Below are 54,624 nucleotides of genomic sequence, written 5' to 3' on the forward strand. Positions count from 1 at the left end.
GTCCACCTCGAAACGTGGAAGGGGATCCGGATGACCGCGTTTAAGACGGGCAAGAAGACCCGCGACGGGAAGCTCGTGCTCTTCATGCCGACCGCGCCGAACATCACCTCCGGATACGTCATCGAGGTCGAACCTGAGCGCGTCACCGACACCGGCGAGTCGGTCGAGGAGGCGATGACGCGGATCCTCTCGGCCGGCTTCGCCGAATCCGCCCATCAGGTCTCCGTCGACGGCGACCTGATCGACGGGATGGGCGAGGGATCGACCGATGCCAGGGTCGCGGGCGACGCGGAAATGACCGATGCGGAGGCGGCCGATGCCGACCGGACCGACCCCGACACGGCGCCGTGAGTCACCGACCGAAGAGCCGGCCGAAGAACCCCCGGTCGTCGTCCTCGTCGTCATCGGCCCCGTCCTCGCTCCGGGATCGGTCGTCGTTCACCGTCGATCCGTCCACGTCCGCCTCTCCACCAGTGTGAGCGGCGACCCGGTTCGTGTCGCTTGCACCGTCCTCGGCGGCCGTGTTTGCCCCCCGTTCCGGCTCACGCCCGTCGTCATCACGGAACGGGACGCTTCCGACGTCGGTGTCGGTGTCCGTATCGACGTCGGCCGTTGCGTCGACGGTCGATTCCCGTCCTCTCTCGTCGTCGGCGTCGTCCGCGGTATCCACTTTGTCCGCGGTATCCGCTTCATCCGTCTCGCTCGCTTCGTCCGCGGTATCCGCTTCGTCCACGGTATCCGGTTCGTCCACGGTATCTGCTTCGTCCGCCCCATCCGTTCCAGGTGCGTCATCGACGGCGTCTCCCTCGGCATCGCGGATCGTCGGTGGGTCCTGTTGACCGATGATCTCCCCGTCCGCATCCACGTCCCGGGTGCCTCTCTCCCGATCCCTGTCCGTGAGATCGCCAGTCGTCATCTCGACGTCGGGGGTGGACCCATCCGCGGGTTCCGGCGTCGAGCCGTCGGCATCGATCCCCGGATCAGGATCACTCGTCTCTCCGCTTGTGGTGGACTCGGACGTGTCTCCGACCGCGGCGGACTCGACCATCTCCTCGACTGCGGTGGATTCAGTCGGTTCCGGATCCGGAATCGACACTCCCGTGAGCTGTTCGGTTAGCGTCCGATACGCTCGCGTTGCGGGCGCCGTCGGTGCGAACGTGACGAGCGGTTCGCTTGCTGTGACCGCTGTCGCGACGGCGTCGTCCTCCGGGATCCGTTCGTGGATCGGCACGTCGAGGTGGGAAACGATCAGGTCATCGTGCCCGTGGGGGTCGTCGGGATCGACGCGCGTGATAACTGCGCCGTCGACCCGCCCGCCGAGCCGATCGGTCAGTTCGCCTGTTTTCGCCGTATCCCGCAGCGCTTCCCGTTCGGGGGTCGACACGAGCAGCGTTCGATCGGCGATACCCAGCGGCAGCGCCGAGTCGTGTGAGAGCCCCGCGCCGGCATCCAGGATCACGTAGTCGGCGTCATCGAACGCGTCGACGACGTCGCCGAGACGGGCGGGATCCGCCTCGGCGTACGCGTCCAGGTCGGTTTGCCCCGGAAGGACCCGAAGGCCGTGCGGGCCCTCCTGAGCCGCGTCTTCGGGATCCGCACGGCCGGCAAGCACGTCGTGGATCGTCTCGCCCTTGACCGTGATCCCGAGTGCGCCGGCGAGGTTTGCCATCCCGAGGTCGGCGTCGATCGCCACGACTGCCTCCGATCCGTCCGCAAGGAGCGTCGCGATCGACGCCGCCGTCGTCGTCTTTCCGACGCCGCCCTTCGCCGAGGCGATCGCATACACCGTTGCCATACCTCGTTGGACCGGCAGTGAATACTTAAAAGTACGCGAGGACGTGGCCGACGACACCACGGACTACGGACGGAGAGGTGACCCCGTAGCTGCCGATGGCTTTCGCAAACACCTTATACGTCGCTACTGGAACTTCTGACGATTAGTGAGTATGCCGAGACCAGAGGTGCTCGAACGAGTGACGGAGGCCGAACGCGAGGCGGACGACATCATCGCCGAGGCGGAAGCCGACGCCGAGGAAACCCTCGCCGAGGCCCGTGAGCGGGCGGAAGAGATCCGCTCGACGGCCGAGGCGGAGGCGTCCGCGGAGGCCGACGAGCGGCTCGACGCCGCTCGCGAAGAGATCGAGTCCCGGCGTGAGGAAATACTCGAAGACGGACGCGCCGATCGAGATGCCCTCGAGTCGGATGCACGGGACCGCATCGACGAGGCGGTCGACTACGCGATCGACCGGTTCGAGGAGGCGGTGAATGCTCAGGCCTGAGCGGATGAGCAAGGTGTCGGTGACGGGCTCCAAGCGCGTCATCGACGACGTCATCGAGACGGCCTATGAACATCACTCGCTGCACGTCACCGACTACGACGGTACCCACGAGGGGTTCAAACCGGGTGACTCCCTCGAGGGCGCCGAGGAGGTTAACGACCGCCTCGTCACCGTCCGATCCCTCGAGAGCATCCTCGAGGTCGACGACGAGGATGCCGGGCCGACGGGCGTCCTCGACGACGAGGAACTCGAGGCGGAACTCGTGGACGTCCGCGAGCGCGTCAACGAGCTCACCGACCGGCGCGATGAGCTCCGCGACCGCGTCCGTGATCATCAGGAGGAGATCGACCGGATGGAACCGTTCGCGGAGCTCGGGATCGACCTTGACCTGCTCCGCGGCTACGACACCCTCGAGGTCGTGGTTGGCGAGGCGAAAGCCGACCCCGTCGAGGACGTGCTCGCCGCGGCCGACGGCATCCGAGCCTTCGAGGTCTTCTCGGGCAACGGGGTCGTCGCGGCCTTCGCGTATCCCGCCGAGGGGGCTGACGAGGGCGTCCTGCAGGACGCCCTCGTCGGCGTGGACATCGCCCTGCTCGAGGTCCCCGAGGCCGAGACGAGCCCGACCGAGTACGTTGACGATCTCGCGGCCGAAAAGCGCGAGATAGCGGCCGACCTCGAGGACGTCGAGACGGAGCTGGATTCGGTCAGGGAGGAGGCCGCCAGCTTCCTCCTGCGCGCCGAAGAGCAGCTCACCATCGAGGCCGAGCAGAAGCAGGCGCCGCTCTCGTTCGCGACGACGGAGAACGCCTTCATCGCCGAGGGCTGGATCCCGACATCGACGGTCGAGGAGTTCGCTGACGCCATCGACGACGCGGTCGGCGACCACGCCGACGTCGAGGAGATCGAGCGGGCCGAGTTCACCCCGGATGGGGACCATCACACCGAGGCCGTCGACGCCGAGGGCCACGAAGCCGCCACCGACGGCGGCCACGAGACGAGCGAGGACACGCCGCCGGTCGTCCAGAACAACGGCGACATCGCCGGGCCGTTCGAGCTGCTCGTGAAGAGCTTCGGTCGGCCGCAGTACGCCGAGTTCGACCCGACGCTGCTCGTCTTCCTCACGTTCCCGCTCATGTTCGGCTTCATGATCGGGGACCTCGGGTACGGCGTCCTCTATGCGGGCATCGGCGTCTTCCTGTACAAGTCCTTCGAGGGAACGATCCGCGAGATGGGCGCGATCGCCATCTGGGCCGGTCTGTTCACGATGCTGTTCGGCGTCTACTACGGATTCGACATCTTCGGGTACCACGCCTACCCCCACTTCGGGTTCGAACACTGGGCGATCTCGAAGGGACTCGGTCCCGGCGCGACCGAGTGGGCGCTGAGCTGGCTCGTGCTCAGCGTGCTGTTCGGCATCCTGCACCTGAACGTCGGGTTCGTCCTGTCGTTCCTGAATAACTACCGGCTCCACGACCTCGAGCACGCGCTCTATGAGGGCGGCTCGTGGCTGCTGTTGCTCAACGGCGCGTGGCTCTGGATCTTCAGCCAGCACGTCGCCGGGCCGAAGCCGGCGTTCCTCTTCGACTCGATAGCCGTGCTCACGCTCGGCACCGTCGAGTTCTCCGGCTTCCCGGTCGTCGTCGGGTACCTCGGGCTAGCGCTTGCGGGCGTCGGTGCCCTACTGTTGGCCATCGGCGAACCCGCAGAGCTCGTCGAGGTGCTCTCGCCGATCGTCAACGTCGTCTCCTACGCCCGGATCATGGCCGTGCTGCTCGCAAAGGGTGGGATGGCGCTGGCCGTGAACCTGCTGGCGTTCGGCGCGTACATCGGTGAAAGCGGTGAGGGGAGCTTCCACTTCATCTTCACACCGAGTCATCTCGAGTACGTGCAGAACCATCCGGACTCCTACGAGCTCGTCTTCGCGGGACTGACGACCTCCGCCGAGATGCCGATCGTCGGGCTCGTCGTCGGCGTACTCGTCGCGATCGTCGGGCACATCGTCGTGCTTCTGCTCGGAATCACGTCCGCGGGCATTCAGGGCGTGCGTCTCGAGTACGTCGAGTTCTTCGGCAAGTTCTACGAGGGCGGCGGCGAGGCGTACTCCCCGTTCGGCTACGACCGGGAGTACACCGCGAACGAGTAGTCGATCGTCGGCCGCCCGTCGGGCCCTTCCATCGGTGGGGCACGACGTTCCGTCGATCGAGGGCGTTCTTTCGCGTCGATCGGTGTTCCCCGGCCACACCTCGGTGTGTGTATTCCTCACAACCGTCGCTTTGAGCGGTTCTCGCGGTCGTTTTCGTCGTTCGTTTTGGGAAGTTTTATGTCTCCAGTAGGGGGAATACGAACTGTTCGGAGACGAGCACCCACAACTACTACCAATGTTTGAAGCTACCAGCGAACTCGGGAACGTCGTACTGCAGGAAGGTCAAGGCACGCTCACGAACCCGTCCGCCGCCGCCGCACTCGCGGTCGGTCTCGCGGCGCTCGGCGCGGGCTATGCGGAACGTGGTATCGGATCCGCGGCCGTCGGCGCGATGGCCGAGGACGAGGGGCTGTTTACGAACGGCCTCATCCTGACGGTGCTGCCTGAAACGCTCGTTATCCTCGCGCTGGTCGTCGTTTTCCTGGTCTAACCAGCCCCCCTCTTTCCAACCAATGAGTTTGGACACCGTCGTTGAGGACATACGAGAAGAGGCCCGCGCGCGTGCGGAGGAGATCCGCGAGGAGGCCGACGCGGAGGCCGAGGAGATCATCGCCGAGGCCGAGGCCGACGCCGAGCGCATCCGCGACCAGAAGCTCGCGGAGGCCGAACGGGAGATCGAACGGGAGCGCGAACAGACGCTCTCGTCGGCCAAACTCGAGGCCAAACAGGAGCGCCTCAGTGCTCGCCGTGACGTCCTGGAGGACGTCCGCGAGGACGTCGAGACGGCGATCGACGAGCTCGATGGCGATCGCCGCCACGATCTCACCGAGACGCTGCTTGCGGCGACGCTCGCGGAGTTCGATGACGACCAGGAGGTCGTCGTCGCCACTCGCGAGGCGGACATCGATCTCCTCGAGGAACTCGTCGACGGCCGCGACGCCACGGTCGGCGAGCCCGTCGACTGTCTCGGCGGCGTCGTCGGCGAGAGCGACACCTCCCGCGTTCGCGTGAACAACACCTTCGACTCCGTCCTGGAGGACGTCTGGGACGACGAGCTCAAGAACCTCTCGGAGCGACTGTTCGACCAATGAGTGCCGTCGGCAGCTCGAACCCGGAGTACGTCGTGGCGAGGGTTCGCGCCCGCCGCGGCAAGCTGTACAGCGACGAGGAGTATCGCAAGCTCACCCGGATGGGGCCGGCCGAGATCGCCCGCTTCATGGAGGAGTCGACCTACGAAGCGGAGATCAATGCGCTCGGCAGCCGCCACGGCGGCGTGGACCTGATCGAGTACACGCTCAACCGCAACCTCGCAAAGCAGTTCGAGGGGATCCTCGACTGGAGCGAGGGGCGTCTCTACGACCTCATCGCCCGATACCTCCGGAAGTTCGACGCTCGAAACGTCAAGACCATCATTCGTGGGGTCTACGTCGGCGCGTCCACCGAGGAGATCGAGGTCGACCTCATCCGTGCCGGCGAGTTCGACGACCGGCGCATCCGTCGGCTCCTCGAGGCGGAATCGATCGAGGGCGTCATCGAAGCCCTCGATGACACGATCTACGGGCCGGCCCTCGAGGAGGCTTACGCCGACTACGAGGAGTCCGGCATCCTCGTGCCGCTCGAGAACGCCGTCGACCGGACGTTCTACGACCACCTGCTGTCGGGACTCGGCCGCGACGAACCGACCCGCCAGTACGAGGCGTTCCTGACGGCCGAGATCGACTTCCGCAACGCGCGGAACGCCCTTCGGCTCGCCCGATCGGGTGCCGACATCGACCCCGCCGAGTACTTCATCGACGGCGGCGACCTCTTCACCCGCGACACGCTCGCCCGGCTCGCCCGGAACCTGGACGAGCTCGTCGAATACATCGCCGAGAGCCAGTACGCGGACGACCTCGGTCCCGCGCTGCGCGAGCTCGAGGACGCCGACAGTCTCATCGCGTTCGAACACGCGACCGATGCGGCACTGCTGGCCTACGGTGATCAGCTCGGTACCATTCACCCCGTCTCGGTGACGCCCGTCATCTCCTACATCCTCGCCAAGGAGCGCGAGGTGCAGAACATTCGGGCGATCTCCCGCGGGAAGGAGGCCGGTCTGAGTGACGCGGAGATCGAGGAGGAACTGGTGATACTATGAGCCAAGAGATCGCCGTCATCGGCAGCCCCGAGTTCACCACGGGGTTCCGTCTGGCCGGCGTCCGGGCATTCGAGAACGTGCCGGACGATCGAAAGGACGAGGAGCTCGACGATGCGGTCGAACGAACGCTTGAGGACGAGGGGGTCGGCATCATCGTGATGCACGAGGACGACCTCTCGCACCTCTCGCGTGGCGTTCGAAAGCGCGTCGAAGGCAGCATCGAGCCCGTCCTGGTCACGCTCGGCGCGTCGGGCGCCGGCGGGGGCGGGCTGCGCGACCAGATCAAACGAGCCATCGGGATCGACCTGATGGAAGAGGACGACTAATATGAGCAAAGCAGAATCCACGGAGACCACCGACAACGGTGTCATCCAGAGCGTGAGCGGTCCGGTCGTGAGTGCCCGCGACCTCAACGCCCGTATGAACGACGTCGTCTACGTCGGCGACGAAGGGCTTATGGGTGAAGTCATCGAGATCGAGGGCAACATCACGACCATTCAGGTGTACGAAGAGACCTCCGGCGTCGGCCCCGGTGAACCCGTCGAGAACACGGGCGAGCCGCTGTCGGTCGACCTGGGTCCGGGAATGCTCGACGCCATCTACGACGGCGTCCAGCGTCCCCTGGACGTGCTGGAGGGTAAGATGGACAGCCCCTATCTCGACCGCGGCGTCGACGCCCCCGGCATCGACCTCGACGAGAAATGGGAGTTCGAGCCGACCGTCGAGGAGGGTGACGAGGTCGCCCGCGGCGACGTCGTCGGCGTCGTCGAGGAGACGGTCACCATCGACCACAAGGTGATGGTGCCGCCGGACGCCGTCGAGGAGGACGAGACCGCGGAAGTCGTTGCGATCGAGGCCGGTTCATTCGACGTGACCGAGACCGTCGCCGAGCTGTCGAACGGCGTCGAGGTCACGATGCGTCAGGAGTGGCCGGTCCGTGAGGCACGGCCCACCGTCGAGAAGCAGACGCCTCGACAGCCGCTCGTGTCGGGCCAGCGCATCCTCGACGGCCTGTTCCCGATCGCGAAGGGCGGGACGGCCGCGATTCCGGGACCGTTCGGCTCCGGGAAGACGGTCACCCAGCACCAGCTCGCGAAGTACGCCGACGCCGACATCATCGTCTACGTCGGCTGTGGCGAGCGCGGCAACGAGATGACCGAGGTCATCGAGGACTTCCCCGAACTGGAGGACCCGGCCAACGGCAACCCGCTGATGGCCCGAACCTCGCTCATCGCGAACACGTCGAATATGCCCGTTGCGGCGCGTGAATCCTGTATCTACACGGGCATCACGATCGCGGAGTACTACCGCGATATGGGCTACGACGTCGCACTGATGGCCGACTCCACCTCGCGGTGGGCGGAGGCGATGCGCGAGATTTCCTCCCGGCTCGAGGAGATGCCCGGCGAGGAGGGGTACCCTGCGTACCTCGCCGCCCGGCTCGCACAGTTCTACGAGCGCGCCGGCTACTTCGAGAACATCAACGGGACGGAGGGATCCGTCTCGGCGATCGGTGCGGTGAGCCCGCCCGGCGGGGACTTCTCCGAGCCGGTCACCCAGAACACGCTGCGCATCGTGAAGACGTTCTGGGCGCTCGATGCGGACCTGGCGGAGCGCCGTCACTTCCCGTCGATCAACTGGAACGAGTCCTACTCGCTGTACAAAGACCAGCTCGACCCCTGGTTCCAGGAGGAGGTCGCCGAGGACTGGCCCGACAAGCGCCAGTGGGCCGTCGACGTGCTCGACGAGGAGACCGAACTCCAGGAGATCGTCCAGCTCGTCGGCAAGGACGCGCTCCCGGAGGACCAGCAGTTGACCCTCGAGGTCGCTCGCTACCTCCGTGAGGCGTACCTCCAGCAGAACGCCTTCCACCCGGTCGACACCTACTGTCCGCCGGAGAAGACGTACCTTATGTTGACGACGATCGAGACGTTCAACGACGAAGCGTTCGCCGCGCTTGAAGCGGGCGTTCCGATCGAGGAGATCATTGACGTCGAGTCCGCTCCAAAGATCAACCGGATCGGCGTGCAGGAGGACTACGAGGAGTACATCGAGGATCTCAAGGCCGAGATCACCAAGGAACTCCGGAGCCTCTACTAACAATGAAAGAGTACCAAACAATCACCGAGATCAGCGGCCCGCTGGTGTACGCCGAGGTCGACGAGGCGATCGGGTACGACGAGATCGTCGAGATCGAGACGGCCCAGGGCGACACCCTGCGCGGCCAGGTGCTCGAATCCTCGGAGGGCCTCGTGGCCATCCAGGTGTTCGAGGGCACGAGCGGCATCGACCAGAACGCGTCCGTCCGCTTCCTGGGCGAGACGATGAAGATGCCCGTCACCGAGGACCTCCTCGGGCGGGTGCTCGACGGATCCGGCCGGCCGATCGACGGCGGTCCGGAGATCGTCCCCGAGGAGCGTCAGGACATCGTCGGCGCGGCGATCAACCCCTACTCCCGGGAGTATCCCGAGGAGTTCATCGAGACGGGCGTCTCCGCGATCGACGGGATGAACACGCTCGTCCGCGGCCAGAAGCTGCCGATCTTCTCGAGCTCCGGCCAGCCGCACAGCGAACTTGCGATGCAGATCGCGCGGCAGGCGTCCGTGCCGGAGGAGGAGGAGGACGGCGAGGACGGTTCCGAGTTCGCCGTTATCTTCGGCGCGATGGGTATCACTCAGGAGGAGGCCAACGAATTCATGCAGGACTTCGAGCGCACGGGCGCGCTCGAGCGATCGGTCGTCTTCATGAACCTCGCGGACGACCCCGCCGTCGAGCGGACGGTCACGCCGCGGATGGTTCTCACCACCGCCGAATACCTCGCCTTCGAGAAGGACTACCACGTCCTCGTCATTCTGACGGATATGACGAACTACTGCGAGGCGCTCCGGGAGATCGGCGCGGCTCGCGAGGAGGTTCCGGGCCGACGTGGCTACCCCGGATACATGTACACCGACCTGGCGCAGCTCTACGAGCGCGCCGGCCGGATCGAGGGCCGAGAGGGGTCGGTCACCCAGATCCCGATCCTCACGATGCCGGGCGACGACGACACGCACCCGATCCCGGACCTGACCGGCTACATCACCGAGGGGCAGATCTACGTCGATCCCGACCTGAACAGCCAGGGCCTGCAGCCGCCGATCAACGTGCTTCCCAGTCTCTCGCGGCTGATGGACGACGGCATCGGCGAGGGACTCACCCGTGAGGACCACGCCGACGCGAAAGACCAGATGTTCGCGGCGTATGCGGAGGGCGAGGACCTTCGCGACCTCGTGAACATCGTCGGTCGCGAGGCGCTCTCGGAGCTCGACAACAAGTACCTCGACTTCGCGGACGCCTTCGAGTCGGAGTTCGTCGACCAAGGCTTCGACCAGAACCGCACCATCGAGGAGACGCTGGAGATCGGCTGGGACCTCCTGTCGATGCTCCCGAAGGACGCGCTCAACCGCGTCGACGAGGAGTTCATAGAGGAGTACTACCGCGAGGACGACTCCGAGCGCGAGATCGTCGAAGCGGCTGACTAATCCGCACTCCGCTTTTGCCGAGACGCCGCCCGTTTCGGGCTTCTTTCACGCCGGAAACGGTCATCCGAAGTCCGTCATTGTCTCCCCCGACGACGCCGATGAACACTCCGATAGCGGCTGCGCTAAGTGGGTAGCGACTGCGGCCACCACGGGTACCGAGGAGCCTGCGGAACCCCGGTTCACACGCCATCGTGACGATCCGAACAGACAACTATTAACCTCCTGCGGGAGCAATCTCCCGCCAACAGATGGCCAAGGACGTCAAACCCACTCGGAAGAACCTCATGGCGATCGAGGATCGCATCCAGCTCTCCGAGCGGGGCCACGATACCCTCGAACAGAAGCGGGACGGCCTCATTATGGAGTTCATGGACATCCTCGATCAGGCACAGGACGTTCGATCCGACCTGGGTGAGGATTACGAGACCGCCCAGCGCAAGATCGATATGGCGCGGGCGATGGAGGGCGACGTGGCGGTCCGCGGTGCGGCCGCGGCGCTGAAGGAACACCCGGAGATCACGACCCAGTCGAAGAACATTATGGGCGTCGTGGTCCCCCAGATCGAGTCCTCGAAGGTGCAGAAGTCGCTCGACGAGCGCGGTTACGGTCTGCTCGGCTCCTCGGCACGGATCGACGAGGCCGCCGATGCCTACGAGGAACTGCTCGAGACGATCATCCTCGCGGCCGAGGTCGAGACGGCGATGAAGAAGATGCTCGAGGAGATCGAGACGACCAAACGCCGCGTCAACGCCCTCGAGTTCACGCTCCTCCCGCAGCTCTATGAGAACCAGGAATACATCGAACAGAAACTCGAGGAGCAGGAGCGCGAGGAGATCTTCCGTCTCAAGAAGATCAAAGCGAAAAAGGAGGAGGAGGAAGCGGAGGCCGAGGCCGAGTCGGATGCAGCCGCCGAAGCGGTTTCCGCGGACTGAGGCGCCTGCCCCGTCGTTTGGGTTCGCGCTCGCTTCCGGTTCGGTTTCCGCGTTCGCTTCCGGTTTCGATCCTGCGTCCTTTTATCGTCGCTCAGTCCCCACCGATCCCGTATGTCCTGTCCCGACTGTGGGGGCGACCGCGTCACGCTCCGAGTCCCCGCCGACCTGCGTGATCACGCCGGTTCGGAGACGGTGGCTGTCTGTCGCGACTGTCTCCGCGTGCAGCCGATCGACGCCGGTGCCGCCGAGCCAGCCACTCCGAGCGCCGTCGACGAGTCGATCCCGGACGGCGACGGCGGCGTGGCGTTTCTGCTCGCCTGTGGCAATCTCGGCTCGCTGGCGCTCCACCGCCCGGCGATCGTCGAGCTGTTCGAGTATGCAGAAGTCGCGGGCGTCGACGTCTATCTGACGCTCGACCGGCTGGCGGATACGGTCCCGAACCCGCATTTCGACGTGTCGAGACGAATGGAACAGGTTGACGAGTTTCTCTAGCCGGGACTCGACCGTCGAAGGGGGATCGTCGAGTCTAGACGCCGGTCGAATACCGGAGGAGGCCGGCGGTCCCGCCGAAGGCGTCCAGCAGCTGCTCGCCCTTCTCGAAGTCCGTGGAGATGAACTTGGTCTCGGTGCCGCGCTGTTCGGCGATCGCCATCAGATGCTCGATGACGTCCTCACGCTCCTGAACGGCTGCCTCCTCGCCACACTCGGCACACTCGTGGTCCGGGGTGGAGTGGCGGCTGTCGACCACCTCGAACTCCTCGTGGCCATTTGGACACTCGTAGACCACGACGTCGGACCGAAGGTCCTCCGAGAGGAGGAGGCGGTCGACCGATCCCATGATCAGGTTCCGTCGGGTCTGCTCGAAGCCGTAGGTCGCCTTCTCGCCGGTGTGGAGGTTCTCGAAGAACTCCTCCATCAGGTTCTTGTCCTCGACGATCGCCTGGTCAGCAAGCGCCTCCTGTCCGGCGTCGACGAGGTCGTAGAGGCCGGATTCGTCGGTGTAGGAGACGTCGAACTTGCCGAGGACCGTGTCCTGGAGCTCGTGGTGGAGATAATCGCCGTCGAGGAACTCGTCCTTCGTCGGGGAGGGGCCGCCGACGAGGATCCCGTCCAACTCGTGCCGTTTCGGGACGAAGAGGTCGTTCGCCATCTCCGCGACCTCCTGGTAGAAGTTGTCGATCGCCTCGAGCCGGAGGCGGGCGAACCGCTGTGCGGACTGGCCACCCTTTCGCTGCTTGCCCGGCACGAGCGAGGAGGCGGACTTGACGGGCTCGACGCGTTTCCCCTTCAGCCAGCCGACGTTGGCCTCCCGGCGGTCGAGGACGATGAGCCCGAACAGGCCCTTATCCGCGAGCATATGCTCGAGCGGTTCGGTGAGGAAGTCCGAGTCACAGTGATACCGGAACGACTCGATCGGGTCCGGCGGCGACTCGAGCGTCTTCGTCACCATCTCCGTTCGACCGCCGCCGGAGTCGACGGCGCCCGAGAAAATGACGATCCCGTTCTCCGGAGGGAAGGTGTCGTAATACCGGAGCCGGTCCTTGATACTGGTCAGAGCGTCCTGCACGTTCGTCCGGGTCTGTTTGGACTTGATGTTCGATGCCTCGCTGTGTTCCTGGGTCACGTGGGCGACGACGTCGGAGATCTGTTTGTCCTCGGGGATGTAGATCGTGACGAGCTGGGTGCCGGAGCCCTCGTACTCCTGGAGCTCCTCGATGACCTTGCGGAACTCGTATTTCCGCCGGTCCTCGGTCGTCCCCTCCGTCTCTGTACTCATTGGGTAGTCATCGCCGCGCTGGCGGTAAGTATGCTTTGACCTGCCCGTTCTCGGGGCACGGTCCGGCCCTCCTTCCGCGCCGAAGCGGGATCGGCGTCAGCGTATCCCCACGCTCGTCTGACCGTGTTCGGCTAGCCGAACCGCGACGCGAGCTCCTCCCGGAGGTCATCGACGTCGAGGTCCTTCATCTCGAGGAGGACGAGCAGGTGGTAGACGAGATCCGCGCTCTCATAGAGCAGCTCCGCCTCGTCGTCGTCCTTGGCCGCGAGGATCGTCTCAGTGGTTTCCTCGCCGAGCTTCTCGAGAACCGCGTTCTCCCCCTTCTCATGGGTGAACAGCGAGGCGGTGTACGACCCTTCGGGGAGCTCCCGTTTTCGCTGTTCGATCGTCGCACACAGCTCGTCGAGGACGTCGTCGTCGACGTCCGCGTCGGCCCCGGTCGACCCCTTGCCGCGTCCCGGATCGTCGCTCATACGCCCGCCTCCAGCTCCGGGAAGAACGCCAGGTCGTGGACCCGTGGGTCATCGGTTAGCTCGGGGTGGAACGAGCAGCCGACGATCGGCCCGTCCCGAACGAGGACGGGCCGGTCCTCCCAGCTCGCCAGCACTTCGACGCCCTCGTCGACCGCATCGATGAGTGGCGCACGAATGAAAACCGCGTGGAAGGGATCGGCGAGACCGTCCACCGCGAGCGGCGCCTCGAAGGAGTCCGCCTGTCTGCCGAACGCGTTCCGGTCGACGGTCGCGTCGATCAGCCCGAGCGTCTCGACGCGGTCGTCCTTGGCGTCCCGTGAGAGCACGATGAGCCCGGCACACGTCGCGAGCACGGGTTTCTCGGCGGTGACGTGGTCGCGGATCTCCGTTGCGATCCCCTCACGATGGATCAGTCGTGAGATCGTCGTCGACTCCCCGCCCGGGCACAGGAGGACGTCACAGTCCGGGAGGACTCCCGACTCCCGGACCTCGACGACCGCAGCCGGTTCGTCGTGGGCAGCGGCCGCACGCCGGATCGCCGCGGCGTGTTCCGACACGTCGCCTTGGACGGCGAGGACGCCTGCTTTCATACTGATCACTGCGCGTGCGGCTTTCAAAAAGGGCGCGTTCTCGGCCGCCTGCGTCGATTCCACCCGGGTGTGCGTGTTGTGACCGTTCGAGCTCGACCGCTCAGACCATCAGCGAGACGAGCTGGACGAGCACGCCGAACAGGACCGCGAAGGCGATGACCGTTTTCGGATCGATCCTGATCGCGTCCCGGCCTTCGGAGTCGAAATACCGGACCAGTCCCGCGCTGGACATCAGTCCGCCGGAGTTTTGACCGCTGCTCATAGCCGTTCCTCCGGTGGCCACTCGCGTAAACGTTTCGACACGGTCGCCACACGGGTTACAAACGTGCCGCGTGAGTAACCCTTATGCGCACGCCGGCACAACCCATCGGTAGCGTAGTATGACTGTTCGACTCCTCGATTTCCACGCCGACTGGTGCGGCCCGTGTAAGACTCAGGACCCGATCCTCGAAGAACTGCAGGAGGAGTTGGGTGATGCCTTCGAACTGCAGAAGATCGACGTCGACGAACAGCAGGACGTCGCGAACCAGTACCAGGTTCGATCCCTGCCCACGCTCATCGTCGAATCCGACGACGGCGTCGTCGACCGGTTCGTCGGGGTCACCCAGAAGGAAGACCTCGAGGACGCCATCTCCCAGGCCACCGCCGCGGCGTAATCGTTTCCGCTCCGGGTCGCGTCTCCACAACGGGCCATCCGCCAGTCTTTCACGAACCGTTCGATAGACGCGTCCACCTCTCGGCGGACGTTCCCGTCTCGCAACCTTTTAGCGCGTACCCGCGTATCAGCACGTATGGCCACGTTTGACGCCGCAACGAAGCGAACGCTCGAGAAGCTCGTGTGTATGCGCTGTAACGCCCGCAACCCGAAAGACGCCGACGAGTGCCGCAAGTGCGGGTACAAGAACCTCCGTCCGAAAGCGACTGAGCGCCGCGCCGCGTAGTCGCTCTCGACTCGCACGCGCCGTTTTTTCCGGCCTCACTGTCCGTATCGGAGCCGTGCGTCCGGTGTCGGGCCTATTCGTCGTACTTCGGCGCTCGTCGTTCGGCTCGTTCGAGCGCGCGCTCGATCACGGTCCGCACCGAATCGTCGCCGTCCGCCGCCCGGTAGGCGTCGCCGTGGCCGGCATACAGTTCGGAGACGGTGTCCGGCAGCCGATCGAGAAGGTCGTGGAGGCTCTCGATCAGCCGCTCGCGTGACTGGCCCGTCATATCGGTACGTCCAAAGGAGCCGTTCTCGAAGGCGCCGTCGTTGTAGACCACGACGTCGCCGCTGTAAACGCGTTCGTCTCCGACGAACGCGACGTGATCGACGGCATGGCCCGGTGTGTACACCACCTCACACGGCTCGTCACCGATCGTGACCTCCTCGCCGTCCGCCAGCGCCACGTCCCGTCGTGGGTGGTCGTCGTAGGCGTACAGCTCGGCGTCGAAGGCGTCGAGCACCGCGTCGAGCTCGCCCACGTGGTCGGCGTGTTGATGCGTGAGGACGACGCGGTCCAGATCCTCGACCTTGTCGGCGATCGTCTCCTCGACGTTCGGCATCGTCCCGGCGTCGACGAGCGTCGTCGTCTCGCCCGGCACGAGATACGCGTTACACGTGAACTCCTCGGCGGCGGCGGTGACGTTGATCGGGTCCATACCGACCGTTGACCCACGAGCCTCTTAAACGAGGCGTCGCGCCTCGACGTGGGATCGGGACTGCCACCTCCGGTCAGGTGTCGGCCAGGAATCGCAAGTCAAACGGATGGGCCCTGTCGGATTTGAACCAACGCTCAACTCGTTATGAGCGAGTCGCTTTCAGCCGGACTAAGCTAAGGGCCCTCACCACGGGCTATCCGTCGATGCCTCTTTAGCGTACCGTCTTTCCGTCGGGCGTCCTCCTCGCGTCGCGGTCGAGATCGGCACGTTCGACGACGGCGCCGCTTTCCGGAAATGGCCGATCGAAGAAGCGCCGAAGCCAGGACTCGAACCTGGGACCGCCTCGTGACTGCGACGAACGGACCGATCCGATCGTCCTAACAGCGAGGCGCTCTACCAACTGAGCTACTTCGGCGTGCACCTGTTCGTATTGGTCTCTTTTTGATAGGGCTTTCGTTTTCACCCGACGGCGGCGGTACGATCCCGTATCCCACACGGGGGACCGTCGGCCGTCCCGATCGCCGTCTCGGGATCGACGACGCCGACCGACATCCTTTCACGCCGACCGACTGAACCGGTCGGTATGAGCGACCTGGACTCGGTGCGGCGATCAGTCCTCGACCGGATCACCCCCGACCCGGCTGAGCGGGACCGTCTCGAGGCGGTCGCCGAGCGACTCGTCGACCGGGCACGGGCTGCAGTCGATGATCTCGATGCCGACCTGACGACCGGTCCCGACGGCGACGTCGATGTCGTCCGCGTCGGATCGACCGCGCGCGGGACGTGGCTGGCCGGCGATCGCGACATCGATCTCTTCGTCCGGTTCCCGACCGACCTGCCTCGGGCGGACCTCGAGCGGTACGGACTGGCAGTGGGCCACGCCGTTCTGCCGGACGGCCACGAGGAATACGCCGAACACCCCTACGTCACGGGGATTCTTGACGGGTTTGCGGTTGATCTCGTCCCGTGTTACGACGTCGCGGACGCGAGCGCCATCCGATCGGCGGTCGACCGAACGCCGTTTCACGACGCCTACCTCTCGGAGCGTCTCACCGATACTCTCGCGGAGGACGTGCTGTTGACGAAACGGTTTCTCAAGGGCATCGGCGCGTACGGCAGCGATCTCCGAACCCGTGGCTTCTCGGGCTATCTGTCCGAGCTCCTCGTCGTTGAGTTCGGTGGGTTCGAACCGCTCCTGCGGGCTGCCGCCGACTGGCACCCGCCGGTCCGGATCGATCCCGAGGGCCACGGCGAGGCGACCTTCGACGACCCGCTCGTCGTGATCGACCCGACCGATCCGGATCGGAACGTGGCAGCCGTCTGCTCCGCGCGTAACCTCGCCCGGCTGCAACATCACGCGCGCGCGTTCCTCGCCGACCCGACCGAGACGCCCTTTTCCCCGCCCGATCGCGAGCCGCTGTCGGCGGACGCGGTTCGCGAGCACATCGATCGACGGGAGACGACGCCGATCGCGATCGTCTTCGAGCCGCCGATGCTCGTCGACGACCAACTGTGGCCACAGCTCCGGAAATCCCGCGATGGGATCGTGCGCGCGCTCGAGGAGCGTCAGTTCCAGGTGCTCCGGTCACGGACGATGGTCAACGACGATACCGCCGATCACGTCCGCGCCGTCGTCCTCGTCGAACCCCTCCACGACTCGCTGCCCGCCGTCGCCACCCATCGCGGTCCGCCCGTGGCGGTCCGTGAGCACGCCGAGGGGTTTTACGACGCCTACGCCGAGGACGGGGACCCGTACACCTACGGGCCGTTCCTCGACGGGGATCGATACGTCGTCGAGCGCGAGCGGACGGTCACGAGCGCGGCGCGGTTTCTCGCGGAGGGGGATCTCTCCGACGTCGGCCTCGGGGCACAGCTGACCGAAGCCATCGCGGGCCGTGAGGTACTCGTCGGGACGGACGTCGCGTCGCTTGCGGACGGGTTCGGGACGCAGCTTCGGTCCTACTTCGAGCCGCGACCCTGATCCTGGTTCTGGCCGACGGCGGCGCAGTACTACGGCTGGTGGCGGTCACGTCGGCCAGCGGAGTCTCGTCGATCAGCCCCGAACGGTGGGTTCGGCCGGTCAGCGTCCGAACTGTGACTCGACGTCGTTGATGAGGACGCGCGTCGAGCCGTTGAGGTCGCCCTCCGGCTCGATCGGATCGCGGCCGTCGTACGTCTCGTGAACCATTCCGACGCCCTCGGCGAGGGTATCGAGCCCGTATCCTCCCTCGAGTACGAACCCGAGCGCGGCGTCGGTTCGGTCGGCGATCCCCCGAACCCGGTCGGTGAGCAGGGCGTACCCCTCCGAGGAAACCCGCATCCGCGAGATCGGGTCGTGACGGTGGGCGTCGAAGCCGGCCGAGACGAGCAGGAGGCCCGGATCGAACTCCGCAAGCATCGGGTCGAGCACCTCATCGACCACCGTGCAGTACTCGACGTCGCCGGCCCCGGCGGACAGCGGAACGTTCAGCGTCGTCCCCTCGCCCTCGCTCTCCCCCGTCTCGTCGATCTCGCCCGTTCCGGGGTAGAGCCCCTGTTCGTGGACCGACGCGTAGAAGACGTCTCCGCGGTCGTAGAAGATGTCCTGCGTGCCGTTGCCGTGATGGACGTCCCAGTCGAAGATCGCGACCCGGTCGACCAGGTCCTCGTCGAGAACCGTCTGTGCGGCCACGGCCGCGTTGTTAACGAAGCAGAACCCCATCGCGTCGTCGGTCACGGCGTGGTGACCCGGTGGACGGCCGATCGCGAACGGGGTCTTTCGCCCGGTTGCTCCGTCGATCGCCTCCCGTGCTGCCCACTGGGCAAGGCCGGCGGAGGCGAGTGCCGCGTCCCACGTCTTCTCGCAGGCGACCGTGTCGGGATCCCAGTTTCCGCCCCCGTCGGCACAGAACGCCTCGACGTCGTCGACGTACGTCTCGTCGTGGACGGCGGCGACCGCCGACCGACTTGCCGGCGTCGCCTCGTGGTAGGAGACGTCGTGACGGTCCTGCAACCCCCGTCGGATCGCCCGGAGCCGATCCGGCGTTTCGGGGTGTCGATCGCCGGTGTCGTGCTCGAGACAGACCTCGGAGTAGCCGAACTGCATACTAGTTGAACAACGCGAAGTAGGTCTCGATGTCTTCGGCCTGGATGGTCCGTCGGTCAGCGTGTCGCGCGAGCGTCGCCGCCGCGCTGGCGACGTTATCGGCGTAATCCTCGAGGACGTCCGCCAACGCGATCCGCGCGTCCATCCCGACCCGATAGCGGTCGTCGATGCGCGACCGCGCGATCCGGTCGACCGGTGCGATCGGGAGCGTGAGATCCTCCCGGTCGATCACCTGCCCGACGTCGAAATCGGCGGCCATCAGCGTCTTTCGCCCGTCTGCGGTTGCGCGCTCGGCGGCGTCCGCCGCCACCGATGCGCCGTGGTCCTGTACGCGGCGTGCCAGCGCCTCGGCCGCGTCCGCACTCACCCTGAGGTCGCCAGCGTTCCGCCGGATGATCTGGTCGACCGGGGCGAACGGCAACTCGACACTCATACACACACTCGGGTCGGTCCGCCGTATAACGCTTTCCGTTACCTCTCGTCTCCGTTTCCGGTAGCCGCTGTCGGGTGCGCTCGCGCCGCCATCCGGACGCTGCCCACGGTGGGAATCCGCATCGGTTCGCCGGGCACCGACCGGGGATCGACCACGTCGATCGGCGTCGTCGACGGGACGCTCAAAAGACCTCTTCGGCGTCGATCCGGCCGTCCCGTTCGGGTCCACGAACAGTCACTTCCTCGCCGAGCCGGACGGTTTCGTCCGTCTGGACGCTCTTCGTCCGGTCCCCATCGTCGAGTACCACGGGGTTTCCGGCCTGGACGACCGTGCCGGTGAACTCGACCGGATCGTCGGCCGACTCCTCCACTTCCCGTGAATCGCCCGCCTCGGTGGCTCCCGACGCGTCCGCGGTCGCTGCGGCGGCGCCGCCGTCGGACTGAGCGCGTGTGGCCCCGCCGGTTCCGGCTGCAGTCCCGTCGTCCGTCCCGTTCGTTCCCGTTCCGCTCGATCCGTCGGCGAACGCGCCGAGGCTCTCACTTTCGGACCGTGCTCCCGTCGCTTCCGTGGAATCGCCGTCACCACGCGATCCATCCCGGGATCGATCGGTCGTGGACCCGTCGTCGATGACGCTGACGGTCGACCGCCAGTTGGCCGACGCTTCGAGATCGTCTTGCCACCCGTCGGTGATCTCGACATCGGTGACCACGACCTCGTCGGCGAGGTCGATCTCGGCGTCGGCCTTCTCGCCCCACAGCGCGACACGGATCTCGCCCGTTTCGTCCTTGATCCGGACGTTTCGAACCTGTCCCTCGGAGCCGTCGTCGCGGTCGAACGTCCGTTTCGGGTCCGTCTCGATCACGCCGCCGGCGATGTCGACGGTGGTGCCGATCTCGAGGTCGGCGATGGGCGTCGTCTCCGGGACGTAGTCGACGTCCTCGTCGACGCGTTCGATCGATCCGCGGTTCCCCACGTGTAACTCGAGGGCGTCGTCGCGCTCGCGGACGTAACCGTCGACGACTTCGACGACCTCCCCGGCGTCGAACTCCTCGGCCAGGTCGGCCCGGTCGTCCCACATCGTCACGCGGACGCGCCCCGTTTCGTCGCCGAGGGTGAGGTTCGCTACCCGCCCCTCGGAGCCGTCGTCGCGCGAGAACGTCCTGATGCCGCCCGCCTCGAGTACCTTCCCGACGAGCGTGACGTCGGAGGCGCCGAGCGTCAGGTCCTCGACCCGGTAGGTGTCGAGTATCTGGACGTCGACCGCCGCGTCCGCGTCGGGTTCGACCTTGTTCGCACTCACCTCGAGGCCGTTGTAGCCCTCCTTCGGGCGTCCCATCACGCGCAACACGTCGCCGACCTCGAGCTTCTCGGCGGCGCCGGTCGCCATCTCGTCCCAGAGAGCGACCCTGACCGAGCCGGACTCGTCGGCGATCTCGACGTTGCAGACGCGCCCCTCCTCCCGGTCGTCGTCCTCATCGTCGCGGTCGAAGGTCCGGATCTCGCCGATCGAGGTGACCTTGCCGAGGAACTTCACCTCGTCCATCCCCGGTTCGATGTCCGCGATCGTCTCGGCCTCCTCGTCGCGAAGTTCGTGGGCGATGAGCATCGCGGCCGTCTCCTCGTCCGCGAGCCCGCCCATCTGTTCGACCTTGTCCTCGACCGCCGCCTCGAACGCGTCGAACTCGACGTCGGTCTCGAGGTCCTCGTAGACGTCCTCGATCACACCCATAGTCGTACCTCACGGAAGGGTGACTCGGCGGTTAAGCGTTGTCCTTGTCCCGATTCAGCCGCCGACCCGGTCGCGTTGGGGATCGGTTTCCGTCGTTCGGTCCGCCCGGATCGACGGTCCGGATCGGTGGTCGGTCCCGGCGTCCGCTCGGCTGTGGCAGTTCCCGACGGTCGTCCTGAGTGCCGTTCGGTCATCACTCACCGGTGGGGTCGGTATCGTATAAAAACGGTCGTGGACGTTCGCCACGGTCCAACGGCTCAGTACGGGTGGTTCACGCGTACGGATCCCAGCCACAGACGCGGCACTCGTTTGCCGACTCCTCGTGGAGGCCGCCACACTCGGGACACTGCTTTTTGTTATACGATCGCTCCCAGCGTACGATCTCGGTCTCGTGACCGCGGTCCTCAAGGAATTCGTCGAACAGACCGTCGCTCGTGCTGGGTGCTGACGACATACACGGTATGGTATACCGTGACAGTACTTTAGTGTTTCCGATCGCACAGCCGGTCGGTCGGACCGTCTCACGGCCGCCACGTTCCGCCGTTTCGACCGGTTTATACCTACGTGACCGCGCTACCGACGTATGGACGACACGGAGACACCGTCCGGCGTGACGACGGAGACCGCCGAGATCATCGCCGCGCTGCGCGCGGCCGATGCCGTGCGATTCGGCGAGTTCGAACTCTCCCACGGTGGCACGAGCAACTACTACGTCGACAAGTACCTCTTCGAGACCGATCCCGACTGCCTCCGGCTGGTCGCGGCCGCGTTCGCGGACCGACTGGCCGACGTCGACGCGAAACTCGCCGGCGTCGCCCTGGGCGCCGTCCCGCTCGTGGCCGTCACCGCGGCGGAGCTCGGTCGCCCCTACGTCATCGCGCGCAAGCAGGCCAAGGAGTACGGTACCGGCAACCGGATCGAGGGTCGTCTCGACGACGGCGAGGAGGTCGTGGTCCTCGAGGATATCGCGACGACGGGCCAGTCCGCTCTCGACGCCGTCGAGGCGCTTCGTGAGGCGGGTGCGGCCGTCGACCGCGTGTTCGTCGTCGTTGATCGAGAGGAGGGTGCCCGGGAGCTGCTGGCGGACCACGGCATCGAACTCGAGTCGCTCGTGAGCGCTTCACAGTTGTTGGCCGACGCCGACCGCGATTAACGGTTCATTCGTCCAGCGCCATACTCAAAAAGGCGATCCCGAGGGCGGAACACGCGCGGAGCGCCGCTGCCGAGCTAGGCCACCGGTGTGCGCTCGACGACGGTCCCGTCGACCGTCGGATACTGCTCGACGATCTCCCCCTCGTTGAGGTCCCCGTCCTCGATCATCTCCTCGAGAAGCCACCAGGCGATCTCGACGTGGTTCGATTTGACCGTATAGAACTCCTCGGGAACGCCCAGGGCATCGAAACGCTCCGGATCGGCGTGCGTTTTCCCGTAGACGAGCGTTCCATCGTCGGTGATCTCGTCGAACTCCCGGCGGACGTTCTTGGCCATCCGCTTGAGGCGGTTCCGGTGTTGAGCCGCGTCCTTGAACACGGAGGTACAGAAGTAGACCTGCTCGTGGCTCGCCATCTCCGCGACGATCGCCTCGTCTTTCGACCCCTTGACGGCGGACATATGGCCCTCCTGCAGCTCGAAGCCCTCCTCCTGCATCCGTCGATAGTTGCCGTCGCTCATCTCGAACTCGTTGACGTTGCAGAACTCGGCGGCGCCCTCATCGAGGAACTCGAGGAACTCCGGTTCCGCTCGGATTCCGGGGATCTCGAAGGCCGGCGTGAGGCCTTCCTCGCGGGCGATGTAGAGAATGTCCTCCCACTCGGTTCCGTGGAGGTCACCCCACAGCTCCAGCGGCGGGTGGAAGCGGATCTCGTCGAGGCCCGCCTCGCTCAGCCGGCGCATGTTCTCCCGTCCGCCGGGAATTCCGGTGTACAGGTGCGTGTGGTGGTCCTCCCCGAACTCGTCTTTCAACAGTCGCAGGTAGCGACAGGTCTTCTCGAGGGCTTCCTGGGGCTCTCCGCCCGTGATCGAGGTCCCCAGCGCGTCCATCCGTTTGGCCTCGGTGATGACGTCCTCGTCGTCCTCCACGAGGCGCTCGTTGGCGTAGACGTCAGTGACGTTCTTGCGCTTCTCACCGAGCGGACAGTAGAAACAGTCCCGCTGGTCGCAGTACCCGTAGACGAACAGGACCATCTTCCCGCCCTTGGCGCACTGTTCACAGCCCTTCGATATCATCTGCTCACGAATAGCGGCTCGGGCCTCAAAAAGCGTCCGAACCGTCACGTCCCGTGTGGCGGGGTCGCGCACGGCGACCAACCGTCTCGTCGTCGTCACCATCGTCGTCGTTCGATCGGCTTCTTCCGCGGTACCCCGATGCCGATCGACGGAGCGGTATCCCGACGTCGATCGACCGAAAGCATATGCCTGCCCGCATCGTAGCCGGGGACGATGCTGCTCGTCCTCTGTGTCGACCTTGACGACGACCTCGGCCGGAAGACGGGAGCCGATACCCCCGTCGTCGGCCGCGACGCCGTCACCGATGCCGCGGTCGCGCTCGCGACGGTCGACCCGGAGGATTCCGACGTCAACGTCCTCTTTCAGGGAGTTACGGTCCACGACGAGCTGGCCGCCACGAGCGACGAGGACGTCGCCGTCGCGGCCGTCACCGGGGTCGATGGCTCCGACATCCAGGCCAACCGCAAGGTCGGCGAGGAGGTCGACCGGGTGCTCGCGGAGATCTCGAGCCGCGAGGAGGTCCGTGCGATCGTCATCACCGACGGCGCCCAGGACGAGTCCGTCCTGCCGGTGATCCGCTCACGGCTTCCCGTCGACGGCGTTCGTCGGGTCGTCGTCCGGCAGGCGCAGAACCTCGAGTCGATGTACTACACGATGAAGCAGGTGCTTGCCGACCCGGAGACGCGCGGGACCATCCTCGTTCCGCTCGGCATCCTGCTGCTCATCTACCCGCTCGTCGTCCTGGCGAACCTCTTCGACGTCGCCGGGGCGATGGTGCTCGGGATCATCTCCGCGCTGTTGGGGTTGTACTCGCTGTTTCGCGGGCTGGGGCTGGAGTCGGCCGTTGACTCGACCGCCGACCGCCTCCGGAACGTGTTGTACGCCGGTCGGGTGACGCTCATCACGTACGTCGTGGCGCTGGCGCTGTTGGTGATCGGCGGCGTCCAGGGCTATGAGACGCTGGAGACAGTTCGATCCACGATCTCTCCGAACGACCCGATGGCCGTGGGCCCGGCGATCGCTGCGGTCGTCCACGGCGCCGTCCAGTGGGCCGCTGCCGCGGGCGTTACCTCCAGTCTCGGCCAAATAACCGACGAGTACCTCGCGGGACGCTTCCGGTGGCAGTACCTCAATGCGCCGGTCTACGTCGTGTCGATCGCGGCGGTGTTGTACGCGCTCTCGGGCTTTTTCCTCCCGGACGTCGCCGGCGTGCGATCGTTCCTGCTCGGTGACCTTGCGCTCGTGCTCACCGCCGGAACGCTGCTCGGCGTGTTGAGCACGCTCACCTTCGCCGTCGCCGAGTCACGGACCGAGGACCGGCCCGCCGATCCGGCATAATGGCTATCTCCGTCGAAACGAACGGTCCCACCGCCGTTCACGCCGTCACTGACCGTATCGAGGCAGCGATCCCCGCGGACGTCGACGGGCTTGTGACCGTCTTCGTCCGGCACACGACCGCCGGCGTGGTCGTCAACGAACCGGAGTCACGGTTGCTTGAGGATTTCGAGACGTTCCTCGAGGATCTGGTCCCCGACGAGGGGTGGCAACACGACCGGCTCGACGGGAACGCGGACGCTCACCTGCGCGCGACGCTGCTCGGCGAGAGCGTCACCGTCCCCGTCTCCGCGGGCGAACTCGATCTCGGCCGTTGGCAGGCGGTCCTGCTCGTGGAGTGTGACGGTCCGCGGACGCGGTCGATCGACGTCGTGGTTCACTGACGTCACCGTCGACGTCGAGGAAACGTCGTCTCCGTTCCGTGCTCGTTCCGTGCCTGTCCCGTGTTCGTGTCCGTTCCCGTGTTCGTGTCCGTTCCCGTGTTCGTGTCCGTTCCCGTGTTCGTGTCCGTTCCCGTGTTCGTGTCCGTTCTCGTTCCGTACCCGTTCCGTCCGTCCCGTATTCGTTCCAGTCAGCCGGTCAGCCAGTGACTCGGTCAGCGTATCGATCGCGAGCAGGAGCCGCAGAGGTTCTCCTCTTTGACGTCGACCTCGCGAACGGTCGGCGAAAAGGACATCACGCACTTGCTGTTGTCGCAGTGTTCCAACCCGAGGGTGTGACCGATCTCGTGGACGACCTCCTTGCGGACCCGGTCGTCGACGACCTCGCGTTGGGGCTTCGAGGTGATGCCGCCGTCCGAGGAGGTCTGGAGCCGGTAGGTCGAGATGACCGATCCGTTTCCGTTGAGGTATGCAAGCCCGAAGACGTAGTTCCGACGGCGGTAAAAGAGGTCCCGCGCGGTGATCCCGATGTTCTTCTCGCCGGTCCCGGCCTGGCTCACGGTCTCGATCAGGTCCTCCGCACGGTACTGATCGCGGCCGTCGTCGTAGGCGGACGCCGGGATCGACTGCTCGTCGTGTACCGTCACCTCACAGTCGTATACCGACCGCAGCGCGCTCGAGGCCTCCCGTTTGACACGCGCGGAGACCTCACCCACCGGAACGATGTCCACGAGCATGGAAGGCGTTATGCTCCCCCCTGGCATAAATGACCCGACGTGACCCGATCCGACGCGCCGCCGATCGTCGCCGCCGTCGCCGAGGTTCTCGCTTCCGAGCGACCGCGCGCCGCGGGATGGACCACCGTCGAAGTCGGGATCGGTCGACGTCCCGAGGCAGCTCGCGCGCTCGTTGACGCTGGTCACGACGTGATCGCGATCGACGTGACCGAGCGCGACGTTCCGACCGATGTCACGTTCTACAGGGCGGACGTCCACGATCTCGCTGACGGGACCGCGACACTCGCGAGCGATGTGGGGAACGGCGGATCCGGACCACCGTCGTTCCCGGTGATCGACGCCGTGTATGCGCGGAACCTCCCGGCGGAGATCCAGCCCGCAACGGCCCGGTTCGCGAGCCGCGTCGACGCTCCGCTCGCGTTCACGACGCTCGGGTTCGAGTCCCCCTCCCCGGCCCTCCCCCCGTCGATCGAACGCCGGGCGATCGGGACCGAGACCGTCTTCGTTCTCCCGGACTGAGGCGTCCCGATCGGCACGCCCCCGTCGGCGCCAGTCGGAACGGTTTTTCTCGCGCCCCCCGGATGTGGACGTATGCAGGTCGACGCAGTCGTGCTGGACATCGACGGGGTGCTCGTGGACGTCGCCGACTCCTACCGGCGAGCGATCGTGGAGTCGATCGACCGCGTCTACGGCGCGACGATCGCCCGCGAGGACGTCCAGCCGTTCAAGGACGCCGGCGGGTTCAACAACGACTGGGAGCTGACCGACGCCGCGGCGCTGTACGTGCTCGCCGGCCGACAGACCGAGGGGATCGACCTCACGGTTCCCGCGTTCACCGACCGCGTCGCCGACGCCGGTGGCGGACTCGCGGGCGCGAAGACGGTGCTCGCGGACGCGCTCGCTCCCGAGACGTGGGACACGGTTCGCCAGGCCTGGGACTCCGAGCGGCTCCGGGACGTGTTTCAGGCGCTGTACCTCGGTACGGAGTTATACCGCGACCTCGAGGGCGGTGATCCGCCGGTCGAAACGGACGGATACATCCACGACGAGCCGGTGCTCGTCGACCCCGAGACCATCGATGCCCTGCGGGAGCGGTTCGACGTCGGGGTGGTTACGGGCCGCCCGGCCGCCGAGGCCGAGATCGCGCTCGACCGGGTCGGGCTCGATCTGCCCGCGATCCACCGGTTCACGATGGACGACTGGGAGGAGGGCAAGCCACACCCCGCAGCGCTCGTCACGCTTGCCGACCGGTTCGAGACCACGACCGTGGCCTTCGTCGGCGACACGCTTGACGACGTCCGAACCGCTCGCAACGCCGAGGAGGCCGACCCCGAGCGCGTCTACTACGGGATCGGTGTACTCACCGGCGGGCTGACCGGCGAGTCCGGGCGACGCGCATACGTCGACGCCGGCGCCGACGCCGTGGTCGCCGACGTGAACGAGCTCCTCGAGCTGCTCGAACGTGATGCGTCCCGGCCCGATGCGTGAGACGACCCTGACGGCTTCGGTGATGCAACGGCTACGCCTCCGGTGACGCAACGGCTAAGGCCCCGCCGTGACCACTCCCGATATGCGAATCTCCATCCTCGGCGGTACCGGTGACATCGGCGAAGGGCTGGCGCTCCGGTGGGCGTTCCACTCGAACCACGACGTCATCATCGGTTCGCGTGACGCCGAGAAGGCGCACACGAAGGCCGACGAGTACGAGACCGAACTCGACAGCCGCGGCGTCGACGTCACGATCAACGGCTTCGAGAACGGGATGGCGACCGACCGCGGCGACGTCATCGTCCTCGCCGTCCCCCCGTACCACGTCGGTGATACGGTCGAGTCGATCGCCGACCGACTCGACGAGGACGACGTACTCGTCTCCCCGGCCGTCGGAATGAAACGGGAGGAGGAGGGGTTCCGCTACCACCGTCCCGGGGCGGGCAGCGTCACGCGGATCGCGGCGGACGCCGCACCCGATGACGTGCCGGTCGTCGGCGCGTTCCACAACCTCCCCGCGGCCCGGCTCGCGAACCTCGATGCCGGCCTCGGGATCGACACCCTGATCCTCGGCGACGACGAGGACGCGACGGACATCGTCCGGATGCTTGCCGAGGACATCGACGGGCTCCGCGCGCTTGACGCCGGCGGGATCGCCAACGCCCCCGAGGTCGAGTCGATCACGCCCCTGCTCGTTACCCTCGCGATGCACAACGACGGGCTCCACGATCTCGGCGTCCGGTTCTCCTGATCGGTTGGTCGGTCGTCGGTGGGTATCCGGTCCGGTCGTACCCAGCGAAGGGTTCTCTTGCCCCGAGATTTATTTTCGATGAACCGGATCGTCCCACCGAGTATGACGAAGCCGCTCAAGGTATCCGGATTCGTCGGGCTGGCTGTAATGATGGCGGTCGGCCTGCATCAGGCGATGATCCTCGCCGGCGGCGACGCCGTGCCGAGATGGATGATCGGCGGGCACGCCCACCTCGGCGTCCTGTCGATCCTCGCGATCGTGATGGGCTTTGCCGTCCCCGCGCTCGAGGTGACCGGGACCCTCCGGACCGCCGTCACCGGTCTCTTCATCGCGGGACAGTGGGGCGTCCCCGGCGTCGTCTGGCTCGGCGAGGGTCTCGGGCTCGCGTTCCTCGTTCCCACCACGCTGCTGTGGGGGAGCGCCCTGATCGTCGCGATGCTGATTATGGCGTACGTCGCCGCGACCCGGGATGCGACCGGATCGGGGTCGGGCCCGACCGGCGTCGCGCCGGCCGACGACTGATCGGCGTCGTAACCGACTGGTCGACGTCGCAACTGGACGGCACCGCCGCAACCGGACGGCGCCGCAAATTCCCGGTTTCGCCGCCGGATCCGTTCCCTTGCCGGGGGACGAGTTGGCACGCAGGGGCGACGGACGATACGGTTATCCCCGTTCGGGGAGTAGTTTCGGAAATGACGCCCTCCACTTCCACCACCGAGCGACAGCCGCCCGACAAGGCGACGCTCCACTGCTTTGCGTGCGGTCACGAAAGCCGCATTAACGGCGACTGGCTCATCCACGTACGCGCTGACTCCCTCACCTACGAATGTCCTGCGTGTGAAACGGTGATCGATTCCCGACGGAATCACGAGGCGTTGGCCGCGGGCAGTCGTGGATCGCTTGGCTTCCCGGTCGAGAACTGACGTCGGCTCACGGGGTTATTTATAAATAGACTGGCACCGAGCCGGGTCGTCGTCCGATCGTCGGGCCGTTACTCCGCCTCGGCGTCAGCGGACGCTTCGGCTGCGGATCCGCCTGCTGTTTCGGCTGCGGATCCGCCTGCTGCCCCGGATGCGGATCCTGATGCGCTGGATTCGCCCGTTGACGTCTCGGCACCCGACGACCTGGTTTCGGACGTCTCGCGGTCCGCGATCCGCGCCTCGTGGATCACTTCGTGCTCGCCGAACAGCACGAACGCGCGGTGAGGCTCTTGAGTCATCTCGATCGTGGTCGAATCGCCGTCCTGGACGGACCCTGTCGCCGCGTCACCGTCCCATGGTTCGGGCTCGCCCGGATCCGGCGTGACGACGACCGAGAGGTGCTCGGCGGCGATCGCCCCACCGCCGTCGTGGGTCACGGTAACGGCTTCTTCCTCGGCGTCGTAGTCGACCGCGAAGTCGGCCGTCGGCGCGATCACGTGGCTACCGACTTCGATCGGTTCCGTCGGCGGCGTCCACTCCGCGGTGAACGTCGTCCCCGTATCGAACTCGCTGAGCGGGACCACGTCCCCGCGCTCGAGCACGTCGTGCTCGTCGGCTGGCTGCGTGTCGGCCGCCTCTCCGTCGACAAGCAGCCGGAACTCCCCGGCGTCGCGACTCACCGGATCGCGGTAGATCGCTGCGATGCCGTCGTCGGGAACGGCTTTCCGCTGGTCGGTCCCCGTTCCGGTCTCCCGGCCGTCAGTTCCGGTTCCGGCCTCCTGCTCCGAGCCGGACTGGAACGTGAATCCGTGTCGGGGCTCGGTCGGATAGTGGCCGACCGACCGCTCGCTCACCATGTTCGCCGTCTCGGTTCGGATGCTCACGGTCACGCGGTCGCCGATCCCGACGTCCGTGAGGGTGATCGTGTCTCCACTCGTCAGCTCGTCGTACTCCTCGGCCACCACGAGGGTCTCGCGCTCGCTGCCGCTCGGGCGACCGCTCGTGCGGTCGCTCGAGCCGTCCGCCGGCGAGTAGGTCGTGACCTGCAGCCCCTCGGGGTCGGCCGGCTGCGCCCCGACGTAGGTCAGTCGCATCTCCGCCGCGCCGGGGTCGTAGTGCGCCTTCAGCGCCTCGCGTGCGGTCGTGGTTCCGGCGAGGTGATGGTCCCGTTCGTCGTCCCTCTCGCCCGCCGCATCGTCGTCGGTCCCGCTCTCCGCGTCGTCGTCCGCGCCGACCCAGACGACCTCGACCTGGGCGAACGGCGGGACTTCGGCGGCCAGCGCGTCGCCGGGACCGAACTCCTCGTACTCGTCGGCCGGCTGCGTCCCGAGTGGCTCCCCGTCCGCCCGTATCCTCACGCGGTCGGCCGCCATCGCGTCGCCCTCGCGATGCTCGACCCGAACCGTCCCCGCCTCGGGGTCGTACTCGAGGTCGACGAACGCCTCCGGAACCACCTCGTGTTCGGCCACGACGACCGGCTCCTCGGGGTCGAGCCACTCGATCGTGACCGTGCTGTCGACCGGGTGCTCGCCGAGCGGGATCTCGGTCCCTCTGGAGAGCGTTTCGACCTCGTCGGCGATCTGCCGGTCGGCCGGCTCGCCGTCAACGAGTACGCGGAACGCGGACGCGTCGTAGTCCTCCTCGCCGTGGTAGGTCGCGATGAGTCCCCGATCCGGATGGTCGTGAACGTGGATCCGCGGCGGCGTGACGCGGAACCGCTGCAGCGGGCGCCGGTGGACGCCCGGGATCGACGGGACGGTCAGGGTCAGGGAAACCACGTCGCCCATCCCGACGTCCTCGATCGTGACCGCGTCCCCGTTCGTGAGCGTTCCGCTCCCGGAATCGTTCCCGCCGTCACCTCCGTTCCCGAACGACGGGGCAGGGGTCCGGACCGTTCCGTCGTCCGACCGGTGCGTCACCGCCACCTTCCCGGCGTCGGCCTCGCGGTCGCCGACGTAGGTGATCGTGACCGTCTCCGCCTCGACCTCGTGGTCGATCGCGAACGCCTCGGTGCCGATCGCCTCGTTCGCGTAGACGCGGTGGGCGTTGCGTTCCGCGTCGAACCAGCGGAGCACGACGCTCGCGAGGGGATCGGTCTCGACGGTCAGCGTGTCGCCCGGCTCGAACCGGTCCAGCCGGTCGGCCGGCTGGCGGTCGGCGAGCTCGCCGTCGACCCACAGCTGGAGCGCCTCGAGGGCGTCGCCCGTGACCGTCTCGCCGCCCCGGTGCTCGAGGGTGACGCCGCCCGTCTCCTGGCCACTCCCCGTCCCATCAGCTTCTCCGTCGCCCGACGTCCCGTCAGCTTCCCTGTCGACCGTCGTTCCGACTCGGATGTCGGGCGCGTTCTCGTGGTCGTGCTCCGGCGGCGCCTCGAGAACCGCGTCGACCCGGATCGTCTCCCCGGACCGGTCGATCGCGGTCTCCTCGACGATCCCGGTTCCGATCGCCTCGATCAGGGGGCGAACCGCCCGGTCGCCGGGCGTGCTGGGATCGTCGGTGAAAAACAGGTAGCGGTTCTCGGCGCGGTCGTCCGAGCCGTGGAGTCGCGCCGGATGGATCTCGAAGCCCCCGGCGAACGCGCGGATCGCTCCGGTTCCGACCGCGGAGGCGCCCGGGGTTTGAAAGCCGGACTCCGCGGCGTCCGGTGCGAACAGGACGGTGTCGAACGACTCGACCAGCCCGAACGCCGACTCGGCGTCCGCGTTCGCATCCACGAGCCGATCGCCGTCTTCCCCGTCCGCCTCGCCCGCCGCCGCCGCGATCGCCCGCGCCGCCTCGACGCGGCCGGATCGGTCCTCGCCCGCGACGAACGCCGCGACGCCGTCGGTGCTGACGGTCGTCATCCCCTCGCGGTCCCCGTCGTCGGCGACCCGCCAGTCGCCGACGGTCGTCAGCTCCTCGCCGCGGTCGAGCCGGTCGAAGGTGCCGGAAGCCACCGTGATCCGGCGCCGGTAGTCGTGGGTGATCGCCGTGACCACCGTCGAGAGGTCGGCCGCCGCGACGTCGAGCTCCCGCGTCACGACGCGAGCCTCGTGTGACAGGTCCTCGGCCACGTCCGCATCTGCCACGTTCGTCGTCACAACCAGTCGATACGAGAGATCGAGCGAACCGTCGTCGGGCAGCGCCGCGATCGCGCTCGCGGCCGAGTCGGACAGCTCGTCGAGGTTTCGCCGGTCGGTTGGCGTCGTCGAGTTGGCCACGCGGTCGGGATCGAGTGTTCCCGTGAGCGCGGCCAGCGTTAGGGCGCTTCCGCCGAGGAAGCCCCGTCTGGAGGGTCTCACCATACGCGGACCCACACGGGTTCACCCAAAAGCGATTGTGATGGCTCAAACCCGCGTTTGTCCCATCCGCGTTCTCCTCCAATGATTAGGTGTACCTAAAACTATTTACTCCCCCGTGTTTTAGGACGACCTAAATGATGGAGGAGACGCTCGCCGACACCCGCCGGCGGATCGAATCGCTCGCCAGCGACGCCGGTCGGTACTACCTCGCCTGCGCCCGAACCGGCGATCGACCGACGCCCGTCGCGGGACTCGTCTTCGAGAGCCGCGAGGTCGCGGCTCGAGCCGCCCGGGCGTGCCAGCGATATCGGGAATCGCTCCGGCGGTACGACGACTCCGTCCCGTACCGGGACCTCGTCGTCCACGAACGCCGCGTTGCGACGTCCGCTGATCGCCGATCCGACGCAATCGATGTCGACGCTGGTGACGCTGGCGCAGTTGATGCCGACGCGACCGACACGGCCGGTGATCGGCTATGAGCGTCGAGACGGCGGTTCACGCGGCGCTCGACCGCGTCGACGCCGAGGCCGAGCGCGTCGATTCGCTCGCACCCGCGTTCGGTCGGTTCGACGCGGCGGTCCGCGACCTCGATCCGCTCGGCGGTCACGCTCCCTCGTCCGGGGAGCCGACGCGACTGGCCGACGGCGGGATCACCGCGGCGCATCACCACGATCGCCAGTCCGGTCGCCCCGGAACGCCCGACGGTGCCGCGGGAGTCACCGGAAGCGCAGGAGTCACCGGAGGTGCGGTGGCCGCCGACCGGACCGGGTCGGTTCGCGACGCGTTCGCGGAGACGGTGCTGTCCGCTCGCGACGAGGGGTCGAATGCGTCCGCCACGTCTGCCGCGTCCGCCGCGGCAGTCGTTCGGGCGATCCGCTCGGAGTTCGGCGACGAGATCGCGGTCGTCCTCGCGCCCGGCACCGACGCCGGGTTCACGCCCGCCGTCAAGCGGGCCGTTCGGTCGGCCATCGCGACGCGGCGTGCGGAGCTTCGCGCGCTCCGTGACGCCCTCGATCGGGAGCGCGAGTCGCTCCGATCGGCGCGGGGGGACGTTGACGCGATCGTCTCCTGGATCGCTCGTGCGGACGAGACGCCGCTGTCCGACCTGGGGTTCGAGGCGCTTCGGGACCGTCACGAGACCCTCGAACGCCACCGCGAACGCTGTGCTGAGCGTCTCGAATCCCGGCAGACGACGCTCGGATCCGCGACCGGCCACGGCGCGGACGCCGGCCTCACGCACCGCTCGCTCGTCGCTCACCTCTACGACGTTGCGGGCTTCCCGACGCCGTACCCGGTCGTTTCGACCGTCGTCCGGCTGATCGACTGCTGTGAGTCGTGCCAGCGCTCGGTTCGTGATCACCTCACACGACGGGTTTGATCGTTCGACCCCTGCTCGTTTCGCCGGTCGACTACCCTTGTTTCGCCGGTCGACTATCGCCACCTGTGGAGGAGGCGATACTCCTCGTCAGGCGTATACCGCCGGAACAGCAGGCTGTTCGTCAGCACGGAGACGCTCGAGATCGCCATTGCGATGGCGGCAAGCACCGGCTGGAGCAGGCCGAGCGAGGCCAGCGGGATCATCGCCGTGTTGTACCCCAGCGCCCACACGAGGTTCTGCTTGATCTTCGCCAGCGTCGCCTCCGAGATCCGGATGGCCTTCACGACGTCGACCGGATCGTCGCGCATCAGCGTGACGTCCGCGGCCTCGATGGCAACGTCGGTGCCCGAGCCGATGGCCGTGCCGACGTACGCGACCGCGAGCGCGGGCGCGTCGTTGACGCCGTCGCCGACCATCATCGCCTTTCGACCGCCGTCCTGAATGGCCTCCACGGCGTCCGACTTGTCCTCGGGAAGGACCTCCGCGCGGACGTTCTCGGGGTCGATCCCGACCTGCTCGGCGACCGCGCGGGCGGTGCGCTCGTTGTCGCCGGTGATCAGCATCACGTCGATGCCGCGCTCCTGTAACTGGCTCACGGCCTCCGTCGCGCTCTCCTTGACCGTGTCGGCGTCGGCGACGACGCCCACGAGTTCGCCCTCATAGGCGACAAGCATCGCCGTTTTGCCCTCGCTTTCGAGGCGTTCCATCGTTTTCTGGGCGGGCGCGGGATCGATCCCGTTGTCACGGAGGAGCTTCCGGTTGCCGACCAGCACCTGGCCGCCATCGACGGTCGCTTTGACGCCCTGGCCGGGGACGTTCTCGAAGTCGTCGGGGTCGGTCACGTCGATGCCGCGGGCTTCGGCGCCGTCGACGATCGCTCGGGCGAGGGGATGCTCGCTCCCGCTCTCGGCGATCGCCGCGAGCCGAAGCACCTCCTCCTCGCCGAGTCGCTTACGTGCAGCCAGCTGCCCCCCATCGGGAGCGGTGTTTCCGCCATCCGCGACGGGCCGACCGTCGTCACCGAGCACGACGACGTCGGTCAGCTCCATCTCGCCTCTCGTGAGCGTCCCGGTCTTGTCGAAGACGATCGTGTTGACGTCCTTCGCGCGTTCGAGGACGTCACCGCCCTTGAACAGGACGCCGTTTTGTGCCCCGAGGGTCGTCCCGACCATCGTCGCGGCGGGCGTCGCCAGGCCCAGCGCACAGGGACAGGCGATCAGCACCGACGAGGCGAACACGATGATCGCGAACTCGAAGACGGAGACGCCGCCGGCGGCGACGGGACCACCAGCGACGAGCCCCCACAGCGGGAGAGCATCGACGACGCCCGCGAGGGTCGCCGGGAACAGGTACCAGACGACGCCCCAGAAGGCGGCGTTCGCGATGACCGCCGGGACGAAGTACGCGGAGATGCGGTCGGCGAGGTTCTGGATGTCGGGCTGTCGCGACTGCGCCTCCTTGACCGTCTGCACGATCTGCTGGAGCGCCGTGTCCGTCCCGACCTTCGTCGCCTCGACGACGAGCACGCCGTTCTCGTTGATCGTCGACCCGACCACTTCGTCGCCCGCCGATTTCTCGACGGGGACCGACTCGCCGGTCACCATCGACTCGTCGACCGCCGACTGGCCATCGACGACGACGCCGTCGGTCGGGATCTGCTCGCCCGGGCGGACCTTCATCCGGTCGCCGACGTCGACGTCCTCGAGGGGGATCTCCTCCTCGTTCCCGTCCTCGTCAACCACGGTGGCGGTGTCCGCCTCCATCTCGAGGAGCTTCCGGAGCGCCTCGCCGGCCTGCCCCTTCGAGCGGGCTTCGAGGTAGTTGCCGAGCGTGATGAACACCAGGATGAACGCCGCCGTGTCGAAGTACAGTCCGCCGGCGATAAGCTCGAACAGGACCGCCACGGAGTAGACGTACGCGGTCGTCGAGCCGAGCGCGATCAGCACGTCCATGTTGGCGCGGCCGTTCGTGACGAGCGCCGTGTAGGAGTTCTCGTAGAACGGCTTGCCCAGCACCAGCTGGACGGGCGTCGCCAGCGCGAACATAACCCATCCGGACGGCAGACCGATGACCTCCTCACCGACGAGTCCGAGCCCCAGCAGGTGGTCGACCATAAACGCCAGCAGGGGCAGGGACAGGACCGCACCGAACAGCGTCAACCGAAGCTGCCGACGGATCTCCCCTTGGCGGGCGGCCTCTCGAGCATCGCCGCCTGCGCCATTGTCGGTCCCTCCCTCCTCTCGGACGGGCGAGTAGCCGGCGTCCTCGATGGCGCCGTAGAAGTCCGACAGCTCCGCCTCGGCGGGATTGTACGTGACCTGTGTCTCGTCGGTCGCGTAGTTGGCGTCGGCGTCGACGACGCCCGGCGTCCGTTCGAGCGCGTCACGGATCGTCTCCGAGCAGTTCGCACACGACATATCGGTGACCGCGATCGTGACCGAGTCCGTCACCGGCGAGTAGCCCGCGTCCGCGATCGCGTCGAATATCTCGCCGAGCGAGACCTGCTCGGGATCGTACGTGACCGACCCCTCGTCGGTGGCGAAGTTGATGGTCGCCTCCGAGACGCCCTCGAGCGAGCCGACGGCGTCGGAGATGGTCTGCGAACAGTTCGCACAACTCATCCCCTGGATGTTGATTTGGCTTTTTCGCTGGCTCATTATTCGTATATACGGGGTCCGTATTCAACGGGGTTTCCCTTTTGAATATTCAACTTTTTCGGCCCGCAACTTTCGAATACAAAGCGCGTCGCGCCCGGATCAACGACTACTGATCCGTCTCCCGACCGATCGCGATTCAATTGCGGTTTGGAGAACCCAACTGACCCCCGTTTCCGGTCGACGACCGATTTGATATCGCGGTATATAATTTATACCTCCTCGAACGCCCGAACCGTCTCGAAGGATCCATCCTCGATCGCGTCGGCGATCGCCGATATCGAAACGGAATCCGGCGTTTGGTGGGGGTACTTCCGGGCGAAATACCGCGTGAGGTTATCGATATCGCGCTCAAGGAACTCCCGTGCGTTCTCGTGATCGGTTGGGACCGCCTGGGGCCAGTCGAAGATCGTGATACCGCTTTCGGCGATCGCCACGTTGTGTTCGGACATATCCGCGTGCACCCACCCGTCCTCGTAGGCAGTCGTCAGCTCCGCAAGCACCAGATCGAGTACGCCCACGACCTGTTCGGCGTCCAGCTTTGCGCGCGCGAGCTCGACGCCCTCGAACTTGTCCATCACGATCGCGTGCCGGTTCCAGTCGATCGGTCGCGGCACCGAAACGTCAGGATATAGGGTTTCAAGGGCCTCGTACTCCCGTTCTGCCGCCTGCCGGGCGGTGTACAGCCAGGAGACGTGTTGTCTGTCGGCCGTGTACTCGCGCTCCTTCATCACCTCGCGGAAGTTTGTGTACCCCTCACGGTGGAACTTCAACGCGAGCGGTTTGAACGATCGGGCCTCGTAGACATCGCTTTCCTTGCCGACGCCCAGCGGGGAACCAATCCCCTCGACGGTGTCTCGTTCGGCGAAGGTGCGCAACGCGAGCGCGTCGTACCCCTCGAAGGTCAGCTGGTACCCCTCGTACTGGATCGTCTTTCGCTCGATCAGCTCCTCGTCGAGACACCGGTCGATCCGGTAGTCGACCTCCTCGGCCGTGAGCTCGGAGTACTCCGGGAGCTTGTCGCGGCGGACCCACTCCGAGAAGCGCATCCCCTGCTCGACCCCCGAGAGGAGATAGAAGTCCTCGGGTTCGAGGTCGGCCATCAACCCCGCGATGTTCCTGACCATACCGCCCGTACTCCGGCGACTCCTAAAAGGGCCGTGCGATCCGGACTTCTCCCTGGTATAAATCTCATACCGCGATATAAAATCAAAAGGCGGCGACCGCGCTCCCGACCACGAACGGCGTCGGCCACATCTGGTCGGTTTGCGGCCGAGTCGAAGCTCGTTCGATCGGTCGGCGCGCTACTCGGCGGCCAACGCCTGGTCACGCAGCTGTTCGCCCTCCGACGTCGAGACGGTGAGCTCGGGCACGGGAACCGGGGATCGGTCCTCATCGATCGCCACGAAGACGAAGTACGATTCCGTCGTCAGCTCTCGATCTCCGGTGAGGGGATCCTCGCCGTAGACCCGAACGCGAACGCGAACGCTGGTTCGGCCGGCGGCGTAGACGTACGCCTCGATGAAGGCGATGTCGCCGAGCTCGAGCGGCAGCTCGAAGTCCACGGAGTTGATGTGGGCGGTGACGCAGGGTTCACTGGCGAACCGCATCGCGCTCATGCCGCCGACCTCGTCCATCCATCGCAGAATGTTCCCGCCGTGTGCGGTGCCGTGGTTGTTCGCGTGGTGCGGCTGGATCCGGTTCCGGTCCTCGATGAAGGTCTCGACCAAATCGACCATACCCCGGATTCGGTCGGCTCCCGTATGAAAACCACCGCCGAACGAGGTAGCGACGGACGGCGACCGGTGACGGTCAGCCGGTTCTCCTCACTCGTCGTCCGTCACTCGTCGTCAGTCGTGGTCTCCACTTTCTCGGCGAGCAGGCTCGGCGTGAGGCCCTTTTCCCCGAGCGTCGCTCCGACGAGCGCGCCCAGCGCGCCCCCGCTGCTGGCGGTGCTTCGGCCGAACAGGCCGCCGATCCCGGCGCCGACGGCGGCGCCGATGGCGGCGTATTTCGCACGATTCACGGCTCGAATGATTCGAGATTTCATATCGTATATAGGCGGCGAACGGGGTTAAGCCTGAGGTGTGTTTCCTCGTCGTGGGTCTCGGAGAACCGTCCGCTTCCCCCACGACACCGATGAGGAGGCCATTAATTAGACTACTCTAAAAATATACTTCGATACAAAGAATTATCTAGTTAGGCGTGATACCCCGAAGCACGTATGTCCAACACGGACTCGGAGCGGCAACGACGCCGGTTCTCACGGCGCGGCGCGCTCGCCGCCGGCGGAGGGCTCCTCACGGCCGGGCTCGCCGGCTGTGCCGGGAGCGCCGACCCCGGCGACCGCTCGGCATCGCCCGACGCGACGACCGGCGGGATGGCGGGCACCACGACCGGGAACGACGACTCTCCGGTCGCGGTCGCGTCCTTCTTCAGCTTCTACGACTTCGCCCGTCACATCGCCGCGGGAACGCCGGTCGAGGTGCGGAACCTCGTTCCGACCGGCCTCCACGGCCACGGGTGGGAGCCGAACGCGCGGATCACCCGCAAGATAATCGAGGCTGACGCGTTCATTCACGTCGGACCGGACTTCCAGCCGTGGGCCGACCGCGCGATCGAGACGATCGAGGCCGACGGGGTCGACACCGACCTCATCAACGCCCGCGAGGGAATCGAGCTCGTCGGCCTGGCTGCCAGCCTCGACCGCGACGAGGAGGGAGTCGGCGAGCAGCGCGGCAAGGATCCGCATTTCTGGCTCGACCCGAACCGGGCGATGCAGTCGGTCGACACCATCGCCGACGGGCTCGCTCGGATCGCACCCGACCACGAGGACGCCCTCCGGGCGAACGCCGACGCGTACAAGCGTGACGTCCTCGGGCGCATCGACGCGGAGTACCGGGCGATCTTCGAGGCCGCCGACCGCGACGTCGTGCAGCTTGCCGCCCACAACGCCTTCCAGTATCTCGGCGTCGCCTACGGCGTTCGGATGCGCCCGCTCGTGGTCAATCTGGCCGCGAGCGGCGACGTCAAGCCGACCGACATCACCGAGGCGAAGCGGGTCATCGACGACCACGACATCGAGTACATCGCCGCCGCCGTCTTCGAAACCCGACGACCGGCCCAACAGCTCCTCCGGGAAACGGCCGTCGAGGCCTACTTTCCGGTTACGCCCTACGCCGGCGTTCGCGAGGACTGGGTCGCCGCGGGCTGGGGATACGAGGAGATCGCCCGTCGGATAAACATACCGACCTTCGAGGTGGTCCTCGGGAACGCCGCCCCCGAAGCGGTCGGGCCCGACGGCTGGGCCGACGAATGGCGGAACTTCGAATGACGATGCCGCATACGACCGCCGCCCCGGACGCCACGGATGTCACCCCGGACGCCACGGACGCCACCCCGGACGCGACCACCCATCCGGATCCGGTCATCGACCTGTCGACCGTCACGTTCGGCTACACGGCCACGCCGGTCCTCGAGGACGTCTCGCTCGCGGTCGATCCCGGCGAGTACGCCGCCGTGGTGGGACCGAACGGGTCCGGAAAGTCGACCCTCCTGAAGATCGTCCTCGGGCTGGTGACCCCTGACGCCGGGAGCGCACGACTCTTCGGCGAACCGTCCCGATCGTTCGATAACGGGGCGCGGATCGGCTACGTCCCGCAGCACGCCGACGCCGCGGTCGGGATGCCGATCACCGTCCGGGAGGTGGTCAAGATGGGCCGGTTTCCCCACGTCGGCGTTCGCGGCCTCTCCGATGCGGACTGGGACGTCGTCGATGCGGCGATCGAGACGGTCGGAATGGCGGGATTCGCGACCCGCCGCATCGGGGAGCTCTCCGGCGGCCAGCGCCAACGTGCGTTCATCGCCCGCGCCCTGGCGGGAGAGGCCGACCTCCTCGTCCTCGACGAGCCGACGGTCGGGGTTGACGTCGAGTCAGTCGAGGCGTTCTATGACCTCCTGGACGCGCTCAACGAGGACGGGATGACGATCGTGCTCATCGAACACGACCTCGGCGCCGTCACCGACCACGCCGAGCGCGTCGTCTGTCTCAACCGGACGGTCCGCTTCGACGGCCCGACGGAGGCGTTTCTCGGCAGCGACGCCTTCGCCCGGGCGTTCGGCGCGACGGTTGGCGGCATCGAGCGCGCCGCGTCCGGCGATGCGTCCGGCGGCGGCGATGCGTCCGGTGACGACGACGCGTCCTTTGAACGGACGGCTGCGTCGGGGGGTGACCGCGAGTGATCGACCTCGTGTTCGCTCCGCTGTACCGCGTGCTCGAGCTGTGGTACTGGCTGATGATACAGCTCCACGGTCTCACGGGGATGGAGATCCTCGATCCGAGCTTCACCTTCCTCTATCGGGCGATCCTGATGGGGCTGTGTATCGGGGTGATGGCCCCGCTCATCGGAACGTACCTGGTGCACCGGCGGCTCGCGCTCATCGGGGACGCGCTGGCCCACACCGCGTTCGCGGGTGTCGCCGTCGGCCTGTTCGTCAACGCGGTGCTGGATTTCGGGATCTCGCCGTACCTGACTGCGGTCGTCGTCGCGATGATCGCGGCGCTCGCGATCGAGCTGATCTCGGAGGCGACCGACGTCTACAACGACGTCTCGATGGCGATCGTCCTCTCGACGGGGTTCGCGCTCGGATCGACGCTCATCAGCCTCAACGCCGGCGGGCTCTCCGTGGGGATCGACCAGTACCTGTTCGGCAATCTCTCGACGGTCGCCCCCTTCGACGCAGTCGTCCTGCTGGCGCTCTGTCTGGTCGTCGTCGCGACGGTCGTCGTCGCCCGAAACCAACTCCTGTACGTGACCTTCGACGAGACCGCGGCGGCGGTTTCGGGGATCCCCGTGAACTGGTACAACCGGCTGCTTGTGGTGCTCACCGCGCTCGTCGTGGTCGGCGCGATGCAGATCCTCGGCGTGATCCTGGTCGCGGCGATGCTCGTCGTCCCCGTTGCGGGCGCGACCCAACTCGCGCGCAGCTTCACCGAGTCGATCCTGATCGCAGTCGTTCTCGCTGAGCTCGCCGTGGTCCTCGGGATCGCGGTCGCCTACTACGGCGGCGCGACCGGCGGCCCGGTCATCGTGCTCGTCGCGGTCGGGCTCTACGTCGTCGCGGCGGTCCTCGGCAAGCTGGGGGACGAGCTCACCGACTCGTCGGCTCCCGAGACGGACGCGATCGAGGGATGACGATGACCGCGTTCGGCGGACCGCAACGGTTTTTCGGACACGATCCGAACGCGCGGTATGGACGCACCCGACGGCGACTGGCGACTCATCCGCGAGGAGGCCCGACCGGGGCCGATGCAGATGGCGCTCGACGAGGTCGCGGCTGACACCGCCGCCGAGGGCGGGCCCTGGACGGTCCGCGTCTATCGGTGGGACCCGAGCTGTCTCACGATGGGCTACCGGCAGGATCCCGACTCGGTCGACTGGGAGTGGTGTGGGGCCAACGGCGTCGACGTCACCCGGCGCCAGACCGGTGGCGGCGGCATCTACCACGACACGGTCGGCGACATCGCCTACTCGATCGCGGTTCCGGCCGACGTCGTTCCCGGCGAGCTGCTCGACTGTTACCACCAGCTCTGTGAGCCGATCCTCGAGTTCTTCTCCCGGATCGGCGTCGATGCCGACTACGTCTCGGAGTCCGTCCCGGAGATCCACCACCCGGCGTGTTACCTCCGGGAGTTGCACCCGGCCCACGACGTCGTGGCGGGGCCCGCTGACGACCGCCGAAAGATCGCCGGCAACGCTCAGTACCGGCGCAACGACGCCGTGATCCAACACGGATCGCTGACGTTCAGCGTCGACGCCGAGCGCCATCTCGGCGTCTTCGACGACCCGCCGATCGACCCGGAGGGGTTCCGCGATCGGGTCGTCGGGATGGACGAGCTCGTCGATCTCGATCGTGACGATGTCGTTGAAACGCTTGAGGAAACGCTCGCCGAGTGGGCCACGGCCAGCGAGGGGTCGTGGACGGACGCCGAGCTCTCGCAGGCACGCGAACGTGCGGACGAGAAGTATCGATCCGACTCGTGGGTGCACGAGCAGCCCGGGTCACGGTCGTAAGGCCCCCGTTCGTTTCGTCTCCTCCCGTCCGGGTCGCGACCGTCCCGGTTCCCGACGCCACGGCGCGTTCCGAAGCGGCTTTGGCCCGCGATCCCCTGCTTTCGGTATGACACTCCGGATCGGCGCCCACGTCTCGATCGCGGGCGGGGTCGACAACGCGATCGACAACCAGCTCGAGGTCGGCGGCAACTGCGGACAGATCTTCACTCACTCCCCACAGGTCTGGAAGGACCCGAACATCGGCGACGAGGAGGCCGAGCGCTTCCGTGCGGGAACGACCGAGAACCTCGCGGGCCCGTGGGTGGTCCACACCTCCTACCTCGTGAACCTCTGTACGCCCAAGGAGGACCTTCGCGAGAAGTCCCGCGAGTCGATGCAGGCGGAGCTTGACGCCGCCGCGGCCCTCGACATCCCGTACGTGAACGTCCACCTCGGCGCCCACACCGGCGCGGGCGTCGAGGCCGGCCTCGAGAACGCGGCCGGCGTCCTCGACTCCCTCGACGTCCCCGACGGGGTCACGATCCTGATCGAGTCCGATGCCGGATCCGGGACGAAGCTCGGCGGGCAGTTCGAACACCTCGCGACGGTTCTCGACCTCGCCGAGACGGACCTCGACGTCTGTCTCGATACGGCTCACACCTTCGCGGCCGGCTATGACCTCTCGACGAGGCGGGGCGTCGACGAGACGATCGCGGAGTTCGACGACGTCGTCGGGCTCGAACACCTCCGGTGTCTCCACCTCAACGACTCCAAACACGACTGCGGGACCAACAAGGACGAACACGCCCACATCGGCGAGGGTCACATCGGCGATGCGGGGATGGAGCGGATCGTCACTCACCCCGACCTCCGGGAGCTTCCATTCGTTCTCGAGACGCCGACCGAGGACGGCCGGAGCTACGCGTGGAACGTCGACCGGGTCCGACAGCTCCGATCTGCAGAGTGAGGTGGTCCCCTGCTGGTCCGGTGTCTCCACAGGGGGCGGATTTTTGTAGCTGCTGACCGTCGTTCGGATCGTGGTCACCACCGAATCGCTGCTGTTCGGCGAGGGACGCCGCAGGGGTCTGTCGCTGATCGGCGGGTTCGCCGCCCTCACAGCGGTCATCCTCCTCGCCGTGTTGATGCTCGAGTATGTGTCTCCATCACACCCACTCACCCGGTTTTTGGCCGATGGCGCGCTCCCCTCGGTTCTGCTGTACGTTCCCGCCCCGGTGGCGGCCGTCGGGGCGTACGCGCGATGCGGGGCGCCGGCGTGTCTGTCGGCCGGCGTCGTTCCCGGCGTCGTCTTCGGCGCCATCGTCGTGATCGGCGGACTGCTCGGTATCCCCGGTACGGGGGCCGACGCCGCGGGCCTTGGACTCTCGATCGGGCTCTCCGTCGGGTTCTCGATCGTCGGCCTCTCCAGCGCGTTCGTCGGCTACTGCACCGGCGTTACCGCCGTTCTCGCGCTTGACGCGTTTCGTGAGAGCGGCGGTCAGAGTGCCGATGGCTAGTCCGGGGCACACTCGACACTTGTTAATCCCCTCGTGACGAACTCCCGCCGTGCGACGGTTCAGCCCCGAATACCTCGACCGGACGCGTCGTGGGATGTGGGACGACGACCGGGAGGCGCTGTCCCCGCTTCGGCTCCCGGAGCGCGACCGCGTTCTCGACGTGGGCTGTGGGACCGGGGAGCTGACGCGCGTTCTCGCGGCGGAGACGTCGCCGGACGCGACCGTTCTGGGGACGGATGCGGACCGGGAACTGCTTCGGGCCGCGCAAGCGCGCGAGCACGCGAACGATGCTGACATCGCTCCTGATGCTCCTCCCGCTCCCGACGACACTCATACCGATCCCGACGCCGGTTTCGATGCTCCCAACGCCACGGCCACTCCGGCCTACTTGGCCGGCGACGCGGCGCGACTGCCCGTCGCCGACGCGGCGGTCGATCTCGTCGTCTGCCAGGCGCTGCTCATCAACCTGCCCGAGCCGCGGGCGGCGATCCGCGAGTTCCGGCGCGTCTCGAGTGACCTCGTGGCGGCCATCGAGCCCAACAACGCCGACGTCGGCGTCTCCTCGACGGTTGACGCCGAGGAACGGCTGGAGCGCGAGGCGCGAACCGCCTACCTCGACGGCGTCGGGACGAACGTCGCGCTGGGCGACCGGGTCCGGGAGCTGTTCCGGCGTGAGGGGATCGAGTCGGTTACGACCCGCCGTTACTACCACGAGAAACGGATCGAGCCGCCGTATTCCGAGCAGTCGGTTTCCGCTGCGGCCCGCAAGGCTAGCGGCGCCGGTCTCGCCGACCACCGCGCCGAGCTCGAGGCGGCGCTGTCGCCGGCGGAATACGATGACCTGCGATCACGCTGGCGGTCGATGGGGCGGGACGTCGTCGCGGCGATGCGCGACCGCGAGTACGAGCGCGTCGAGGTCGTCCCCTTCGACGTGACCGTCGGCCGCGTCGGCTCGGCGTGAGGGTCGGCCGGTCGGGTCGGCGTGACGGTCGACGACGTCATCCGTCTCTCACACCACGTCGCCGCGTACCGACGACCCCGTCGATCGGTTTCGTTCGCGCCGCATCGTCTCGGCGGCCTCGGCGGCGACGGCCTCCTCGGCACCCAACATCGACAGCGCCGCCTCGAGCGTCGGCATCGCGAAGGAACTCTCCCGAAGCCGATCGAGCGCGTCGGCGTCGCGTTCCCCGTCGACCCACAGGCAGACTCCACGCGGGTCGAGGACCTCCGTGTACGTTTCGCGGGCCACGGCGCCGTTGAGACGCTGGGTGACGTTCCGGTCGAACCCCGTGTTACAGACTTCCAGATGCACCGGTTCATCGGCCGGGAGAAGGTGGGCAGCCAGACACTTTTCGGGCGCCGCATACCCGTTTGCGTTCGTCCGCACCAGATCGGGATGCTGACGGGCCCACTCCGCACGAACGGTCGAGCCGATCCCGCGGATCCCCTCGAGAGCATCCGGAACCGATCCGGTCTCGGTGTTCGGATCCCCGTCCCGTCCCTCGCCGAGGAGGACGTCCTTCGTGACGTAGACGTCGAGACGGTCGATCGGGTCCAGTCCCACGGCGACGTCGCCGTAGACCCACACCTCCCGAACCGGGACCGGCATCGTGTCGGCCTCGACGGTCTCCAGGATCGTTTCCACCCGGTCGATCGCGGCAGTACGCTCCATCGTCGGCCGTTCGGCGGCCGCGGTGAAACCGGTTACGTCCCCGCGATATCCGCCGCGGAGGCATCCTCGGCGTCACCACGCCGATCGTATTTCGCAACCGCTCTGTCGGCCCGTTTCGAGAGCCCGTACGGGTTCCGCGTCGAGGTCCGATCACGTGCGCGGGCAACCATTCCGTCGGAAAATCCCGTCGTCGTCCCAAGGAGGACGTCGCGGCCGTTCGCGATCCAGCCGGTCGGCGTCGCGGCACCCGTAATGACGTCCCGCGCGACGGACGTCGAGTCGCCGAACGCGTGTGCGGCGATCCGGCGGATCACGGTCGGTCGGAGGCCGTAGTTCTTCGCGAGCCGATAGGCCAAGGCCCGATATTTCCAGCCCCAATCGCGGTCGGGTCGGCCCCCGTCCGCGGCCGGCGATGCGTCCGCGTCCCGTTCGACCGAGAGGGCGGACTCCCACCCCACCTCGTAGCCGAGTCCCGCCAGACGATGGGCGGCGTCGCGTGCGCCGCCGATCTCGAGATATTCGTCGAAGCCGTCCAGCTCCTCGAGGGCGTCCGATCGAAACACGACGTTGCCGCCGGCGAAGTAGGTCACGTTTCGCCCGGCGATCCGTCGTCGTTCGGCGCTATCCGCCGTCTGCCCGGCACGAAGCGGGCGCGCGACGGGACCGGTGACGACGCCGGCGTGTTCGAGTCCCGCCCGAACGCCCTCGATCCACTCGGGATCGATCCGGTTGTCGTAATCGACGAGCGCGATCACCTCGCCGGTTGCCACCTCGATGCCGGCGTTCCGAGCGACGGTGACGCTCCGGTCGGAGATCTCCACGAGCACGTCGACGTCCTCGCGGTCGCGAACCATTCCGGTGGTTCCGTCGGCGGAGGGTCCGTTGACGACGATCACCTCGGCCGCGGGCGCGTGGGCGGACAACGCATCCAGTCCGTCCGCCAGTTGGTCCCGTCCGTTGAGCGTGGGGACCACGACCGAGATGTTCATACCTCGACCCGTACGACACGCCGCCTAAAAGACTCTTCGTGAAGCGATCGGGTCGAGCCGCGGACGAGCGGCGTCAGGGTCGGGCGGCGTCGCGGACGAACGGAATCACGTTCGGAGGTAATAGACCTGCTTGCGTGCGTCCTTGAAGCTGTACCGGGAGTCGACGATCTCCGACTCCTCGAGCCGGTTGAGCGCGTACCGGACCGTCCTGTCGGGCAGCAGCGACTCCTCGGCGAGCTGTCCCTGCGAGAGCGGTGCGTCAGTCTCGAGAACCTTCGCGACGAGCTTCGCGCTTGGGGGGAGCTCACGGAGACGATCGCGATACTCCGATTCGGTCAGGATCGTGGGGTCGTGGGTCTCCGCGGAACGAGTGCTCATATCGGGTGGGTGCCATCGATCCATCGTAAAGGTTGGCTATATATAGGGGAATTCTATATCGACAATATAATGTCTTAATATATCTCTCGGCGCCCCGTCCGCCGACACCTGCCGACCCACAGCGGGGGCCGACCCGCCGCAGTCCCGGTTCGATATCCAGTACGGTTTTGTCGTTCGGGGCGTGAGGACATCCTAGTGTGAAAGGACAGGATTGGTACCAGGCGGACGACGTCGCGGAGCAGTACGACGACATCCGGTTCGCCGACGGCGGACGCGTCATCGACCGCCGGGAGAAGGAGGCGGTGTTGTCGTCTTTGGCTCCCATCGAGGGGAAACGCGTCCTTGAGGTGGCCTGTGGAACCGGCCGATTCACCACGATGCTTGCCGACCAAGGAGCCGACATCGTCGGACTCGACATCTCCCGCGAGATGCTCGAACAGGGGCGCCGAAAGGTTCGTGACGCCGGGATCGACGACCACGTCGAGTTCCTTCGTGGCGACGCCTCGCGGCTCCCGTTTCCGGACGACCACTTCGATACCGTCCTCGCGATGCGGTTTTTCCACCTGATGGACGACCCGATCCCGTTCCTTTCGGAGCTGGCTCGGGTGAGCGCCGACCAGATCGTCTTCGACACGTTCAACCGCCGGAGCGCGCGCGTCCTGTACACCTGGCTGCTGCCGATGGGATCGCGGCTCTACTCGGAGGACCAGGTCGTCTCGATGCTCTCCGCGGCCGACCTCTCTCTCGCCGGGGAGGAACACGACTTCGTCCTCCCGTACGGCTTTTACCGGAACCTGCCCGGCGCCGTCGCGAGGGGATTCCGCGTCGTCGACGAGGCGATCGGCCGAACGATCCCGGGCGATTACGTCGCCTCGGTTTCCTACTGGGACGCCCGCGTTTCCGACAACGAGTGACGCCCGTCACCCGTCCCGTCGTTAGACGTCCTCGTCGACGATCTCGCCGACCGCGAAGTTCGATTTGACCTCGGTGACCTCGATCTTTACGCGCTCCCCGACGTCGCCGCCCGGCACGATGATCACGTAGCCGCGTTCGACACGAGCGATCCCGTCGCCCTGTTTCCCGATGTCCTCGATCTCGACGTACCGCATCTCGCCGGGCTCGACGGGCGGTTGGGGGCCCTCGCCGGTCTCGGCGTTCGCCTCGCCGATCTCGCCGTCGTAATCGTCCTCGCCGGCGCCGGCGATGAGCGCGACCCGATACGTGTCGCCGACGTCGACCGTGCCGGTCTCGACCTCGCGTTTCGGTACCTCGACGACGTAGGAATCGTCCGTTTCTCGAACGTCCGCACTGAACAGACAGAGGAGTTTCTCCGAAATTTCCATATGTAGACCTCTATCGGGTACTCACGACCGAGAATAATAGGTGTACCGCCAGCGGATCGCGGTCGACCCGGTCCGCGGACCGGGTCAGCGTTCGGGTCACCGTTTCCGGTCGGCGATCCCGCTCACCGTTTCCGGTCAGCGGTCCTGCTCACCGTTCCCGGTCGGCGTCCGCACCGTCGATCGGGGTTCCGTCCGGCCGCTTTTGACCCTCGGAGTCGTGGATGACGACGCCATCGACGCCGGTCGACGGGCGATAGGCGTCTCGAACGGCGATCGCCTCCTCGAGCTCCCGAACCGCCCGCCGTTTCAATGCGCCCGCCAGTTCCTCGGCCTCGTCCCGGGAGATATCCCGGCCGAGTCCCTCACACTCGTGAGCCCGAACCAGTCCGGCCTCGTCGACTGCCTCGCCCATCGGTTGGGTCGTGCCGCCGAGCGCGACGCTGAACGGGTATGTCCGACACACGAGCGGGCGGTCATCGTGGACGGTACAGGCGCCCTGGCCGTCCGTTTCCCGATAGAACGTGCAGTCGCCACACGAATCCGTCTGGAGGGCCCACTCGAACGTTTCGCCGACAGGATCCCCGTCCGGCGTCTCCTCGAGGCCGTACGGCATCGGACGAGCGACATCGCGCCAGTCGTAGCTCTCGACTGCCTCGCCGTCGTCTCCGTCAGCCGCCGCTCTCGCGGCGTCGTCTCCGGCTGCTTCCGGTGTGCCGTCTTCCCCGTTCTCGGTCGGTTGGTCGCCGGTGTGCCGTTCGTCCTCGAGCGCCGCGAGCAACTCCCGGGCCTCGTCGGGGAAGACCGTCGCCGTGTGTGGTTCCGTGTCCGGTTCGGACGCGGCGTCATCGTCCCCATCGGGGACATATCCCCGACAGCAGGCCCCACAGCGCGTACACTCGAACCCGATCGACTCGATCGCGTCCGCGAGGCCGTCCACCGCGAGATCGCGGGCGTGGTCGAGTTCGGCTTCGAGACTCTCCATACGTTCCCTCGCGTCTCCACGCGGTAAACCACGACGATCGGACGACAGAGCGAAGTGGCCGGAACCGCTGTGTGCGCGTGTGAAGGAGTATCGCCGCAAACAGCTGCTCGAACGGGTCAACCGGGAGGCGGCGACGATCGGGGCCTCGATCCCCGAAACGATCGAGGTGCAAGGCGAGCCGATCGACCTCCAGGAGTTCGTCTTCGAGATCAAACGACGCGACGCCGTCCCGCCGGGCGAGCGTGAGCGCGTCGAGCGGGCGAAACGGAACCTCCGGCGCGAGCGGATCGAGCGTCTCGGCCGCATCGAGACGGGGGAGGTGTCCTACGAGACCGGCGTCGAGCTGGCGGACGCGATCATCGGCATCGACCGGGCGCTCGATGCACTCGAATCCCTCGATCCCGCAGACCTCGAGACGGAGGCCAGACGGCAGGACGCCGTCGACACGAAACGCTGGATGAACTTCCTCAAGCAGGCGCTCGGCCGCGAGGACGCATCCTCGGGACGAACCTGATTCTGGACCCCCCGTTCCGTTCCCGCGCTCCGACCAGCTGTGCGTCACACGTCGCCGGCCATCGCCCGAAACAACGCCGCCGAGAGTGCGTCGCGGTCGACGGCTTCCTCGATCGAGTCGTCCGTCGGATCGACGTCGGGCGTGATCCGGCCGCCTCCCATTCGGGCGTGGCCCCCGCCGTCGCCGTTCGGAACGTCCGCGAGCGCCTCCTCGATCGCCTTCCCCATATGGACCCGATCGTCGCGCGATCGTCCCGAGAGGTGGATCGTACCGTCCCGCTCGCCGACGATCACGACGGCGGTGACGCCCTCGAGTTGGATCAGCTCGTCGGCCGCCTGTGGGATCGCGTCGACGTTGTTGACCGATCCGACGTCGGCGACGGCGAACGACCCCTCGACCTGCCGACCCGCGATCGCTCGCGCCTTCACCTCGAGGACCTCGGCGTCGACCGCCGGGTTCGCGATCCGATCGAGTCGGTCCTGGTCGACGCCCGGATACAGGTAGCTGGCCGCCGCGAAGTCGGCCTCGCTCGCGCCGACGGTGAGGTGATTCGTGTCGGCGAGGATCCCGTACAATAGTCCAGTTGCCGCGCTGGTGGGGAGGGTGTAGCTCCCGTCGGTTTCGCTCGCGTGCCTATCAGGCGGCACCGGGGTCGCGTCGTTGTCCTCGAAGTACTCCGCGACGATCGACGCGGTCGCACCGTAGTCGGTCCGGACGTCCGTGAACTCCTCGCCCGCCCCGTCACCGGGATGATGGTCGATCACCGCCAGCGGGAGAATGCCGTCAGTGCCGCCGAACCCGCGCGCCTCGTTGTGGTCGACGAGAACGACCGACTCGGACGCGAGATCGGTGACGTGGTCGATCTGGTCAAGCTCCAGGTCGAGAACCGTCCGGAACGCGCGGTTCTCCTGATGGCGGATCTGCCCCGGGTACTGGATCGTCGCGTCGACGTCGACCTGGGCAGCCAACTCGACGACGCCGACCGCGGCCGCCATCGCGTCGGGATCGGGATTCGGATGCATCAGCACCGTCAGCTCGTCGGCATCGGCGATCAGTCGGCGGAACCGGACGCCGTGCGCCCGGCGCAGCCGAACGAACGCGTACAGGCTTCCGAGCACGACCACGACGGCGATAGCCGTCGCCACCGTCAGCTCGGGGTTCTCGCGGATGAACGGCTCGACGGCGGCGAACCACTCCTCGCCCGCGGTGACCTGTCCCATACACCACCTCACACCGGCTCGGCCTACAAGAAACCCCCAGACGGTTTTCGTTCTCGGTGGCGGCCGTCACTCACCCATCGTGACAGTCAGATTTCACTCCGGTAGTCCGCGATCGCTTCCCGGTAGCCCTCCCGATGGGTCGGATACGCGAGTTCGTACCCGAGCTCCCGAAGGCGGTCGTTCGTACAGCGTTTGCTCGTCCGGACACGACGTGCGACACGGTCCGATATTTCCGGATCGGACAGCCGCTCGGCTTTCGACCGTTTCGGCGGTCGATCGACGCCACACTCGTCGGCCAGCCAGTCGGCAAAGGCGTGTTTCGCGATCGGCTCGTCGTCGGTGACGAGCACGACCGAGCCACGTCCCTGGTTCGTTTCGAGAAGGTGTCGGATCGCCCCCGCGGCGTCGTCACGGTGGACCATGTTCAGGTAGCCCTCGGTCACCGGCCCCTCGAGGTATCGCTCGAGGCGATATCGGTCCGGGCCGTACAGTCCGGAAAATCGGGTGACGGTCCCGTCGATCCCGACACCGGTGCTCGTCCCGAGCGCGACGCGTTCGGCCGCGGCCAGGACACGGGTCTTCTCCGTTTGCGGGTCGATCGGGGTCGACTCGTCCACCCAGTCGCCGTCGTGGTCGCCGTAGACGCCAGTCGAGGAGGTGTAGACGAGCCGATCGGGAACGGTCTCGCGGGAGCCGTACTCGGCGATCACGTTCTCGAGTCCCGTGACGTAGACCGATCGTGCAGCGGACGCGTCACGGCCGCCGGAACTGGCCGCGAAGACGACCGCGTCGACGTCGGGAAGCACGCCTAGCGAGTCCGGATCGGTGACGTCCGCTCGGACCGACACGAGCCCGGCTGCCTCGACCGCACTCGCGCCGTCCGCCGATCGACGGACGCCCCAGATGTCGTGGCCGTTCCCGGCGAGGCCGCGGCCGAGTTCCAGTCCGACGTAGCCACACCCCACGATGGCGACGCGCATCTACGGGCTCCGATCCTCGAGCGCCGCGCTGATCTGCGCCAGCTGTCCGAGCGTCATCCGGGTACGCCCTTCGAGCGCCTGCTGGAGCTCCTGTCCCGTGAGATCGGCGTCGATCGCCCCCGCGAGCGTGTCGACGTCGACGACCGCGGTCGTCATCCCCATCAGGAGGTGATCTCGGAGTTCATACACGATCGCGTCCGGATCCCGGTCGGTCCCGACCGCGAGGATCGACGCCGCCTCCTCGACCGAGAGGTCGGTGACGCCGCCCGCCGCGATCTCCTCGAGACGGTCGCCGTCAACCGCCGTCTCGATCCGTACCGTTTCGACGCCCGCCGAATCGAGTGATTCCCGCAGGACCTGCCGATAGGCGTCGAGTATCGCGTCGGCGCCGGTGTCGGCCCCCTCGGCCGGCGTGACTTCGTGAAGCATACTGATCCTCGGCCGTCGGCGCTGAAAACGACTGCGGTCGGAGCGGTCCGGGTCTCATCCCGATCCGGCCGAACACTCCCGTCGTTCCGGGCCGGGACAGGGCCAGCCGGGCGACCGTTCACTCCACGTCCCATCCACGTCGCCGACGCCGGGCGGTCCAGGCGGGACCGCGACGACCACAGTCGTTCCCGTTTCGAACCGGATCGGGTCGGTGTATCCAAGCGTCACTCGCTCGCCATCGACCGCGACGGTCGATCGCCCCGACTCCCGAACGTACTCGAACGGTTTGCCGGGTGGGCCCGTGTCCGACCGGAGCACGAATCGGGGATACGTCCCCGCGACGTCCACGTGCCACACGTTCACCGTCGCGTACCAGTATCCCGGAACCGGTGCGACCGGCAGGCCCGCCCCGACCTGTGTGGTCACCTCGGTTGCCCACTCGTGTTCCTCGCCGAGCCGGTCGACCGCCTCGCCGCTCGTTCGCCGCAGCTCGTCCTCGACCGCCGATTCGATCCGTTTGCGAGCCACTTTTCGGGTGATCTCGCCCGCGCTGGTGACGCGGGATTTCGAGACGCTCGTTCGGCCCGAGGCGATCGCCGACCGCAGCGTCGTCCGGGTCTCGGCAGCCAGACGCGCCCGTTCACCGTCCGTGAGGGTCGTTCGATGTGCCACCTCCGCGACGATCGTCTCCGCGTACTGTCCGTTCCCCACCGCGGCCGCAAGCGATCCCGTCGTCGCGTAGTGATCACCAGCCGCATCGACGACGGCCCGCCGTTCGGACCCGGAGAGATCGGTAACTCCACCGAGCCGATGTTCGACGCGGCGTTCGACCCGCTCGACCGATCCGGCAACGTCCGACTCCAGACGGTCGTGTGATCGACGCAGCTCCTCGGAATGGTCGTCGGTCTCCCGAAGCGTCCGCTCGGTCGCCGCGAGCGTCCGCCCCGCCTGCGGGAGCGGGACGCGGGATCCGAGATCGAGGACCTCATCCACGATCCCGCCGGCGACGTCCCCGTACGGGACGGTGAAGACGTTCACGTTCCGCGTCACGAGGGGCCGGGTTTGGCTACCGGGATCGGCGGCTGGCGATGCTGCGTCGATCGTCGTCCGTGGTAGGTATCCCGGCGATCCGGCCGGTTGAAACGAGACGGCACCGCCCGGCCCGGACTCCCCGATCTCGTACGGGTCCGTGTCGGTCGTCCGTCCGCTTGCCGCGATGTACTCACCGAGCGACGATCCGTCGGCAGTACTGGCGTCCCCATCATTCCGTGTTTCCGTCGCCGCCGCCTCCTCGGCGTCGGCGTGTACCTCCCGGGCCGTTCGTGCACGTTGTTCGAGCTTCGCGATCGTCGCGTCGACGTACGCGCGTCGAGCTGCCACCCGGGCACGGTCGGCAGCTCCATCGTACGTTCGGGGCGCATCGATCAGCTGGTGGCGCTTCGCCCGAACCGTCGCCGCCAACTCCCCGTAGGGATTCGCCTCGCCGGCGGCGACCTCGCGCATTTCGACCGTGGTTTCGACTCCGCGGACGGTTTCGTGTACCACCGCGATGTCGTCACGCATCCACGCTCCGAGGTCCGCGGGACGATCCCCGTACACCACGGTTCGTCGCGGCGTCTCGACGCCGGACTCGACCGCCCGTTCGGTGATCGAGTCCACGGTCGTCGCGTCGAGATCGCGGCGGGCGGCTGTGGGTGTGTCGCGCAGGTTCGGACCGTCGATCGCGCCACCACGCTCGAACGTCGGTGATGTCGGCCGATCGGGAGCGCCGGCCGACGGCGCGTACCGACCGTCAACCGCCACGGTGACCCGATATCGCTGGCTCCACCGAACCGTCGTCGTCCGCTGGCTCGATCCGTCCGTCCAGTAGCGTGTCGTGCGGTGATCAACCGTCACCCGTCTCGTCGCCGTCTCGAACCCGTCCTCGCCACCGGACCCGCTTGCGTCCGCCGTGCTCGTGGTTCGATCGCCGACGTACGTCCAGTTCGCTCCGGGCGATCGGCGTGACGGTGGAGACGGCTGCCCACCGATCCGGTCGGTGCGGACTTCCCGCGTTGCTTCCACCCGATAGGCGGACTTGGCGATCGAGCCCGTCCGGTCGAGGGTCTCGACCAGTGCGGCGTCCGCGGCCGGACCGGCGGTTACGGTTTCGGTCGTCTCGTCCGCGTCGGCTGCGTCGTTCACACCGGTCGCGTCGGCGATGCCGTTCGTGCCGGCCGCATCGGTTGCGTCGTCGCCGCTCGTGCCGGACACGTTCCCATCGCCCATCACCGTTGCGGCGGTCCCGGAGGCCGTCTCCGTGGCGTCGTCCGGATCGGGGACCGACGTCTCGAGAACGAACCGGCTCCACTCGCCCTCGTCGAGACTGGTCGGTTCCAGGAGGTCCGTGAGGCCGGTTCGAACCGCGGCACGTCTGACGCCCGCACTCGCGTTCGGATCCGCCGCCCCGAACGTCTCTCGTTGCACCGCCGTAACTCCGGCGTTGGTCGACAGCTCGACGTGGCGGTTCCCAACGACGTTCTGGACCGGTGTGCCGAACCGTTGTGCGTACCCTCGTGCCCAGGCGATCGCGTAGAGCCGGCCGGTGAGCTGCCGGCCGAGGCCCGGTCCCTCAAGCGCGCCACGGTTCAGCACGCGCTCGAAGCGCTCGGTCCGCTCGTGGGCCG

General features: G+C 67.0%; 60 protein-coding genes and 2 tRNA genes (2 of these 62 only partly in view). 33 read left to right on the plus strand and 29 right to left on the minus strand.

Annotated features, from left to right (window positions below):
* Positions 1-351: the 3' portion of a DUF502 domain-containing protein gene (locus tag BLW38_RS00840; RefSeq protein ID WP_092812968.1), read on the plus strand. It extends 360 nt beyond the left edge of the window; the window shows 351 of its 711 coding nt (coding positions 361-711); its start codon lies beyond the left edge, outside the window; the stop codon is at positions 349-351.
* Between the two features lies 1 nt (position 352).
* On the opposite strand, the gene BLW38_RS00845 is transcribed toward BLW38_RS00840, so the two are convergent.
* Positions 353-1,795 (minus strand): nucleotide-binding protein, encoded by a 1,443-nt coding sequence (locus BLW38_RS00845; RefSeq protein ID WP_092812971.1) that lies wholly within the window; start codon positions 1,793-1,795, stop codon positions 353-355.
* A gap of 151 nt (positions 1,796-1,946) precedes the next feature.
* Here BLW38_RS00845 and ahaH point away from each other — a divergent pair, with 151 nt between their 5' ends.
* The 10 genes from ahaH (at position 1,947) to BLW38_RS00895 (ending at position 11,501) form a co-directional block, all read left to right on the plus strand.
* Positions 1,947-2,279, plus strand: coding sequence for an ATP synthase archaeal subunit H (ahaH, locus tag BLW38_RS00850; protein WP_092812974.1), 333 nt, complete (start codon positions 1,947-1,949; stop codon positions 2,277-2,279).
* 4 nt (positions 2,280-2,283) lie between these two features.
* Positions 2,284-4,422: a V-type ATP synthase subunit I gene (locus tag BLW38_RS00855; RefSeq protein WP_092812977.1), complete on the plus strand. Its 2,139-nt coding sequence runs from the start codon at positions 2,284-2,286 to the stop codon at positions 4,420-4,422.
* A gap of 235 nt (positions 4,423-4,657) precedes the next feature.
* A complete protein-coding gene (locus BLW38_RS00860; RefSeq protein WP_092812980.1) occupies positions 4,658-4,912 on the plus strand; it encodes a hypothetical protein in 255 nt (84 codons plus the stop codon).
* A gap of 22 nt (positions 4,913-4,934) precedes the next feature.
* Positions 4,935-5,513, plus strand: a complete 579-nt coding sequence (locus tag BLW38_RS00865; protein WP_092812983.1) for a V-type ATP synthase subunit E — start codon at positions 4,935-4,937, stop codon at positions 5,511-5,513.
* Positions 5,510-6,556 (plus strand): V-type ATP synthase subunit C, encoded by a 1,047-nt coding sequence (locus BLW38_RS00870; protein ID WP_092812986.1) that lies wholly within the window; start codon positions 5,510-5,512, stop codon positions 6,554-6,556. The genes BLW38_RS00865 and BLW38_RS00870 overlap by 4 nt, the downstream gene beginning before the upstream one ends.
* Positions 6,553-6,882 carry a V-type ATP synthase subunit F gene (locus BLW38_RS00875; protein WP_092812989.1) on the plus strand — a complete coding sequence of 110 codons (330 nt, stop codon included), beginning with the start codon at positions 6,553-6,555 and terminating at the stop codon, positions 6,880-6,882. Before BLW38_RS00870 ends, BLW38_RS00875 begins: the two co-directional genes overlap by 4 nt.
* Position 6,883: 1 nt before the next feature.
* Positions 6,884-8,656 (plus strand): ATP synthase subunit A, encoded by a 1,773-nt coding sequence (locus BLW38_RS00880; RefSeq protein ID WP_092812992.1) that lies wholly within the window; start codon positions 6,884-6,886, stop codon positions 8,654-8,656.
* Between the two features lie 2 nt (positions 8,657-8,658).
* Positions 8,659-10,077 (plus strand): V-type ATP synthase subunit B, encoded by a 1,419-nt coding sequence (locus BLW38_RS00885; RefSeq protein WP_092812995.1) that lies wholly within the window; start codon positions 8,659-8,661, stop codon positions 10,075-10,077.
* Between the two features lie 248 nt (positions 10,078-10,325).
* Positions 10,326-11,009 (plus strand): V-type ATP synthase subunit D, encoded by a 684-nt coding sequence (locus BLW38_RS00890; RefSeq protein ID WP_092813007.1) that lies wholly within the window; start codon positions 10,326-10,328, stop codon positions 11,007-11,009.
* A gap of 111 nt (positions 11,010-11,120) precedes the next feature.
* A complete protein-coding gene (locus BLW38_RS00895; protein ID WP_092813010.1) occupies positions 11,121-11,501 on the plus strand; it encodes a DUF6276 family protein in 381 nt (126 codons plus the stop codon).
* 34 nt (positions 11,502-11,535) lie between these two features.
* Here the strand turns inward: BLW38_RS00895 and prf1 are convergent, their stop codons facing one another.
* The 4 genes from prf1 to BLW38_RS00915 all read right to left on the minus strand — a co-directional run bounded on the left by prf1 (position 11,536) and on the right by BLW38_RS00915 (position 14,111).
* On the minus strand, positions 11,536-12,786 hold the full coding sequence (prf1, locus tag BLW38_RS00900) for a peptide chain release factor aRF-1 (RefSeq protein ID WP_092813013.1): 1,251 nt from the start codon (positions 12,784-12,786) through the stop codon (positions 11,536-11,538).
* Positions 12,787-12,917: 131 nt separating this feature from the next.
* A complete protein-coding gene (locus BLW38_RS00905; RefSeq protein ID WP_092813016.1) occupies positions 12,918-13,259 on the minus strand; it encodes a phosphoribosyl-ATP diphosphatase in 342 nt (113 codons plus the stop codon).
* Entirely contained in the window at positions 13,256-13,849 is a 594-nt protein-coding gene (pdxT, locus tag BLW38_RS00910) for a pyridoxal 5'-phosphate synthase glutaminase subunit PdxT (RefSeq protein ID WP_092815417.1), read from the minus strand. Before pdxT ends, BLW38_RS00905 begins: the two co-directional genes overlap by 4 nt.
* A gap of 100 nt (positions 13,850-13,949) precedes the next feature.
* Positions 13,950-14,111 carry a preprotein translocase subunit Sec61beta gene (locus tag BLW38_RS00915; RefSeq protein ID WP_092813019.1) on the minus strand — a complete coding sequence of 54 codons (162 nt, stop codon included), beginning with the start codon at positions 14,109-14,111 and terminating at the stop codon, positions 13,950-13,952.
* Positions 14,112-14,229: 118 nt separating this feature from the next.
* Between BLW38_RS00915 and trxA the strand changes: the two genes are divergently transcribed.
* Both trxA and BLW38_RS00925 read left to right on the plus strand, forming a co-directional pair.
* The gene (gene trxA / locus BLW38_RS00920) at positions 14,230-14,505 is read left to right on the plus strand and encodes a thioredoxin (protein ID WP_092813022.1); all 276 of its coding nucleotides are present in this window, start codon (positions 14,230-14,232) and stop codon (positions 14,503-14,505) included.
* Positions 14,506-14,640: 135 nt separating this feature from the next.
* Entirely contained in the window at positions 14,641-14,790 is a 150-nt protein-coding gene (locus BLW38_RS00925) for a 50S ribosomal protein L40e (protein WP_092813025.1), read from the plus strand.
* A 73-nt stretch (positions 14,791-14,863) separates the two neighbouring features.
* On the opposite strand, the gene BLW38_RS00930 is transcribed toward BLW38_RS00925, so the two are convergent.
* The 3 genes from BLW38_RS00930 to BLW38_RS00940 form a co-directional block, all read right to left on the minus strand.
* Positions 14,864-15,487 carry an MBL fold metallo-hydrolase gene (locus BLW38_RS00930; protein WP_092813029.1) on the minus strand — a complete coding sequence of 208 codons (624 nt, stop codon included), beginning with the start codon at positions 15,485-15,487 and terminating at the stop codon, positions 14,864-14,866.
* Positions 15,488-15,594: 107 nt separating this feature from the next.
* A tRNA-Ile gene (locus tag BLW38_RS00935) sits at positions 15,595-15,670 on the minus strand.
* A gap of 128 nt (positions 15,671-15,798) precedes the next feature.
* Positions 15,799-15,902: transfer RNA gene (locus BLW38_RS00940), tRNA-Asn, on the minus strand.
* A gap of 168 nt (positions 15,903-16,070) precedes the next feature.
* Here BLW38_RS00940 and cca point away from each other — a divergent pair.
* Positions 16,071-17,468 carry a CCA tRNA nucleotidyltransferase gene (gene cca / locus BLW38_RS00945; protein WP_092813032.1) on the plus strand — a complete coding sequence of 466 codons (1,398 nt, stop codon included), beginning with the start codon at positions 16,071-16,073 and terminating at the stop codon, positions 17,466-17,468.
* Between the two features lie 99 nt (positions 17,469-17,567).
* Here cca and BLW38_RS00950 read toward each other — a convergent pair whose 3' ends face one another.
* The 5 genes from BLW38_RS00950 to BLW38_RS00970 form a co-directional block, all read right to left on the minus strand.
* Positions 17,568-18,572 carry a histone deacetylase family protein gene (locus tag BLW38_RS00950; RefSeq protein ID WP_092813035.1) on the minus strand — a complete coding sequence of 335 codons (1,005 nt, stop codon included), beginning with the start codon at positions 18,570-18,572 and terminating at the stop codon, positions 17,568-17,570.
* Position 18,573: 1 nt separating this feature from the next.
* Positions 18,574-19,005 carry a histone gene (locus tag BLW38_RS00955; protein ID WP_092813038.1) on the minus strand — a complete coding sequence of 144 codons (432 nt, stop codon included), beginning with the start codon at positions 19,003-19,005 and terminating at the stop codon, positions 18,574-18,576.
* Positions 19,006-19,186: 181 nt separating this feature from the next.
* Positions 19,187-20,734 carry a single-stranded DNA binding protein gene (locus tag BLW38_RS00960; RefSeq protein WP_092813041.1) on the minus strand — a complete coding sequence of 516 codons (1,548 nt, stop codon included), beginning with the start codon at positions 20,732-20,734 and terminating at the stop codon, positions 19,187-19,189.
* Between the two features lie 54 nt (positions 20,735-20,788).
* Positions 20,789-20,935, minus strand: a complete 147-nt coding sequence (locus BLW38_RS16085) for a hypothetical protein (RefSeq protein WP_177167389.1) — start codon at positions 20,933-20,935, stop codon at positions 20,789-20,791.
* 70 nt (positions 20,936-21,005) lie between these two features.
* On the minus strand, positions 21,006-21,188 hold the full coding sequence (locus tag BLW38_RS00970) for an HVO_0416 family zinc finger protein (RefSeq protein WP_092813047.1): 183 nt from the start codon (positions 21,186-21,188) through the stop codon (positions 21,006-21,008).
* A gap of 129 nt (positions 21,189-21,317) precedes the next feature.
* Here BLW38_RS00970 and pyrE point away from each other — a divergent pair, with 129 nt between their 5' ends.
* Positions 21,318-21,887 (plus strand): orotate phosphoribosyltransferase, encoded by a 570-nt coding sequence (gene pyrE / locus BLW38_RS00975; protein ID WP_092813050.1) that lies wholly within the window; start codon positions 21,318-21,320, stop codon positions 21,885-21,887.
* A gap of 74 nt (positions 21,888-21,961) precedes the next feature.
* Here the strand turns inward: pyrE and BLW38_RS00980 are convergent, their stop codons facing one another.
* Positions 21,962-22,960: a radical SAM protein gene (locus BLW38_RS00980; protein ID WP_092815420.1), complete on the minus strand. Its 999-nt coding sequence runs from the start codon at positions 22,958-22,960 to the stop codon at positions 21,962-21,964.
* Positions 22,961-23,173: 213 nt separating this feature from the next.
* On the opposite strand from BLW38_RS00980, the gene BLW38_RS00985 reads away from it, so the two are divergent.
* Both BLW38_RS00985 and BLW38_RS00990 read left to right on the plus strand, forming a co-directional pair.
* Positions 23,174-24,298 carry a DUF373 family protein gene (locus BLW38_RS00985; protein WP_092813052.1) on the plus strand — a complete coding sequence of 375 codons (1,125 nt, stop codon included), beginning with the start codon at positions 23,174-23,176 and terminating at the stop codon, positions 24,296-24,298.
* A complete protein-coding gene (locus tag BLW38_RS00990) occupies positions 24,298-24,678 on the plus strand; it encodes a secondary thiamine-phosphate synthase enzyme YjbQ (RefSeq protein WP_092813055.1) in 381 nt (126 codons plus the stop codon). The genes BLW38_RS00985 and BLW38_RS00990 overlap by 1 nt, the downstream gene beginning before the upstream one ends.
* 212 nt (positions 24,679-24,890) lie before the next feature.
* Here BLW38_RS00990 and BLW38_RS00995 read toward each other — a convergent pair whose 3' ends face one another.
* Positions 24,891-25,412, minus strand: a complete 522-nt coding sequence (locus tag BLW38_RS00995) for an archaemetzincin family Zn-dependent metalloprotease (protein ID WP_092813058.1) — start codon at positions 25,410-25,412, stop codon at positions 24,891-24,893.
* Between the two features lie 39 nt (positions 25,413-25,451).
* Here BLW38_RS00995 and BLW38_RS01000 point away from each other — a divergent pair, with 39 nt between their 5' ends.
* The 5 genes from BLW38_RS01000 to BLW38_RS01020 all read left to right on the plus strand — a co-directional run bounded on the left by BLW38_RS01000 (position 25,452) and on the right by BLW38_RS01020 (position 28,574).
* Positions 25,452-25,931 carry a UPF0146 family protein gene (locus BLW38_RS01000; RefSeq protein WP_092813061.1) on the plus strand — a complete coding sequence of 160 codons (480 nt, stop codon included), beginning with the start codon at positions 25,452-25,454 and terminating at the stop codon, positions 25,929-25,931.
* Positions 25,932-26,003: 72 nt separating this feature from the next.
* Positions 26,004-26,900, plus strand: a complete 897-nt coding sequence (locus BLW38_RS01005) for a TIGR01548 family HAD-type hydrolase (RefSeq protein ID WP_092813064.1) — start codon at positions 26,004-26,006, stop codon at positions 26,898-26,900.
* A gap of 82 nt (positions 26,901-26,982) precedes the next feature.
* Entirely contained in the window at positions 26,983-27,651 is a 669-nt protein-coding gene (gene npdG / locus BLW38_RS01010; protein ID WP_092813066.1) for an NADPH-dependent F420 reductase, read from the plus strand.
* 102 nt (positions 27,652-27,753) lie between these two features.
* Complete coding sequence (locus BLW38_RS01015; RefSeq protein WP_092813069.1) at positions 27,754-28,173, plus strand: hypothetical protein; 420 nt, start codon at positions 27,754-27,756, stop codon at positions 28,171-28,173.
* A 170-nt stretch (positions 28,174-28,343) separates the two neighbouring features.
* Entirely contained in the window at positions 28,344-28,574 is a 231-nt protein-coding gene (locus tag BLW38_RS01020; protein WP_092813072.1) for a hypothetical protein, read from the plus strand.
* A gap of 68 nt (positions 28,575-28,642) precedes the next feature.
* Here the strand turns inward: BLW38_RS01020 and BLW38_RS01025 are convergent, their stop codons facing one another.
* On the minus strand, positions 28,643-31,855 hold the full coding sequence (locus BLW38_RS01025) for a hypothetical protein (RefSeq protein ID WP_092813075.1): 3,213 nt from the start codon (positions 31,853-31,855) through the stop codon (positions 28,643-28,645).
* 134 nt (positions 31,856-31,989) lie between these two features.
* On the opposite strand from BLW38_RS01025, the gene BLW38_RS01030 reads away from it, so the two are divergent.
* Together BLW38_RS01030 and BLW38_RS01035 are read left to right on the plus strand one after the other, a co-directional pair.
* A complete protein-coding gene (locus tag BLW38_RS01030; RefSeq protein ID WP_092813078.1) occupies positions 31,990-32,331 on the plus strand; it encodes a DUF7552 domain-containing protein in 342 nt (113 codons plus the stop codon).
* On the plus strand, positions 32,328-33,230 hold the full coding sequence (locus BLW38_RS01035) for a DUF7260 family protein (protein ID WP_092813081.1): 903 nt from the start codon (positions 32,328-32,330) through the stop codon (positions 33,228-33,230). The genes BLW38_RS01030 and BLW38_RS01035 overlap by 4 nt, the downstream gene beginning before the upstream one ends.
* Before the next feature lie 53 nt (positions 33,231-33,283).
* Here the strand turns inward: BLW38_RS01035 and BLW38_RS01040 are convergent, their stop codons facing one another.
* From BLW38_RS01040 to BLW38_RS01055, 4 genes are all read right to left on the minus strand, one after another.
* Positions 33,284-35,887, minus strand: a complete 2,604-nt coding sequence (locus BLW38_RS01040; protein WP_092813084.1) for a heavy metal translocating P-type ATPase — start codon at positions 35,885-35,887, stop codon at positions 33,284-33,286.
* A gap of 209 nt (positions 35,888-36,096) precedes the next feature.
* Entirely contained in the window at positions 36,097-37,011 is a 915-nt protein-coding gene (locus tag BLW38_RS01045; RefSeq protein ID WP_092813087.1) for a serine/threonine-protein kinase RIO2, read from the minus strand.
* A 177-nt stretch (positions 37,012-37,188) separates the two neighbouring features.
* Positions 37,189-37,623, minus strand: a complete 435-nt coding sequence (locus BLW38_RS01050; protein WP_092813090.1) for an acyl-CoA thioesterase — start codon at positions 37,621-37,623, stop codon at positions 37,189-37,191.
* Between the two features lie 101 nt (positions 37,624-37,724).
* Positions 37,725-37,934 carry a hypothetical protein gene (locus BLW38_RS01055; RefSeq protein WP_092813093.1) on the minus strand — a complete coding sequence of 70 codons (210 nt, stop codon included), beginning with the start codon at positions 37,932-37,934 and terminating at the stop codon, positions 37,725-37,727.
* 174 nt (positions 37,935-38,108) lie between these two features.
* Between BLW38_RS01055 and BLW38_RS01060 the strand changes: the two genes are divergently transcribed.
* The 7 genes from BLW38_RS01060 to BLW38_RS01090 all read left to right on the plus strand — a co-directional run bounded on the left by BLW38_RS01060 (position 38,109) and on the right by BLW38_RS01090 (position 44,412).
* Positions 38,109-39,218: a metal ABC transporter substrate-binding protein gene (locus tag BLW38_RS01060; RefSeq protein ID WP_092813096.1), complete on the plus strand. Its 1,110-nt coding sequence runs from the start codon at positions 38,109-38,111 to the stop codon at positions 39,216-39,218.
* Positions 39,215-40,126 (plus strand): metal ABC transporter ATP-binding protein, encoded by a 912-nt coding sequence (locus BLW38_RS01065; RefSeq protein WP_245710018.1) that lies wholly within the window; start codon positions 39,215-39,217, stop codon positions 40,124-40,126. Before BLW38_RS01060 ends, BLW38_RS01065 begins: the two co-directional genes overlap by 4 nt.
* Before the next feature lie 53 nt (positions 40,127-40,179).
* Entirely contained in the window at positions 40,180-41,079 is a 900-nt protein-coding gene (locus BLW38_RS01070) for a metal ABC transporter permease (RefSeq protein WP_092815423.1), read from the plus strand.
* 57 nt (positions 41,080-41,136) lie between these two features.
* Positions 41,137-41,958, plus strand: a complete 822-nt coding sequence (locus tag BLW38_RS01075) for a lipoate--protein ligase family protein (protein ID WP_092813102.1) — start codon at positions 41,137-41,139, stop codon at positions 41,956-41,958.
* 106 nt (positions 41,959-42,064) lie between these two features.
* Positions 42,065-42,904 (plus strand): deoxyribonuclease IV, encoded by an 840-nt coding sequence (locus BLW38_RS01080; RefSeq protein WP_092813105.1) that lies wholly within the window; start codon positions 42,065-42,067, stop codon positions 42,902-42,904.
* Between the two features lie 70 nt (positions 42,905-42,974).
* Entirely contained in the window at positions 42,975-43,451 is a 477-nt protein-coding gene (locus tag BLW38_RS01085) for a hypothetical protein (RefSeq protein ID WP_092813108.1), read from the plus strand.
* A gap of 49 nt (positions 43,452-43,500) precedes the next feature.
* Positions 43,501-44,412, plus strand: a complete 912-nt coding sequence (locus tag BLW38_RS01090) for a class I SAM-dependent methyltransferase (RefSeq protein ID WP_092813111.1) — start codon at positions 43,501-43,503, stop codon at positions 44,410-44,412.
* Positions 44,413-44,460: 48 nt separating this feature from the next.
* Here the strand turns inward: BLW38_RS01090 and BLW38_RS01095 are convergent, their stop codons facing one another.
* From BLW38_RS01095 to BLW38_RS01105, 3 genes are all read right to left on the minus strand, one after another.
* Positions 44,461-45,123: a DUF7095 family protein gene (locus BLW38_RS01095; protein ID WP_092813114.1), complete on the minus strand. Its 663-nt coding sequence runs from the start codon at positions 45,121-45,123 to the stop codon at positions 44,461-44,463.
* 32 nt (positions 45,124-45,155) lie between these two features.
* Positions 45,156-46,112 (minus strand): glycosyltransferase family 2 protein, encoded by a 957-nt coding sequence (locus tag BLW38_RS01100; protein ID WP_092813116.1) that lies wholly within the window; start codon positions 46,110-46,112, stop codon positions 45,156-45,158.
* 105 nt (positions 46,113-46,217) lie between these two features.
* A complete protein-coding gene (locus BLW38_RS01105) occupies positions 46,218-46,490 on the minus strand; it encodes a winged helix-turn-helix transcriptional regulator (protein WP_092813118.1) in 273 nt (90 codons plus the stop codon).
* A gap of 197 nt (positions 46,491-46,687) precedes the next feature.
* On the opposite strand from BLW38_RS01105, the gene BLW38_RS01110 reads away from it, so the two are divergent.
* A complete protein-coding gene (locus BLW38_RS01110; protein ID WP_092813121.1) occupies positions 46,688-47,404 on the plus strand; it encodes a class I SAM-dependent methyltransferase in 717 nt (238 codons plus the stop codon).
* Between the two features lie 21 nt (positions 47,405-47,425).
* Here the strand turns inward: BLW38_RS01110 and BLW38_RS01115 are convergent, their stop codons facing one another.
* Together BLW38_RS01115 and BLW38_RS01120 are read right to left on the minus strand one after the other, a co-directional pair.
* A complete protein-coding gene (locus tag BLW38_RS01115; RefSeq protein ID WP_092813124.1) occupies positions 47,426-47,833 on the minus strand; it encodes a TRAM domain-containing protein in 408 nt (135 codons plus the stop codon).
* 148 nt (positions 47,834-47,981) lie between these two features.
* Positions 47,982-48,815, minus strand: coding sequence for a YkgJ family cysteine cluster protein (locus BLW38_RS01120; RefSeq protein WP_092813127.1), 834 nt, complete (start codon positions 48,813-48,815; stop codon positions 47,982-47,984).
* Between the two features lie 79 nt (positions 48,816-48,894).
* Between BLW38_RS01120 and BLW38_RS01125 the strand changes: the two genes are divergently transcribed.
* Entirely contained in the window at positions 48,895-49,329 is a 435-nt protein-coding gene (locus tag BLW38_RS01125) for a DUF5788 family protein (protein WP_092813130.1), read from the plus strand.
* A gap of 44 nt (positions 49,330-49,373) precedes the next feature.
* On the opposite strand, the gene BLW38_RS01130 is transcribed toward BLW38_RS01125, so the two are convergent.
* The 4 genes from BLW38_RS01130 to BLW38_RS01145 all read right to left on the minus strand — a co-directional run.
* Entirely contained in the window at positions 49,374-50,549 is a 1,176-nt protein-coding gene (locus tag BLW38_RS01130; RefSeq protein WP_092813133.1) for a DHH family phosphoesterase, read from the minus strand.
* 86 nt (positions 50,550-50,635) lie between these two features.
* A complete protein-coding gene (locus BLW38_RS01135) occupies positions 50,636-51,529 on the minus strand; it encodes an SDR family oxidoreductase (RefSeq protein WP_092813136.1) in 894 nt (297 codons plus the stop codon).
* The gene (locus tag BLW38_RS01140; RefSeq protein WP_092813139.1) at positions 51,530-51,958 is read right to left on the minus strand and encodes a DUF5791 family protein; all 429 of its coding nucleotides are present in this window, start codon (positions 51,956-51,958) and stop codon (positions 51,530-51,532) included.
* Between the two features lie 54 nt (positions 51,959-52,012).
* On the minus strand, positions 52,013-54,624 hold the 3' portion of the coding sequence (locus BLW38_RS01145) for a DUF7286 family protein (protein WP_092813141.1). It continues 619 nt past the right edge of the window; the window shows 2,612 of its 3,231 coding nt (coding positions 620-3,231); the start codon falls outside the window, past its right edge; it ends in the stop codon at positions 52,013-52,015.

Source organism: Halopenitus malekzadehii (genome assembly GCF_900108505.1).
Classification (GTDB): Archaea; Halobacteriota; Halobacteria; order Halobacteriales; family Haloferacaceae; genus Halopenitus; species Halopenitus malekzadehii.

Excerpts from the sequence above, each read along its gene's own strand:
- BLW38_RS00845 (WP_092812971.1), bottom strand. The coding sequence starts at position 1,795 with ATGGCAACGGTGTATGCGATCGCCTCGGCGAAGGGCGGCGTCGGAAAG.
- ahaH (WP_092812974.1), top strand. The coding sequence starts at position 1,947 with ATGCCGAGACCAGAGGTGCTCGAACGAGTGACGGAGGCCGAACGCGAG.
- BLW38_RS00855 (WP_092812977.1), top strand. The coding sequence starts at position 2,284 with ATGAGCAAGGTGTCGGTGACGGGCTCCAAGCGCGTCATCGACGACGTC.
- BLW38_RS00860 (WP_092812980.1), top strand. The coding sequence starts at position 4,658 with ATGTTTGAAGCTACCAGCGAACTCGGGAACGTCGTACTGCAGGAAGGT.
- BLW38_RS00865 (WP_092812983.1), top strand. The coding sequence starts at position 4,935 with ATGAGTTTGGACACCGTCGTTGAGGACATACGAGAAGAGGCCCGCGCG.
- BLW38_RS00870 (WP_092812986.1), top strand. The coding sequence starts at position 5,510 with ATGAGTGCCGTCGGCAGCTCGAACCCGGAGTACGTCGTGGCGAGGGTT.
- BLW38_RS00875 (WP_092812989.1), top strand. The coding sequence starts at position 6,553 with ATGAGCCAAGAGATCGCCGTCATCGGCAGCCCCGAGTTCACCACGGGG.
- BLW38_RS00880 (WP_092812992.1), top strand. The coding sequence starts at position 6,884 with ATGAGCAAAGCAGAATCCACGGAGACCACCGACAACGGTGTCATCCAG.
- BLW38_RS00885 (WP_092812995.1), top strand. The coding sequence starts at position 8,659 with ATGAAAGAGTACCAAACAATCACCGAGATCAGCGGCCCGCTGGTGTAC.
- BLW38_RS00890 (WP_092813007.1), top strand. The coding sequence starts at position 10,326 with ATGGCCAAGGACGTCAAACCCACTCGGAAGAACCTCATGGCGATCGAG.
- BLW38_RS00895 (WP_092813010.1), top strand. The coding sequence starts at position 11,121 with ATGTCCTGTCCCGACTGTGGGGGCGACCGCGTCACGCTCCGAGTCCCC.
- prf1 (WP_092813013.1), bottom strand. The coding sequence starts at position 12,786 with ATGAGTACAGAGACGGAGGGGACGACCGAGGACCGGCGGAAATACGAG.
- BLW38_RS00905 (WP_092813016.1), bottom strand. The coding sequence starts at position 13,259 with ATGAGCGACGATCCGGGACGCGGCAAGGGGTCGACCGGGGCCGACGCG.
- pdxT (WP_092815417.1), bottom strand. The coding sequence starts at position 13,849 with ATGAAAGCAGGCGTCCTCGCCGTCCAAGGCGACGTGTCGGAACACGCC.
- BLW38_RS00915 (WP_092813019.1), bottom strand. The coding sequence starts at position 14,111 with ATGAGCAGCGGTCAAAACTCCGGCGGACTGATGTCCAGCGCGGGACTG.
- trxA (WP_092813022.1), top strand. The coding sequence starts at position 14,230 with ATGACTGTTCGACTCCTCGATTTCCACGCCGACTGGTGCGGCCCGTGT.
- BLW38_RS00925 (WP_092813025.1), top strand. The coding sequence starts at position 14,641 with ATGGCCACGTTTGACGCCGCAACGAAGCGAACGCTCGAGAAGCTCGTG.
- BLW38_RS00930 (WP_092813029.1), bottom strand. The coding sequence starts at position 15,487 with ATGGACCCGATCAACGTCACCGCCGCCGCCGAGGAGTTCACGTGTAAC.
- cca (WP_092813032.1), top strand. The coding sequence starts at position 16,071 with ATGAGCGACCTGGACTCGGTGCGGCGATCAGTCCTCGACCGGATCACC.
- BLW38_RS00950 (WP_092813035.1), bottom strand. The coding sequence starts at position 18,572 with ATGCAGTTCGGCTACTCCGAGGTCTGTCTCGAGCACGACACCGGCGAT.
- BLW38_RS00955 (WP_092813038.1), bottom strand. The coding sequence starts at position 19,005 with ATGAGTGTCGAGTTGCCGTTCGCCCCGGTCGACCAGATCATCCGGCGG.
- BLW38_RS00960 (WP_092813041.1), bottom strand. The coding sequence starts at position 20,734 with ATGGGTGTGATCGAGGACGTCTACGAGGACCTCGAGACCGACGTCGAG.
- BLW38_RS00970 (WP_092813047.1), bottom strand. The coding sequence starts at position 21,188 with ATGTCGTCAGCACCCAGCACGAGCGACGGTCTGTTCGACGAATTCCTT.
- pyrE (WP_092813050.1), top strand. The coding sequence starts at position 21,318 with ATGGACGACACGGAGACACCGTCCGGCGTGACGACGGAGACCGCCGAG.
- BLW38_RS00980 (WP_092815420.1), bottom strand. The coding sequence starts at position 22,960 with ATGATATCGAAGGGCTGTGAACAGTGCGCCAAGGGCGGGAAGATGGTC.
- BLW38_RS00985 (WP_092813052.1), top strand. The coding sequence starts at position 23,174 with ATGCTGCTCGTCCTCTGTGTCGACCTTGACGACGACCTCGGCCGGAAG.
- BLW38_RS00990 (WP_092813055.1), top strand. The coding sequence starts at position 24,298 with ATGGCTATCTCCGTCGAAACGAACGGTCCCACCGCCGTTCACGCCGTC.
- BLW38_RS00995 (WP_092813058.1), bottom strand. The coding sequence starts at position 25,412 with ATGCTCGTGGACATCGTTCCGGTGGGTGAGGTCTCCGCGCGTGTCAAA.
- BLW38_RS01005 (WP_092813064.1), top strand. The coding sequence starts at position 26,004 with ATGCAGGTCGACGCAGTCGTGCTGGACATCGACGGGGTGCTCGTGGAC.
- npdG (WP_092813066.1), top strand. The coding sequence starts at position 26,983 with ATGCGAATCTCCATCCTCGGCGGTACCGGTGACATCGGCGAAGGGCTG.
- BLW38_RS01015 (WP_092813069.1), top strand. The coding sequence starts at position 27,754 with ATGACGAAGCCGCTCAAGGTATCCGGATTCGTCGGGCTGGCTGTAATG.
- BLW38_RS01020 (WP_092813072.1), top strand. The coding sequence starts at position 28,344 with ATGACGCCCTCCACTTCCACCACCGAGCGACAGCCGCCCGACAAGGCG.
- BLW38_RS01025 (WP_092813075.1), bottom strand. The coding sequence starts at position 31,855 with ATGGTGAGACCCTCCAGACGGGGCTTCCTCGGCGGAAGCGCCCTAACG.
- BLW38_RS01030 (WP_092813078.1), top strand. The coding sequence starts at position 31,990 with ATGGAGGAGACGCTCGCCGACACCCGCCGGCGGATCGAATCGCTCGCC.
- BLW38_RS01035 (WP_092813081.1), top strand. The coding sequence starts at position 32,328 with ATGAGCGTCGAGACGGCGGTTCACGCGGCGCTCGACCGCGTCGACGCC.
- BLW38_RS01040 (WP_092813084.1), bottom strand. The coding sequence starts at position 35,887 with ATGAGCCAGCGAAAAAGCCAAATCAACATCCAGGGGATGAGTTGTGCG.
- BLW38_RS01045 (WP_092813087.1), bottom strand. The coding sequence starts at position 37,011 with ATGGTCAGGAACATCGCGGGGTTGATGGCCGACCTCGAACCCGAGGAC.
- BLW38_RS01050 (WP_092813090.1), bottom strand. The coding sequence starts at position 37,623 with ATGGTCGATTTGGTCGAGACCTTCATCGAGGACCGGAACCGGATCCAG.
- BLW38_RS01055 (WP_092813093.1), bottom strand. The coding sequence starts at position 37,934 with ATGAAATCTCGAATCATTCGAGCCGTGAATCGTGCGAAATACGCCGCC.
- BLW38_RS01060 (WP_092813096.1), top strand. The coding sequence starts at position 38,109 with ATGTCCAACACGGACTCGGAGCGGCAACGACGCCGGTTCTCACGGCGC.
- BLW38_RS01065 (WP_245710018.1), top strand. The coding sequence starts at position 39,215 with ATGACGATGCCGCATACGACCGCCGCCCCGGACGCCACGGATGTCACC.
- BLW38_RS01070 (WP_092815423.1), top strand. The coding sequence starts at position 40,180 with ATGATACAGCTCCACGGTCTCACGGGGATGGAGATCCTCGATCCGAGC.
- BLW38_RS01075 (WP_092813102.1), top strand. The coding sequence starts at position 41,137 with ATGGACGCACCCGACGGCGACTGGCGACTCATCCGCGAGGAGGCCCGA.
- BLW38_RS01080 (WP_092813105.1), top strand. The coding sequence starts at position 42,065 with ATGACACTCCGGATCGGCGCCCACGTCTCGATCGCGGGCGGGGTCGAC.
- BLW38_RS01095 (WP_092813114.1), bottom strand. The coding sequence starts at position 45,123 with ATGGAGCGTACTGCCGCGATCGACCGGGTGGAAACGATCCTGGAGACC.
- BLW38_RS01100 (WP_092813116.1), bottom strand. The coding sequence starts at position 46,112 with ATGAACATCTCGGTCGTGGTCCCCACGCTCAACGGACGGGACCAACTG.
- BLW38_RS01105 (WP_092813118.1), bottom strand. The coding sequence starts at position 46,490 with ATGAGCACTCGTTCCGCGGAGACCCACGACCCCACGATCCTGACCGAA.
- BLW38_RS01115 (WP_092813124.1), bottom strand. The coding sequence starts at position 47,833 with ATGGAAATTTCGGAGAAACTCCTCTGTCTGTTCAGTGCGGACGTTCGA.
- BLW38_RS01120 (WP_092813127.1), bottom strand. The coding sequence starts at position 48,815 with ATGGAGAGTCTCGAAGCCGAACTCGACCACGCCCGCGATCTCGCGGTG.
- BLW38_RS01130 (WP_092813133.1), bottom strand. The coding sequence starts at position 50,549 with ATGGGACAGGTCACCGCGGGCGAGGAGTGGTTCGCCGCCGTCGAGCCG.
- BLW38_RS01135 (WP_092813136.1), bottom strand. The coding sequence starts at position 51,529 with ATGCGCGTCGCCATCGTGGGGTGTGGCTACGTCGGACTGGAACTCGGC.
- BLW38_RS01140 (WP_092813139.1), bottom strand. The coding sequence starts at position 51,958 with ATGCTTCACGAAGTCACGCCGGCCGAGGGGGCCGACACCGGCGCCGAC.